This is a genomic window from Formosa sp. L2A11 (genome assembly GCF_009796865.1).
Taxonomy (GTDB): domain Bacteria; phylum Bacteroidota; class Bacteroidia; order Flavobacteriales; family Flavobacteriaceae; genus Formosa.
The window spans coordinates 692,059-749,729 of record NZ_CP047028.1; the positions used below are offsets into that span (position 1 = coordinate 692,059).

44 protein-coding genes, 1 tRNA gene and 1 riboswitch (2 of these 46 only partly in view) are annotated in these 57,671 nt (G+C 33.3%); of the genes, 17 read left to right on the forward strand and 28 right to left on the reverse strand.

Annotated elements, in window-relative coordinates:
• From thrA to GQR95_RS03160, 3 genes are all read right to left on the reverse strand, one after another.
• Positions 1-2,395 carry the 5' portion of a bifunctional aspartate kinase/homoserine dehydrogenase I gene (gene thrA, locus GQR95_RS03150; protein WP_159021761.1) on the reverse strand. The gene continues 1,007 nt to the left of window position 1, outside the view, so the window shows 2,395 of its 3,402 coding nt (coding positions 1-2,395); its start codon is at positions 2,393-2,395; its stop codon lies beyond the left edge, outside the window.
• A gap of 60 nt (positions 2,396-2,455) precedes the next feature.
• Entirely contained in the window at positions 2,456-3,739 is a 1,284-nt protein-coding gene (locus GQR95_RS03155; RefSeq protein WP_159021762.1) for an O-acetylhomoserine aminocarboxypropyltransferase/cysteine synthase family protein, read from the reverse strand.
• A gap of 124 nt (positions 3,740-3,863) precedes the next feature.
• A riboswitch (SAM riboswitch) is annotated at positions 3,864-3,987 on the reverse strand.
• 94 nt (positions 3,988-4,081) lie between these two features.
• Positions 4,082-5,629 (reverse strand): hypothetical protein, encoded by a 1,548-nt coding sequence (locus GQR95_RS03160; protein WP_159024217.1) that lies wholly within the window; start codon positions 5,627-5,629, stop codon positions 4,082-4,084.
• Positions 5,630-5,776: 147 nt separating this feature from the next.
• Between GQR95_RS03160 and GQR95_RS03165 the strand changes: the two genes are divergently transcribed.
• The 4 genes from GQR95_RS03165 to leuB all read left to right on the forward strand — a co-directional run bounded on the left by GQR95_RS03165 (position 5,777) and on the right by leuB (position 10,162).
• Positions 5,777-6,952 carry a 2-isopropylmalate synthase gene (locus GQR95_RS03165; RefSeq protein ID WP_159021763.1) on the forward strand — a complete coding sequence of 392 codons (1,176 nt, stop codon included), beginning with the start codon at positions 5,777-5,779 and terminating at the stop codon, positions 6,950-6,952.
• A gap of 61 nt (positions 6,953-7,013) precedes the next feature.
• Positions 7,014-8,396, forward strand: a complete 1,383-nt coding sequence (leuC, locus tag GQR95_RS03170; protein WP_159021764.1) for a 3-isopropylmalate dehydratase large subunit — start codon at positions 7,014-7,016, stop codon at positions 8,394-8,396.
• A complete protein-coding gene (gene leuD, locus GQR95_RS03175) occupies positions 8,397-8,981 on the forward strand; it encodes a 3-isopropylmalate dehydratase small subunit (protein ID WP_159021765.1) in 585 nt (194 codons plus the stop codon). It abuts the gene before it with no gap.
• Between the two features lie 62 nt (positions 8,982-9,043).
• Positions 9,044-10,162: a 3-isopropylmalate dehydrogenase gene (gene leuB, locus GQR95_RS03180; RefSeq protein WP_159021766.1), complete on the forward strand. Its 1,119-nt coding sequence runs from the start codon at positions 9,044-9,046 to the stop codon at positions 10,160-10,162.
• 74 nt (positions 10,163-10,236) lie between these two features.
• On the opposite strand, the gene argH is transcribed toward leuB, so the two are convergent.
• The 17 genes from argH to gltB form a co-directional block, all read right to left on the reverse strand.
• A complete protein-coding gene (gene argH, locus GQR95_RS03185) occupies positions 10,237-11,514 on the reverse strand; it encodes an argininosuccinate lyase (RefSeq protein ID WP_159021767.1) in 1,278 nt (425 codons plus the stop codon).
• Between the two features lie 211 nt (positions 11,515-11,725).
• Positions 11,726-12,793 (reverse strand): M20 family metallo-hydrolase, encoded by a 1,068-nt coding sequence (locus GQR95_RS03190; RefSeq protein WP_159021768.1) that lies wholly within the window; start codon positions 12,791-12,793, stop codon positions 11,726-11,728.
• On the reverse strand, positions 12,793-13,569 hold the full coding sequence (gene argB, locus GQR95_RS03195; protein ID WP_159021769.1) for an acetylglutamate kinase: 777 nt from the start codon (positions 13,567-13,569) through the stop codon (positions 12,793-12,795). Before argB ends, GQR95_RS03190 begins: the two co-directional genes overlap by 1 nt.
• A gap of 1 nt (position 13,570) precedes the next feature.
• Positions 13,571-14,506 carry an acetylornithine carbamoyltransferase gene (locus GQR95_RS03200; RefSeq protein ID WP_159021770.1) on the reverse strand — a complete coding sequence of 312 codons (936 nt, stop codon included), beginning with the start codon at positions 14,504-14,506 and terminating at the stop codon, positions 13,571-13,573.
• Position 14,507: 1 nt separating this feature from the next.
• Entirely contained in the window at positions 14,508-15,635 is a 1,128-nt protein-coding gene (locus GQR95_RS03205) for an aspartate aminotransferase family protein (RefSeq protein ID WP_159021771.1), read from the reverse strand.
• Entirely contained in the window at positions 15,632-16,432 is an 801-nt protein-coding gene (gene proC, locus GQR95_RS03210; RefSeq protein ID WP_159021772.1) for a pyrroline-5-carboxylate reductase, read from the reverse strand. Before proC ends, GQR95_RS03205 begins: the two co-directional genes overlap by 4 nt.
• Before the next feature lie 11 nt (positions 16,433-16,443).
• Positions 16,444-17,421, reverse strand: a complete 978-nt coding sequence (argC, locus tag GQR95_RS03215) for an N-acetyl-gamma-glutamyl-phosphate reductase (protein WP_159021773.1) — start codon at positions 17,419-17,421, stop codon at positions 16,444-16,446.
• On the reverse strand, positions 17,418-18,599 hold the full coding sequence (locus GQR95_RS03220; protein ID WP_159021775.1) for an argininosuccinate synthase: 1,182 nt from the start codon (positions 18,597-18,599) through the stop codon (positions 17,418-17,420). Before GQR95_RS03220 ends, argC begins: the two co-directional genes overlap by 4 nt.
• An 8-nt stretch (positions 18,600-18,607) precedes the next feature.
• A complete protein-coding gene (locus GQR95_RS03225; RefSeq protein WP_159021777.1) occupies positions 18,608-19,216 on the reverse strand; it encodes a GNAT family N-acetyltransferase in 609 nt (202 codons plus the stop codon).
• A gap of 361 nt (positions 19,217-19,577) precedes the next feature.
• A complete protein-coding gene (locus tag GQR95_RS03230) occupies positions 19,578-21,170 on the reverse strand; it encodes an NADP-dependent glyceraldehyde-3-phosphate dehydrogenase (protein WP_159021778.1) in 1,593 nt (530 codons plus the stop codon).
• 79 nt (positions 21,171-21,249) lie between these two features.
• On the reverse strand, positions 21,250-22,515 hold the full coding sequence (gene ilvA / locus GQR95_RS03235; protein WP_159021779.1) for a threonine ammonia-lyase IlvA: 1,266 nt from the start codon (positions 22,513-22,515) through the stop codon (positions 21,250-21,252).
• A gap of 30 nt (positions 22,516-22,545) precedes the next feature.
• Positions 22,546-24,024: a ketol-acid reductoisomerase gene (ilvC, locus tag GQR95_RS03240; protein ID WP_159021781.1), complete on the reverse strand. Its 1,479-nt coding sequence runs from the start codon at positions 24,022-24,024 to the stop codon at positions 22,546-22,548.
• A gap of 10 nt (positions 24,025-24,034) precedes the next feature.
• Positions 24,035-24,562 carry an acetolactate synthase small subunit gene (ilvN, locus tag GQR95_RS03245; RefSeq protein WP_159021782.1) on the reverse strand — a complete coding sequence of 176 codons (528 nt, stop codon included), beginning with the start codon at positions 24,560-24,562 and terminating at the stop codon, positions 24,035-24,037.
• 2 nt (positions 24,563-24,564) lie between these two features.
• Positions 24,565-26,298 (reverse strand): biosynthetic-type acetolactate synthase large subunit, encoded by a 1,734-nt coding sequence (gene ilvB / locus GQR95_RS03250; RefSeq protein WP_159021783.1) that lies wholly within the window; start codon positions 26,296-26,298, stop codon positions 24,565-24,567.
• Between the two features lie 9 nt (positions 26,299-26,307).
• Positions 26,308-27,993 carry a dihydroxy-acid dehydratase gene (ilvD, locus tag GQR95_RS03255; RefSeq protein ID WP_159021785.1) on the reverse strand — a complete coding sequence of 562 codons (1,686 nt, stop codon included), beginning with the start codon at positions 27,991-27,993 and terminating at the stop codon, positions 26,308-26,310.
• Positions 27,994-28,508: 515 nt separating this feature from the next.
• Complete coding sequence (locus GQR95_RS03260; RefSeq protein ID WP_159021786.1) at positions 28,509-29,975, reverse strand: glutamate synthase subunit beta; 1,467 nt, start codon at positions 29,973-29,975, stop codon at positions 28,509-28,511.
• Between the two features lie 5 nt (positions 29,976-29,980).
• Positions 29,981-34,486, reverse strand: a complete 4,506-nt coding sequence (gltB, locus tag GQR95_RS03265; protein ID WP_199269637.1) for a glutamate synthase large subunit — start codon at positions 34,484-34,486, stop codon at positions 29,981-29,983.
• A 454-nt stretch (positions 34,487-34,940) separates the two neighbouring features.
• Here gltB and GQR95_RS03270 point away from each other — a divergent pair, with 454 nt between their 5' ends.
• The 6 genes from GQR95_RS03270 (at position 34,941) to GQR95_RS03295 (ending at position 41,109) form a co-directional block, all read left to right on the forward strand.
• The gene (locus GQR95_RS03270) at positions 34,941-35,948 is read left to right on the forward strand and encodes an outer membrane beta-barrel protein (protein ID WP_159021787.1); all 1,008 of its coding nucleotides are present in this window, start codon (positions 34,941-34,943) and stop codon (positions 35,946-35,948) included.
• A gap of 67 nt (positions 35,949-36,015) precedes the next feature.
• Complete coding sequence (locus GQR95_RS03275; RefSeq protein ID WP_159021788.1) at positions 36,016-37,320, forward strand: ammonium transporter; 1,305 nt, start codon at positions 36,016-36,018, stop codon at positions 37,318-37,320.
• A 146-nt stretch (positions 37,321-37,466) separates the two neighbouring features.
• Positions 37,467-37,805: a P-II family nitrogen regulator gene (locus GQR95_RS03280; protein WP_159021790.1), complete on the forward strand. Its 339-nt coding sequence runs from the start codon at positions 37,467-37,469 to the stop codon at positions 37,803-37,805.
• A 20-nt stretch (positions 37,806-37,825) separates the two neighbouring features.
• The gene (locus GQR95_RS03285) at positions 37,826-39,052 is read left to right on the forward strand and encodes an ammonium transporter (protein ID WP_159021791.1); all 1,227 of its coding nucleotides are present in this window, start codon (positions 37,826-37,828) and stop codon (positions 39,050-39,052) included.
• Between the two features lie 244 nt (positions 39,053-39,296).
• On the forward strand, positions 39,297-40,550 hold the full coding sequence (metK, locus tag GQR95_RS03290) for a methionine adenosyltransferase (RefSeq protein WP_159021792.1): 1,254 nt from the start codon (positions 39,297-39,299) through the stop codon (positions 40,548-40,550).
• 109 nt (positions 40,551-40,659) lie between these two features.
• Positions 40,660-41,109, forward strand: coding sequence for a hypothetical protein (locus tag GQR95_RS03295; RefSeq protein ID WP_159021793.1), 450 nt, complete (start codon positions 40,660-40,662; stop codon positions 41,107-41,109).
• A gap of 53 nt (positions 41,110-41,162) precedes the next feature.
• Here the strand turns inward: GQR95_RS03295 and GQR95_RS03300 are convergent.
• The 3 genes from GQR95_RS03300 to GQR95_RS03310 all read right to left on the reverse strand — a co-directional run bounded on the left by GQR95_RS03300 (position 41,163) and on the right by GQR95_RS03310 (position 44,978).
• Positions 41,163-41,244, reverse strand: a tRNA-Tyr gene (locus GQR95_RS03300).
• Between the two features lie 137 nt (positions 41,245-41,381).
• Positions 41,382-44,087 (reverse strand): carboxypeptidase-like regulatory domain-containing protein, encoded by a 2,706-nt coding sequence (locus tag GQR95_RS03305; protein ID WP_159021794.1) that lies wholly within the window; start codon positions 44,085-44,087, stop codon positions 41,382-41,384.
• Positions 44,088-44,120: 33 nt separating this feature from the next.
• Positions 44,121-44,978: a GLPGLI family protein gene (locus GQR95_RS03310; RefSeq protein WP_159021795.1), complete on the reverse strand. Its 858-nt coding sequence runs from the start codon at positions 44,976-44,978 to the stop codon at positions 44,121-44,123.
• 161 nt (positions 44,979-45,139) lie between these two features.
• On the opposite strand from GQR95_RS03310, the gene GQR95_RS03315 reads away from it, so the two are divergent.
• Together GQR95_RS03315 and GQR95_RS03320 are read left to right on the forward strand one after the other, a co-directional pair.
• Positions 45,140-45,919, forward strand: a complete 780-nt coding sequence (locus tag GQR95_RS03315) for a hypothetical protein (RefSeq protein WP_159021796.1) — start codon at positions 45,140-45,142, stop codon at positions 45,917-45,919.
• 3 nt (positions 45,920-45,922) lie between these two features.
• Complete coding sequence (locus GQR95_RS03320; RefSeq protein WP_159021797.1) at positions 45,923-46,537, forward strand: deoxynucleoside kinase; 615 nt, start codon at positions 45,923-45,925, stop codon at positions 46,535-46,537.
• Positions 46,538-46,541: 4 nt separating this feature from the next.
• Here GQR95_RS03320 and GQR95_RS03325 read toward each other — a convergent pair whose 3' ends face one another.
• The 5 genes from GQR95_RS03325 to GQR95_RS03345 all read right to left on the reverse strand — a co-directional run bounded on the left by GQR95_RS03325 (position 46,542) and on the right by GQR95_RS03345 (position 54,324).
• Complete coding sequence (locus tag GQR95_RS03325; protein ID WP_159021798.1) at positions 46,542-47,540, reverse strand: App1 family protein; 999 nt, start codon at positions 47,538-47,540, stop codon at positions 46,542-46,544.
• A 133-nt stretch (positions 47,541-47,673) separates the two neighbouring features.
• Entirely contained in the window at positions 47,674-50,007 is a 2,334-nt protein-coding gene (locus GQR95_RS03330; RefSeq protein ID WP_159021800.1) for a sodium-translocating pyrophosphatase, read from the reverse strand.
• A gap of 123 nt (positions 50,008-50,130) precedes the next feature.
• Complete coding sequence (locus GQR95_RS03335; RefSeq protein ID WP_159021801.1) at positions 50,131-50,658, reverse strand: inorganic diphosphatase; 528 nt, start codon at positions 50,656-50,658, stop codon at positions 50,131-50,133.
• Positions 50,659-50,786: 128 nt separating this feature from the next.
• Positions 50,787-53,279 carry a DUF5686 family protein gene (locus GQR95_RS03340; protein ID WP_159021802.1) on the reverse strand — a complete coding sequence of 831 codons (2,493 nt, stop codon included), beginning with the start codon at positions 53,277-53,279 and terminating at the stop codon, positions 50,787-50,789.
• A 67-nt stretch (positions 53,280-53,346) separates the two neighbouring features.
• Positions 53,347-54,324, reverse strand: a complete 978-nt coding sequence (locus GQR95_RS03345) for a pyruvate dehydrogenase complex E1 component subunit beta (RefSeq protein WP_159021803.1) — start codon at positions 54,322-54,324, stop codon at positions 53,347-53,349.
• Positions 54,325-55,008: 684 nt separating this feature from the next.
• Here GQR95_RS03345 and GQR95_RS03350 point away from each other — a divergent pair.
• The 5 genes from GQR95_RS03350 to GQR95_RS03370 all read left to right on the forward strand — a co-directional run.
• Positions 55,009-55,722: a GLPGLI family protein gene (locus GQR95_RS03350; protein ID WP_159021804.1), complete on the forward strand. Its 714-nt coding sequence runs from the start codon at positions 55,009-55,011 to the stop codon at positions 55,720-55,722.
• A 130-nt stretch (positions 55,723-55,852) separates the two neighbouring features.
• Positions 55,853-56,095, forward strand: coding sequence for a hypothetical protein (locus GQR95_RS03355; RefSeq protein WP_159021805.1), 243 nt, complete (start codon positions 55,853-55,855; stop codon positions 56,093-56,095).
• Positions 56,096-56,150: 55 nt separating this feature from the next.
• Positions 56,151-56,861 carry a GLPGLI family protein gene (locus tag GQR95_RS03360; protein WP_159021806.1) on the forward strand — a complete coding sequence of 237 codons (711 nt, stop codon included), beginning with the start codon at positions 56,151-56,153 and terminating at the stop codon, positions 56,859-56,861.
• Positions 56,862-56,882: 21 nt separating this feature from the next.
• Complete coding sequence (locus tag GQR95_RS03365) at positions 56,883-57,593, forward strand: GLPGLI family protein (protein WP_159021807.1); 711 nt, start codon at positions 56,883-56,885, stop codon at positions 57,591-57,593.
• Between the two features lie 2 nt (positions 57,594-57,595).
• A protein-coding gene (locus GQR95_RS03370) for a carboxypeptidase-like regulatory domain-containing protein (RefSeq protein ID WP_159021808.1) crosses the window boundary here: on the forward strand, positions 57,596-57,671 show its start. It continues 2,591 nt past the right edge of the window; the window shows 76 of its 2,667 coding nt (coding positions 1-76); it begins with the start codon at positions 57,596-57,598; its stop codon lies beyond the right edge, outside the window.

Consider the following 57,671-nt stretch of genomic DNA (forward strand, 5'->3'; position numbering starts at 1 on the left):
CATTGGCTGAAGCTATAATTTGATTAATTAACGTTCCGCCAACTAATCCGTGACCAAAAATGGCCAAGTTTATTTTTTTAGAAATTCCAAAAATCTCTCCGTGAATTACATTTAAGGCTTTATGAAGTTGAGATTTTCTAACCACCAAACTTACATTTTCACCTGTAATTGTATTATTGAAAAGTAATGGAACAATCTGATTTTTTATTAAAGCATTGAATGGTTTATGAAACGTACTTAAATCTTGCCCAACAATTGAAATGACAGAAACATTGTCTATAATTCCAATTCTATTTACATCTTGAACATAAAAATCTGTTTCAAATTCGCGCTCTAAAGCAATCACGGCTTGCGATGCTTTATGAGCATCTACAACCAAACCTAAACCACGTTCAGACGAACCTTGCGAAATAATACTTACACTAATATCGTTAGCACTTAAGGTTTTAAACACACGCGCATCTACACCTACTTTCCCTAACAATCCGCGTCCTTCTAAATTAATTAAAGACATATTATCTAAAACAGATAATGAACGAATCCCTTTAGAAGCTGTTTTTGCTGTAATTAAAGTCCCCTGATCTCCGCTATTAAATGTATTTAAAATACGTAGTGAAATATTTTTTTCAAGTAACGGAATAATCGTTTTGGCATGTAAAACCGTCGCTCCAAAATTGGCTAACTCATTCGCTTCTGCAAACGATAATTCTTCAATTTTCTTAGCATCGGGAACCAAATCTGGATTCGCCGTATAAATTCCGTTTACATGTGTGTAATTTTGCAACTCTTCAGCATCTAAAAAATTAGCTAAAAGTGCTGCAGAATAATTACTTCCGTTTCTACCTAAAGTAGTTGTTTTGTTATCTTGGTTAGAGGCAATAAACCCTGTTACTATATTTACAGTCTCTCCATTATATTTTTTAAAATGTTTTATTACATTTTCTTTAGACACTTTTGTATTTGGTTGTGCATTACCAAATGTATCGTCTGTTTTTATAAGCAATCGAGAATCTGTTGCATGGGCTTTTATTCCTTTTTTGTTAAGTAATTCTGAAACTAATTTAACCGATAATAATTCGCCTTGTGCTAAAACTTCGTCTTTAATTTTCTTACTATAATCTCCTAATAATTTTACACCACCAAAGACTTTATCTAACACTGAAAACTCTTCAGTAAAATCAATTTCTGGGCAAGGTTCTTTTTGATATGCTTTAAAAGCTTCTAAATCTTTTTTATAAGATTCATCGTTTTTAGCTTTTTCTAAAATTAGCTCTAATTTATCTGTAGAACTTCCTCTAGCAGAAAGCACAACTGCTATTTTTTCGTCGTTATTTACTTTACTTTCAATAATATTAAGAACCGTTTCAAGTCCTTCGCCATTAGCCAACGATTTCCCTCCAAACTTTAGCACTTTCATGCGTTTATTCTTCAATTCTGGTTTAAAAATGCCTTCAACTATGGTTTCTAATTGTTCAAACTCTATTAAGAATGCATCGTGACCATGATCGGAATGAATTTCATTATAGGTCACATTTGGATGTGTAAGCGCTAATTTCTTTTGCGTTTCACGATTTTCTTCCGCAGTAAAAAATAAATCAGAATCTACACCAACTATAGAAATGTTAGATTGAATAACATCTAACACATTCACGTCTTCTGGTCTGTTTTTAGTAACATCGATAGTACGCAATAATTGATTCATTAATCTATATGCTGAAAGCTGAAAACGTTCTTGCAACTTATTTCCGTGATGCAACAACCAACTCTCTACATTAAAGATTTCTAGATCTTCATTTTTACTTCTATGAAAACGTTCTTTAAACGATTTTGGTGTTCTATAACACAACATCGCATGCATACGCGCATCGTGAACGGGATTTTTAGAATTGGTTAAAAATTGCTCCTGAATTTGGCAATTACCAATTAGCCAATCTGTAGATTTCCAATCTGTTGCCACCACAATTAAGTTTTCGGCTAAAGTAGGATGCATTACAGCCATTTCCCATGCTATTCCACCTCCTAAAGAACCTCCAATCATGGCGAAAACCAACTCTATTTTCAAGAGTTTAAGCCCTTTTAAAAAGATGTTTGCTATATCGCGAGCTACAAAATCTTTATAATTTTCTATTACAAAACCATCGTAACCATTACCCGGAATATTAAAAGAGATTACAGTAAGTTTCTTAGTATCTATAATTTTATTGTCTCCAATAAGATCGCTCCACCAACCACCATCTCCGGCAACATTACTGTTCCCCGTTAACGCGTGATTAACCAAAACAATTGGGGCTTCGTGTAATGGTCTACCAAATACTTCGTAAGAAAGTTTTATTGGTAATTCTGCTCCACTAATGGTTTTATAAGAATCTAAGGTTATAAACTGTAAATTTTTCATATTGCAATATATAAAAGCTGCGAATTAAAAGGGCTTAATTTAAAATAAACTGAAATACTATTAAGCAGTTTTAACAGCCTGGAATGCTTGTGTTAAATCAGATTTTAGATCTTCTAAATCCTCAATTCCAACAGATAAACGCACCAAATCTTTTGTAACTCCCGAAGCTTCTTGAGCAGCTTCGTCTAACTGTTGGTGCGTTGTACTTGAAGGGTGAATAATTAAAGATTTTGTATCTCCAATATTTGCTAATAATGAGAATATTTCTGTTTTATCTGCTATAATTTTAGCAGCCTTAAATCCGCCTTTATGCCCAAAAGTAACCATACCACTTTGTCCTTTTGGAAGATATTTATCGGCTAAAGTTTTATATTTACTACTTTCTAATCCTGGATAATTTACCCAAGCAACCTCATCTTGTACTTCTAACCATTGTGCTAACGCTAATGCATTTTCACTATGTTTTTTTATACGTAATTCTAAAGTTTCTAAACCTTGAATAATTTGAAAAGCGTTAAACGGACTTAAAGCACTACCATAATCACGTAATCCTTCAACTCTAACTTTAGCTATAAACGCAGCTTCTTTTAAAGCTTCACTATATACTAAACCGTGATATCCTGCAGAAGGCTCTGTAAATTCGGGGAATTTTCCGTTTGCCCAGTTAAATGTACCTGCATCAATAATAGCACCACCAAGACTTGTTCCGTTTCCGTTAATGTATTTCGTTAACGAATGAATTACAAGATTTGCACCATAAGCAATAGGATTTAAAAGCGCCGGTGAAGCTACGGTATTATCTACAATTAAAGGAATATCGTTAGCTTTAGACACATTAGCAATGGCTTCAATATCTAAAACATCTAACTTCGGATTCCCTAAAGATTCTATAAAAACAGCACGTGTATTATCTTGAACTGCTGCTTGAAAATTTTCGGCATTAGAAGGATCTACAAATGTGGTTGTAACACCATGCCTAGGTAAAGTTACTGCCAATAAATTATACGTTCCACCGTATAAACTGCTAGACGCTACAATATGGTCTCCGGCTTTTAAAAGCGTAAGTAAAGTTGTAGAAATTGCTGCTGTTCCAGATGCGGTAACTACAGCTCCTATTCCGCCTTCAATAGCGGCTAAACGTTGTTCTAAAACATCGTTTGTAGGGTTGTTTAATCTTGTGTAAATGTAACCAGGTTCGGCTAAAGCAAATAGATTTGCAGCATGGTCTGAATCGTTAAAAACATACGACGATGTTTGGTAAATTGGCACTGCTCGTGTGCCTCCATTTTTCTTAACATCGTGTCCTGCGTGCAACGCTTGTGTTGCGAATTTTTGTGTACTCATTTTTCTTTCTTTTTGAGTTAATAAATTAAAACTAAAAGTCAAATGCACCTTTTTTAAGGTGTACCTAAATAGAAAAATGTTAAAAAGAAAAAAAATACAAATTACTCTGAAGAGCAATTTCGTTTAGTTATCTATCTAAATCGCCGATAAATGAATCGGTTTTTAAGTAGAATTTAGCACCTTCTTTATAAGTTAAAGGGTTGCTAAGGCTTCAGCGGGTCTAATCCCTCCACCTTTCTTGATAACATTTCAATACATTATTGAACTTTGTGAGTGCAAATATTCAGTTAGAAAAGTCGATTTTCCAAATTATTTAAGACATTTTTATAAAAAAACATTTATTTACCGTTTGTGTTCTGCTAAATATTTATCCTTAATAATCTGTCCGACAGGCTTATTTTCAATCTTACTTTCTAGCCAAGAAATAATATCTAAATATAAAAATGCACGTTTCTCGTAAGGATGATTTTCGTACATTTTTAACGTATTTCTTAAATCCATAAACGCATGCTTAATATCTTGCGGATACACATCTTGCAAGCCTTTTATAAATTTTATCATCTCTTTTTGTACCTCATGTAAATCGTTCATTTTAATTAAAAACTTATACGTGCTACGCAATAATATATCTATATGATAATCTAGACCAGCTTCGTAATGCGCTACTAAATTTAAAACTCGGGAAAAGCACAATAAATCTTCGCGCATGGACAGACTTTTATTCGAAATAATTTTATCTAAATAAAAGATACATTTTTTATTATCTCCTGCTCCAAAATATAAACTTGCAAATTTGTAATAGAAAATCATAGCATGATGCTCATCAATTCTATTCGAATATTTTTTTAAATCGGTTTCTATTTTAGGCACTAAACTTAAACCTTCCTCAAACGATCCATCTATAAAATGAGAATTCACTTTATTTAAATTAAAATATAAAAAGGCTAAAGACTCTACATTTTCATCTCTTAAAAACTTTTTATCATTTACAATGGTTTCTAATCGCACCAAAGCCTCTTCAAACTTCGTTTTACTTCTCACAAAAAACAAAGCTTCGAGTAAGTAGTTTTTCCCTTTTAAAAAGAACACAGGATTAAGATTAATCATATCTGGATTATCGTAAAATAAATCCACCCATTTAGAAGCATAACGGTAACAATTTTTAAAATCTTGAGTTAAAAAACTATACCATAAATAGGCATTATAAAGCCATAACTTTTCTCTAAATCCTAAATTTTTAATATTAAATTTAGGAAGCCTGTTATTAAAATATTCGGCAACCTGAATGCCTTCTTCTTCATTTTTAACATAACCTGTTTTTAGAAAAACGCCATACAACTGAAGCGATAAATTAGAGAGTTTACTCGCTATAACATTTAACTCACTCAGGTCTTTTGCCTGGATAGTCAACTCGTCTGCACGACCACCAATACTTCGTGTAATGTATTGCGATTCTATTAATTTTTCGAATTCTACAATTTCGTAAGCCAAGTTTTTTTCTTCACTATGAATGGCTAATTCTTTCGATTTATCTAAAATCTTTAAACTCTGTTTATATAAACCTTTATGGTATAAAATTGAAGCAAAATCTAATTGTTCTCGTATTTGAGATCTTATATTTTGATGTGAAGGGTTTAATTTTAAACTTATTAAAATTTGTTTGTATAAATGTGCTTTAACATTGGCTAGCTGTTGTTTTTTAACATCACCGTTTTTTAATATAAATTCTTCATCATAAATCGATAACTTATCTAAAATATTAAATAAATTTAAAAACTTAGAATCGCTATTAACACCTAATCTTCCAACATACAGTTTAAACTGTCTCTTTTCAGACTTGGTTAAGGACTTTACTAGCAAAAACAAATTATCTTTTTGGTCTTTTATCATCAAATAAAAAGTGTTTTAATTAACAGACACACAGATAGTTAAGTGCGTTTAAATACTTTTAAACATCGTAAAAGTACAATAATGAGATATTACTTTACAAAAGTATAATATAAATTCGTAGAACAATAAGAAAATAAATTCATATAAATGTCACATTCTAACATTCAAATATTTGACACAACGTTACGCGATGGCGAACAAGTCCCAGGTTGCAAGTTAAACAAAGAGCAAAAAATTATAATTGCTGAAAGACTTGATCTGCTAGGAGTTGACGTTATTGAAGCGGGTTTTCCTGTGTCAAGTCCTGGAGATTTCGCTTCGGTTGAAGCCATTTCAAAAATCGTAAAGAATGCTACAGTTTGTGGACTAACAAGATCTGTAGAAAATGATATTAAAGTTGCTGGTGAAGCATTACGTTATGCAAAAAAAGCAAGAATTCACACAGGAATTGGAACATCTGATTCTCATATAAAATTTAAATTTGCATCTAATCGCGATGCCATCATAGAACGTGCCGTAAGAGCTGTGCGTTATGCTAAAACCTTTACTGAAGATGTAGAGTTTTATGCAGAAGATGCAGGACGTACAGATAACGATTATTTAGCAAGAGTTTGCGAAGCTGTAATTGCAGCAGGTGCAACTGTTTTAAATATTCCAGATACAACAGGATACTGTTTACCTAACGAATATGGTGCTAAAATAAAGTATTTAAAAGAGAACGTTAAGGGTATTGAAAAAGCAATTTTATCTTGCCACTGCCACAACGATTTAGGATTAGCTACTGCAAATTCTATTGAAGGTGTTATTAATGGTGCAAGACAAATTGAGTGTACAATTAATGGTATTGGAGAACGTGCTGGAAACACAGCTTTAGAAGAAGTTGTTATGATTTTAAAACAACACCCAACCTTAAATTTAGATACAAATATAAACACCTCTTTATTATACAGTACAAGCCAAATGGTTTCTGAACATATGGGAATTTATACGCAACCAAACAAAGCAATTGTTGGAGCTAATGCATTTGCTCATAGTTCTGGAATTCATCAAGATGGTGTGATTAAAAATCGTGAAACTTACGAAATTATCGACCCTAAAGATGTTGGAGTAACAGAATCTGCTATTGTATTAACAGCGAGAAGTGGTAGAGCTGCTTTAGCTTACAGAGCAAAAAATGTAGGATACGAATTAACTAAATTGCAATTAGATGTAGTTTATGCTAATTTCTTAGATTTTGCAGATGTTAAAAAAGAAATAAACGATTCTGATATTCATCAAATTATTGAAACTAGTAGCGTTTATAATCAAATTATTTCTGCTTAAAATAAGCTAAAAGTCTATTTCATAAATTAAATTTGAAGTGAAATAGCAAAAACAACATGAAATGAAAAAAACATTATTTGATAAAGTATGGGATGCACATGTAGTTGACGCCATAGATAATGGCCCACAAGTATTGTACATCGATAAACATTTAATACATGAAGTAACAAGCCCACAAGCTTTTAACGAGTTAAAAGACAGAGATATTCCTGTATTTAGACCCAACCAAATTGTGGCAACAGCAGATCATAATACGCCAACAACAAATCAACATTTACCAATACAAGATACGTTATCTAGACATCAGCTTGAGCAGCTATCAAAAAACTGTACCGACAACGGAATCACACTTTTTGAATTAGGTCACAAATACAATGGAATAGTGCACGTTATGTCTCCCGAATTAGGTATCACACAACCTGGGATGACAATCGTATGTGGAGATAGTCATACCTCTACACATGGTGCATTTGGAACTATTGCTTTTGGAATCGGTACCAGTCAAGTTGCTCAGGTTTTTGCTAGTCAATGTTTACTTTTAAGTAAGCCTAAAAGCTTACGTGTTTCTGTAAATGGAAAACTAAAAAACGGTGTACTTCCTAAAGATGTTATTTTATATATCATCGCTAAATTAGGAACCAATGCAGGTACAGGTTATTTCTGTGAATATGCAGGAGACGTATTTCAAAACATGAGTATGGAAGGCCGCATGACGGTTTGTAATATGAGTATTGAAATGGGAGCCCGTGGCGGTATGATAGCACCAGACCAAACTACTTTTGACTATGTTGAAGGTCGTGAGTTTGCACCTAAAGGTGAAGATTTCAAAAAGAAAGTAGCCTACTGGAAAACATTACCAACAGATGAAGGTGCCGAATTCGATAAAGAATACTTCTTCGACGCAGAAGATATCGAACCTATGGTTACCTACGGAACCAACCCTGGTATGGGGATAAAAGTAACAGAAAACATCCCTACACTTGACGATGCTTCTTTTGAAAAATCATTGAAATATATGAACTTTAAAAAAGGAGAATCTCTTATAAACAAACCAATTAATTTTGTCTTTATTGGTAGCTGTACCAACTCTAGAATTGAAGATTTTAGAGTAGCTGCTAAATATATTAAAGGCAAACAAAAAGCCCCTAACGTTACTGCCTGGTTAGTTCCTGGAAGTAAATTGGTAGAAACACAAATTATTGAAGAAGGTCTTAAAGACATTTTTACAGATGCCGGTTTCGAACTCCGCCAACCTGGATGTTCTGCATGTTTAGCGATGAATGATGATAAAATTCCGAAAGACGAATATTGTGTATCTACTTCAAACAGAAATTTTGAAGGACGACAAGGTCAAGGTGCTCGTACCATTTTAGCAAGTCCGTTAGTTGCAGCAGCAACAGCGGTAGAAGGAAAAATTATAGACATTACAAAACAATTAAACTAAATGGAAAAGTTTACAACATTACATTCTAGAGCCATTCCATTAGATATAGAAAATATAGATACAGACCAAATCATTCCTGCGCGTTTCTTAAAAGCAACAGACAGAGAAGGTTTTGGAGATAATGTATTTAGAGATTGGAGATTTAATCAAAACGGAGATTTAAACGCAGAGTTCCCTTTAAATAATACGACTTATATGGGTAGTATTCTTGTCGCTGGAGACAACTTTGGTTGCGGATCTAGTAGAGAGCATGCCGCTTGGGCAATAGCCGATTACGGATTTAAGGTTGTTGTTTCTAGTTTCTTTGCAGATATTTTTAAAGGAAACGCACTTAACAACGGAATTTTACCAATACAAGTTACTCCTGCTTATTTAAAAGAATTATTTAATCATATTACAGCAGACCCAGAAACAATAATTAATGTAAATTTAGAAGATCAAACTATTTCTATTAAAGACACCGATTTATCAGAGCATTTTGATATTGACCCTTACAAAAAAACATGTCTTATAAATGGTTATGACGACATTGATTATTTATTAAGCAAAAAAGATGCTATATTAGCTTTTGAAGCTAAATCCTGAAAACACAACCTTATACACATTTAAGTAGTTGTGCTATTTTCAGCCTCTAAAAAATAATTCTTATGAAACTAAACATAGCAGTATTAGCAGGAGATGGGATAGGACCAGAAGTCACTGCTCAATCCATAAAAGTTCTTAAAGCCATTGCTTTAGAATTTAATCATACCTTTAATTTTAAATACGCACCTGTTGGTGCCATAGCAATAGATGAAACTGGTAATCCTTTACCAGAAGCAACGCTTGAGCTTTGTAAAAAAAGTGATGCTTTATTGTTCGGAGCCATTGGAGATCCGAAATACGATAATGATCCCTCTGCAAAAGTACGCCCAGAACAGGGGTTGCTTGCATTAAGAAAAGAATTAGGATTATATGCAAATATAAGACCTGTTAAAGCATACGATGCCCTTTTAAGTAAATCGCCTTTAAAAAAGGATATTATTAAAGGCACAGATATTAGCATTTATCGTGAGCTTACTGGAGGTATTTACTTCGGAAAAAAAGAAACAAGTGCAGACGGAAATTCTGCATCAGATTTATGTGAATATTCTCGTGAAGAAATTGAACGTTTAGCACATTTGGCATTTAAGGCGGCACAAGCTAGAAGAAAAAAACTGACTTTAATTGATAAAGCAAACGTGTTAGAAACATCTCGTTTATGGCGTAGAGTGGTAACAGAAATTGCTAAAAGTTATAAAGACGTAGAATTAGATTTCTTATTTATAGATAACGCAGCAATGCAAATGATTTTAAACCCAAAACAGTTTGATGTTATTCTAACAGAAAACATGTTTGGAGATATTATTAGCGACGAAGCTAGTGTTATTGGAGGTTCTATAGGATTGTTAGCTTCGGCTTCTGTAGGAGACAAATACGCAATGTTCGAGCCTATTCACGGATCATACCCACAGGCAACGAACAAAGGTATTGCAAACCCAATTGCTTCAATTTTATCTGCAGCTATGTTATTAGAGCATTTTGATTTAAATGATGAATCTGATTTAATTAAAACTGCTGTCGATAAATCTTTAGCACTTCATATTACAACACCAGATTTAAATACGAAATACGACAATATTACAACAACTAAGGTTGGAGATTTTATTGCTGATTTTATTAGTAATCCTAAAGATTCTAATCATAACTTTTCGAACATTCACTTAGGTCAATCTACGATTATCTAATTTTCGATATATTATAAAACAAAAAGCGTCTTAGTTTAATTACTAAGACGCTTTTTTATGTTATGTATATTCCCTTATAGTTTAGGAAATTTTTCACTTATTTTATCTAATCCTAAATTATGAATACTTCCTAAATGGGTGTGTTTTTTAGAATCGTCAGGAACGTAAGTACCTGCTTCTACTTCCCCACCAATCTTCTTGTAAGCATCTCTAAACGACATACCTTCTACAACTAACGTATTAATATTATCTACTGTAAAAAGGAACTTATATTTATCGTCATGTAAGTCAATATCTTTCACTTTGACTTGAGCGATAGAGAAATTAAAGATATCTAAAATATCTTTCATATCTTCAAAAGCCTGAATCATGTTTTCTTTTAATAACTGATAATCGCGGTGATATCCGCTAGGTAAATTATTAGTGATTAAAACCATTTCTGTTTGAAGCGCTTGAATCTTATTACTTTTTCCACGAATCAATTCAAACACATCTGGGTTCTTCTTATGTGGCATAATACTACTTCCTGTTGTTAACTCGTCAGGAAAGGCAATAAACCCAAAATTCTGACTGTTATACAAGCAAATATCCATTGCAAAACGCGATAACGTATTTGCTAAACTTCCTAATGAAGCTGCAATTGTACGTTCACTTTTTCCTCGGCTCATTTGCGCCGCAACAACATTATATTTTAAAGTTGAAAAGCCCATTTCTTTAGTCGTTAACTCACGATCTATAGGGAATGAACTACCATAACCTGCAGCAGAACCTAACGGATTCTGATCGGCTACTTTTTGAGCAGCTTGCACCATATACACATCATCGATTAACAACTCTGCATAAGCAGAAAACCACAAACCAAAAGAAGACGGCATAGCAACTTGTAAATGAGTATAACCTGGTAATAATTTATCTTTATGCGTTTCAGCTAATCCTAAAAGGGTATCAAAAAACGTTTTTGTTTTAGTTTGAATAGTCTTTAATTCTTCTTTAAAATACAACTGAAGTGCAACTAAAACTTGGTCGTTTCTAGAACGTGCAGTATGTATTTTTTTTCCAACATCGCCTAACGTTTTCGTTAATTCGAATTCTATTTTAGAATGTACATCTTCAAACTCTTCTTCAATAACAAAAGTGCCGTCTTCTATCTGAGCTTCTAAAACTTCTAATCCTCCTAATAATTGTTTTAATTCTTCTGCAGTAATAATACCAATACTTTCAAGCATTTTAGCATGTGCTTTAGAAGCAATCAGGTCGTATTTAGCAATATGTATATCTATTTCTCTGTCGTTACCAACAGTAAATTGTTCTATTTTTTTATCGATTGTAAGACCTTTGTCCCAAAGTTTCATAGCTGTATGTTTTTATATTTAACGAATATCCGTTTTTAATCATAGTCTTATTAAACCGTCATGCTGAACTAGTTTCAGCATCTCATTATCTTTGTATGTACAAAAATTAAAGTGAGACCCTGAAACAAGTTCAGGGTGACGCGAATTTTATGACTTATTACGAACAATCAATTTATATTTTAGATTGAAGCCGAACTTCGCTCTTGAATAATTAAAGTATTTTTTCTAATAATTGAATGTAAATCGCCACACCTTCTTCAATTTCATTTAAATAAATAAATTCGTCTGCAGAATGTGATCGTGTACTATCTCCAGGTCCTAATTTTAAAGACGAACACGTTAACACCGCTTGATCTGATAATGTTGGAGAACCATACGTTGTTCTTCCTATTTCAATTCCTGCTTTTACCAATTCGTGATCTTTAGGAATAGAAGACGAATTTAAACGTAAACTTCTTGCTTTAATTTCTGTACAAGGCGATTCGTTCACTAAAATAGCATTAATTTCTGCATTGGTATATTTGTCGTTTACACGAACATCTATCACCAAATCAACCTCAGCTGGAATAGCATTATGTTGTTTCCCTGCTTGAATTTGAGACACTGTCATTTTAACATCGCCTAAAGCTTCAGAAGGTCTATCAAATTTATAATCCTTAAACCAATTTAAGACTTCTATTGTATTGTAAATGGCATTATCGTTATTAGGATGTGCAGCATGACTAGGAGTTCCTTTCACCTTCGCATCGAAAACCACAAGCCCTTTTTCTGCAACAGCTAAATTCATTAATGTTGGTTCTCCTACTATAGCAACATCTATTTTAGGAATAATGGACAACATACTATTTAAGCCATTTGGACCACTACTTTCTTCTTCTGCAGAAGCGACAATAACTAAGTTATATTTTAGATTCGGTTTATTATAAAAATAAGTAAACGTAGCAATTAAAGACACTAAGCATCCTCCTGCATCATTACTTCCTAAACCATACAATTTACCATCTTCTACAATCGCTTTAAGCGGATCTTTAGTATATGCGCTATTTGGTTTTACAGTGTCGTGATGTGAGTTTAAAAGCATGGTGGGCTTGCCTTCTGTAAAATCGGCATTGGTTGCCCAAACATTATTTTTGGTTCTGGTATACGGAATGTTTTTTTGTATAAACCAAGCTTCTATAAGTTGCGCTGTTTTATCTTCTTCTGAAGAAAACGATTCTGTTTCTATCAGATTCTTCAGTAATAAAATGGCCTCTTCTGTTAATTGTTGCGTCGTGATCATTAGGCTTGAATTGTTGTGTGTTTTGTATTCTGATTAAATAACATGTCTGGTTTTCCTAAACACACTTTATAAACGTGATTAGATATGGCATAAAAACAATTATCTAGTTTGGGGAGCATACCATCTGTAATAACACCATCTGCTTTTAAAGTCTTATAATTAGATGTGTTTATGTCTTCTATTACAGAATTGGGATCGTCGACATCTAATAATACGCCGTCTTTTTCGAAACAATAATACAGTTCTACCTGATACAAATCTGCAAAAGCAATGGCTAATTCAGACGTTACAGTATCGGCATTTGTATTTAATAACTGCCCGTTTTCATCATGCGTTATCGCACAAAATACCGGTGTAATTCCGTTTACTAAAAGTACTTTTGGTACTGCTGTATTTACTTGTTTTACATCACCTACAAACCCATAATCAATCGTTTTTACAGGACGTTTTTCTGAAACAATAACATTCCCGTCTGCTCCTGTAAACCCAACACTATTACAGTTATTAGCTTGTAATTGTGCAATAATATTTTTATTGATTTTTCCGGCGTAAACCATCGTAATAATATCTAAAGTATCGGCATCTGTAATACGCCTCCCATCTACCATTTGCACCTCAACATTCATGGATTTAGCCATTTTAGTTGCTAGTTTCCCTCCACCGTGTACTAATAACTTCGGCCCTTGAATGGTTGCAAATTGTTTTAAAAAATTAGACAAAGCAATAGCATCATCAATAATATTTCCACCTATTTTTATAACTTTTAGTGTTTCCATATTACAGATTTTCTAAGATTTCTTTTAATACAATTTGTGCAGAATATGTTCTATTATTGGCCTCATGCATAACAATAGATTGATCGCTATCTAGCACAGCATCTTCTACAATTACATTACGTCTAACTGGTAAACAGTGCATAAATTTAGCTTGTCCCAATTTCTCCTTTGTAATCATCCAGCTCGGATCTGTATTTAAAATTTTCCCATAGTCTGAATAACTACTCCAGTTTTTAGCATACACAAAATCGGCATCTTTTAACGCGTCTTCTTGATTATGATTAATTGGCGTGTCTTTAGTAATTTCAGGATTAAGCTCGTAGCCTTCTGGATGTGTAATCACTAAATCTACTTCCATCTTCTGCATCATTTCTACAAAAGAATTTGGCACAGCTTGAGGTAAAGCTTTAGGATGTGGCGCCCAAGACATTACAACTTTAGGTTTTGATTTCTCTGATAACTCTGAAATTGTAATTGCATCTGCCAAGGCTTGCAAAGGATGTGCCGTTGCACTTTCCATGTTTACAATGGGAACAGTTGCATATTTTTCAAAACTTTTAATTACCATTTCTGTGTAATCTTTATCTCGATCTATTAAGCTTGGAAACGCACGTACTGCAATAATATCTGCATACTGAGAAATTACTTTAGCAGCTTCTTTTACATGCTCTGAAGTACCTGCATTCATGACTGTTCCGTCTTCAAACTCTAAATTCCACGCATCATTAACATTCAAACTCATCACATTCATTCCTAAATTTTTCGCAGCCTTTTCAGTACTTAAACGAGTCCGAAGACTTGAATTAAAGAACAACATGACTAAGGTTTTATTTAACCCTAAATGTTTATACCCGAAAGGATTCATTTTTAAAAGAATAGCTTCTTTTATAGTTTCTGAAAGATTTGAAATATCTGAAATTTGAGTGTATTTTTTCATGCTATGTTAGTTCTGATTTTAAAGCTTCAAAAAACATATCTAAATGCTCTTTTTGAATCGTTAATGGCGGAAGTATTCTTAATAAATTAGGGTTCTTAGCACTTCCGGTAAATATGTGATGATCGAAAATAAGTTTTTTTCTAAGGTCCGAAATTGGAAAATCGAATTCTAAACCTAGCATTAAACCACGACCTTTAATTGTTTTTAATTGTGATATTTGTTCTGCTTTTTCTATAAAGTAAGCTGAAATTGCTTTAACATGCTCTAATAATTTTTCAGCTTTAAGGACATCTAAAACTGCTAATGAAGCTACACAAGCCAAATGATTACCTCCAAAAGTGGTTCCTAATAATCCAAAAGATCCTTTAATATCTGGATGAATTAAAATTCCACCAATAGGAAAACCATTTCCCATTCCTTTAGCCATTGAAATAATATCTGGTGTAATATTATGTTTTTGGAAAGCGAAGAAATCTCCTGTTCTTCCAAAACCAGACTGTACTTCGTCAGCAATGAAACACACATTATTGGCTTTACATAATTTTTCAAGTCCTTGGTAAAATTCGGTTGTACTTTCGTCTAAACCTCCAACACCTTGAATACATTCTATAATAACGGCGCAAACATCGTTATTCTTTAATGATTGTTCTACACCATTTAAATCGCCAAGTTTAAAAAACTCAACCTCTTGTTGTGCGTTTAATGGTGCTACGATTTTAGGATTATCGGTTGCTGCTACTGCTGCAGATGTACGTCCGTGAAAACTATTTTTAAATGCTATAATTTTAGACTTGCCATTATGAAAAGAAGCTAATTTTAATGCGTTTTCGTTGGCTTCTGCTCCCGAATTACATAAAAATAATTGATAGTCTTTACAACCTGAAAACTCTGCTAAATCTGTTGCTAATTGTTCTTGTAATGGGTTTTGAACCGCATTACTATAAAAAGCAATATGATGTAATTGATTTGTAATACGATCTACATAAGTTGGATGCGCATGCCCAATTGAAATGACAGCATGACCTCCATAAAGATCTAAATACTTAACATCTTTATCGTCGTAAACAAAAACGTCTTTCGCTTTTACTGGAGTAATATCGTAAAGCGGATATACTGGAAACAAACTCATATTTGCTCTTTTTTAATGTTACTAATTTTATTGTAAGATGCTATCATACCTTGAATTAAAGACGAACTTAAACCTTTATGTTCCATTTCGTTTAATCCTTCAATAGTACATCCTTTTGGCGTTGTAACTCTATCTATTTCTTCTTCTGGATGATTGCCCGTTTGGATAAGCAAACTAGCTGCACCCTCGCAAGTATGCATAGATAATTCTTGAGCAACTTCTGCATCGAAACCTAATTGAATTGCTGCTTGAGTAGTTGCACGAATTAAACGCATCCAGAATGCAACTCCACTTGCACAAACTACGGTTGCGGCTTGCATCTGACTTTCTGGAATAGATAATGTATGCCCTAAACGATTAAAAATAGCTTCAGCAATTTTAATACGTTTTTTACCTAATTCATTACTACATAAACACGTCATGGATTTCCCTACAGCAATTGCGGTGTTAGGCATAGCACGAATTATAAATTGATTTTCTCCAACAATATTCTCTATTCGTGGAATTAAATATCCTGTAACTGCAGAAATCAACACATGTTTCTCTGTTAAATGAGGTGCTATTTCTTTTAAAATATTTTCAAAATGTGCAGGTTGAACCGCAAAAATTAAAATATCAGATTTTTGAATAGCTAAAACATTATCACTCGTAATAAAGACCTTATTATAACCGTCGAATTCTTCTAAATCTTCAACATTCCTTTTTGTTAAATATAGAGTTGTAAACGCATTATCTATAATTAAACCTTTAGCGATAGAATGTCCTAAATTTCCTGTTCCTATGATAGCAATTTTCATAATTAATGGTTTTAGAAGTAAGTCGCTTTAAGTTGTACGCCTTCAGCTTCTTCAAAGCCAAACATTAAATTCATGTTTTGTACAGCTTGTCCTGAAGCACCTTTTAATAAATTATCAATTACACTAGATATTAATAATTTGTCGTTATGCTTATGTAAATGAAGAATACATTTGTTAGTATTTACAACTTGTTTTAAATGAATATCTTCGTCTGAAACTACTGTAAATTTAGCATCCTTATAAAAAGATTTATATAACGCTTTGGCTTCTTCTAAAGTCCCTTCGTATTTAGTGTAAGCTGTTGCAAAAATACCACGTGAAAAATCTCCACGGTTTGGCATAAAAACAATTTCAGAATTAAAACTACCTTGTAATTGCTTCACCGATTGATTAATTTCTCCTAAATGCTGATGCGTAAAGGGTTTGTAGTATGAAAAATTATTATCTCTCCACGTAAAATGCGTAGTTGCAGATAATGATGTTCCTGCTCCCGTTGCTCCTGTTACAGCATTAACATGAACATCATCTTGAAACTTTCCGTCCGACGCTAATGGCAACAATGCTAACTGAATAGCCGTTGCGAAACAACCTGGATTTGCCAAATAACTTGCTTTAGAAATTGCTTCTTTATTTAATTCAGGAAGTCCGTAAACAAATTGTTTTCCGTTAAAATTAGAATCTGCTTCTAATCTAAAATCATTGCTTAAATCTATGATTTTAGTCGTTTTAGAAAAACTGTTTTTTTCTAAAAACGCAGTAGAATTCCCATGTCCTAAACACAAGAATAACACATCTACATCTGCATTAATAGTATCTGTGAATTTTAAATCTGTAGATCCAATTAAATCTTGATGCACTTTACTCACCGGATTTCCAGCGTTAGATGTACTATAAATAAAATTGACTTTTACTTGAGGATGATACATCAAGATTCTTATAAGTTCTCCTGCAGTATATCCTGCACCTCCAACAATTCCGGCTTGTATCATGATTTATTATTTACGAGTTGATAAATCTTATTCTGATTTCCAAGTATTTTTATAAATCCTTTGGCATCATCTGCTGTCCATCCTTTATTTTCTTCACCATAACTAGCAAAAGTAGAATTCATTAAATCGTGTTTAGACGAAATTCCATCTAAAGAGAAATGATATGGTTTTAAACTCACCACAACATCACCTGTTACATTTTCTTGACTACTTTGTAAAAAGGCTTCCATATCTCGCATTACCGGATCTAAAAACTGACCTTCATGTAAATGCATTCCATAAAAACTAGATAAGTAATCTTTATGTTGCATTTGCCATTTTGTAAGCGTGTGTTTTTCTAATAAATGATGTGCTTTTACAATAACTAAAGCGGCTGCAGCTTCGAAACCAACACGGCCTTTAATACCAACAATAGTATCTCCAACATGAATATCTCTTCCTATTGCATATTTAGAAGCTAATGTATTTAAAGCTTCAATATTTTTTTCTGGAGCAGCTTCTTTTCCATCTAAAGCAACAAACTCTCCTTTATTAAAGGTTAAAGTCACTTTTTGTTCCTCTGTTTTTTCTAATTGAGACGGATATGCCTCGCTTGGTAATGGTTTTTCTGAAGTTAATGTTTCTTCACCACCAACACTTGTTCCCCATAATCCTTTGTTAATTGAATATCTTGATTTTTCCCAAGACATATCTATACCATTAGCAACCAAATAATCAATTTCTGTTTGTCTTGCTAATTTTTGATCTCTAATAGGTGTAATAATTTTTATTTCTGGAGCAAGTATTTGAAAAATCATATCGAAACGTACTTGATCGTTTCCTGCACCGGTACTTCCGTGAGCAATATATTCTGCATTAATACTTTTTGCGTATTCTACAATTTCAATGGCCTGAATAATACGTTCTGCACTTACAGAAAGCGGATATGTATTGTTTTTTAATACATTTCCGAAAATTAAATACTTCACTACCTTTTGATAAAATGTAGCAACCGCATCAATATTTTTATAAGTAGACACGCCCATTTTATAAGCGTTACTTTCTATATGACTAATTTCTTCTTTAGTAAAACCGCCGGTATTTACGCTTACTGCATGAACATCGTACTCCTTTGATAAACTTACTGCACAGTAAGACGTATCTAATCCACCACTGTATGCTATTACTAATTTTTTCATTTTGTATATTATTTTTTTAGAAACAAATGCTCCTTAATGCTTTTTAATCTATTAAATACGCTGGATTTTACAGGCTTCTGATCTTTTGGAGGTTGCTTATCCGGATCGTATAGCATACCTGTACATAAACACATTTTTTGTTCTGTACGTTGTAAGACATCATAGTTTTTGCAGGTTTGGCAACCTTTCCAAAACGTTTGATCGTCTGTTAGCTCTGAAAATGGCACAGGTTTATATCCTAAATCTGAATTCATTTTCATTACCGGTAATCCTGTAGTTATGCTAAATACTTTTGCTTTGGGATACTTTGTTCTGGAATGAGTGAAAATTTTATGTTTAATATCTTTTGCTAACCCTCTTTTTCTAAAATCCGGATGCACAATTAAACCTGAGTTGGCAACAAATTTACCATGTCCCCATGCTTCTATATAACAGAAACCGGCAAATTTACCGTCTTCTAAAGCAATAACTGCATTTCCATTTATAATTCTTTGAATAACATACTCAGGTGTTCTTTTTGCGATACCGGTACCTCTTACCTTAGCAGAGTCTGCTATAGTAGCACAAATAATTTCTGCATAAACCGTATGCGACTTGTCAGCAATAACAATTTCCATTGTTTTGATTTTAAAATTAAAAAGTTAAAAAAGTATTGATTTCTAGAAAGTAGAACTGGACACACCTAAAAGTTCCTAATATATAAAGCACCCTAACGGGCGGCGAAATAAAATAGGGCGTGATGTAACACGGTTACTATTTAAAGTAACTATAGATTGTGTATAAAATGTATATAGTGGTGTAATCAAAATAAAAAAATAAATACATGAAATTAGGCGAACAACTCTAGAAGATTAGTGTGCACTGCGACGTCGGCGCAATGCAATTGCGGGACTAAATGGGCGTATATTATTTTTAATAAGAATCATTAACCAAATATACAAATTAATTCAATATATCAATTAACTATTTATCAATTTTTTATAAAATATAATCGGTGCTTATAAAATTAGAGGCCTTTGTATCAAGCAATTCATTTAATATAGCATTATTATAGGTGTTATCTTTAGAAGCCACAAATGTTCTTATAGAAAAAGATCTTAACGCATCATGAACACTTAATGTTCCTACTGCAGAATCTTTTCTTCCTGTAAAAGGATACACATCTGGTCCTCTTTGACAAGAACTGTTTAAATTAACACGACAAACTAAATTTACCAAAGTATCTATTAATGGTGCTAATGTTTTTACATTCTGACCAAAAACACTCACTTGTTGTCCGTAATTAGATTCCGCCATATCATGAAGCGGCTCTTGTATATCTTTAAATGGTAATACTGGAATTACGGGTCCAAATTGCTCCTCTTTAAAAACACGCATGTCTTTATTTACAGGATACAATACTGCTGGAAAAATATAATTTTCGGTTGTTTTACCTCCTTTTTCATTTAAAATAGCAGCACCTTTTTCCTTAGCATCATCTATTAATTCTTGTATATAAGCCGGTTTCTCTGGTTCTGGTAATGGTGTTAATTTTACCGCTTTATCCCATGGGTTTCCAAATTGAAGTGCATCTACTCTCGCAGAAAACCGTTTATTAAATTCTTCAATAATATTTTCATGAACGTATAATACTTTTAAAGCTGTACAACGCTGTCCATTAAAAGACAAAGTTCCTGCAATACATTCATCTATAGTTAAGTCTAAATCTGCATCCGGCAAAACAATTGCTGGATTTTTAGCTTCTAAACCTAAAACCAATCGTAATCTGTTTTGTCTTGGGTGACTTTCTTGAAGTGCATTTGCAGACTTACTATTCCCTATTAAGGCAAGTACATCTACACGTCCATTTTCCATAATTGGAGTAGCAACTACACGACCACGTCCGTAAATAATATTTACAACACCCTTAGGAAAACTAGTTTGAAACGCTTCTAATAAAGGAGTTATTAATAAAACCCCATGTTTGGCAGGTTTAAAAATAACTGTATTTCCCATAATAATAGCAGGAATTAACAGTGCAAAGGTTTCATTTAAAGGATAGTTATAAGGGCCTAAACACAATACAACACCTAAAGAACCTCTTCTAATATGTGCATTTACACCACCGTGTTTTTCAAATTTCGCACTATCTCTATCTAATTGTTTATATTCTTCAATAGTATCGTAAACATAATCTACTGTTCTGTCGAATTCCTTTTCAGAATCTGGTAAACTTTTACCAATCTCCCACATTAGTAATTTTACAATTTCGTCGCGCTTGGTTTTCATTTGTTTTACAAACTTTTCCATGCAAGCCACACGATCTATAACTTTCATTGTAGGCCACTCTCCTTGCCCTTTTCCATAAGCATCGCAAGCAGAATCTAGAGCATCTAAAGCTTCTTCTTTTCCTAATTGAGGAATTTTACCAAGTAATGTTGGCTTATACTCTGGTGTTGATGAAATTGAAGAATAAATATTAGCTGTCTTTCCAGCCCATGTCTTTAATTCACCACCTACTAAATATGTGTTTTGATTAATTTCAGTTGTAATTTTATATTGATCCGGAATATCTAAAAAAGATGTATGCATAATATATTTTTTTTATTAACTGTTCGTGTACTAAATATAACCTTTTAATTGCATTTAGCAGTTTACATAAAAGTTAAGCTTATACTAAAAACTGAAATAAATCTGGGTTATCGTTTAAGTAATCTCCGTAAAAATTTCTAGTCTTCATTTTTTCCATTAAAGGCGCTAAATCTTCAGACGACTTTAATTCAATACCAACAACTGCAGATCCATTTACACGGTTCGTTTTCTTAGCGTATTGAAAATATGTAATATCGTCATTCGGTCCCAAAATTTCAGCAACAAACTCTTTTAATGCTCCTGCTCGCTGTGGAAATTTAACAATAAAGTAGTGTTTTAAATTGGTGTATAATAAAGCGCGTTCTTTAATTTCTTCTGTTCTAGTAATGTCGTTATTACTTCCGCTAATTACGCAAACTACATTTTTACCTTTAATTTCTTCAGCATAAAAATCGAGAGCAGAAATACTTAAAGCACCTGCCGGCTCTACAACAATAGCGTCTTTATTATATAATTCTAATATGGTTTCGCAAACTTTCCCTTCTGGAACAGTAATCATTTCGGTTAAATTATGTCTACAAATTTCGAACGTTCTGTCTCCTACCTTCTTAACAGCAGCGCCATCAACAAAATTCTCGATACGTTTTAACTCTGTATTATAACCATTTTTAATTGATGTTTTCATAGAAGGCGCACCTTCGGGTTCTACACCAATAATTTTTGTATTTGGAGATAATTGTTTGAAGACTGTAGATAATCCTGAAGCTAATCCGCCACCTCCTACGGGTACAAAGACATAATCTATAGGAACTTCGGTCTGATTTAATATTTCAAGACCAATTGTTGCCTGACCTTCAATAACTTCTTTGTCGTTAAACGGATGAATAAAGGTTTTATGTAAACGTTCGCATTCTAACATAGACGCATGAAAAGCATCATCGAAAGTATCGCCAACCAAAACAATATTTGTGTATTCTTCTCCAAACATTTTTACCTGTTCAATTTTCTGATTAGGTGTTGGCGAAGGCATAAATATAGTCCCCTTTATTTTTAATAATTTACAAGACAATGCCACGCCTTGAGCATGGTTTCCTGCACTAGCACATACAATACCTTTTTCCATTTGTTCTTTTGTTAAAGAAGAAATTCGGTTATATGCACCTCTTATTTTATAAGAACGTACTAATTGTAAATCTTCACGCTTAAACATGACATTGGCTTCGTAATGTTTAGAAGATTGAAGATTTTTATTTAAAGGCGTTTTAACAGCAACCGACTTTAAACGTTCGGCTGCTGCTTCTACTGCTTTTAAACTTGGAAAATATATTTTATTTTCAGTTTGCATATTTTATTTGGCTAACACTAAAGCGTCTTACTATGCTTCAGTTTTTATTGTTTTCATTGCAGTCATGGCTGTTCTTAACGATTTTCCAATCGCCTCAATAGGATGATTCCTAATAGCATCGTTTACTGCAATTAATTCAATATTGTCAACGGCGTTAGATGTTCCGTAAGGCTTACCAATCACATCAGTTTTAATTCCTTTCATGAAATCTACTAACATTGGTTTTGCTGCATGATCGAATAAGTAACAACCGTATTCTGCAGTATCTGAAATTACACGGTTCATTTCGTAAAGTTTCTTTCTTGCAATTGTATTTGCAATTAATGGTAACTCGTGAAGAGACTCGTAGTAAGCAGATTCTTGAATAATTCCTGAACTTACCATAGTTTCGAATGCTAATTCTACACCAGATTTAACTACAGCAATCATTAATACTCCATTGTCAAAAAATTCTTGTTCAGATATTTTTTCTGAAGTTAACGGCGTTTTTTCAAATGCAGTTTCTCCTGTAGCAGCTCTCCAAGTTAAAAGGTTAACATCATCGTTAGCCCAGTCTTCCATCATTGTTTTAGAGAAATGACCAGAGATAATATCGTCCATATGTTTTTCAAATAACGGACGTAAAATATCTTTTAATTCTTCAGATAATTTAAACGCTTTAATTTTAGCTGGATTAGATAAACGATCCATCATGGTTGTAATACCACCATGCTTTAAAGCTTCTGTTACAGTTTCCCAACCGTATTGAATTAATTTAGCAGCATAACCTGGCTCGATACCTTCTTCAATCATTTTATCGAAACACAAGATAGATCCAGTTTGTAACGCACCACATAAAATAGTTTGTTCTCCCATTAAATCACTCTTAACCTCTGCAACAAAAGACGATTGTAAAACTCCTGCTTTATGTCCTCCTGTAGCAACAGCATACGCTTTAGCCCATGCTAAACCTTTTCCTTCAGGATCATTTTCAGGATGTACTGCAATTAATGTAGGCACACCAAAACCACGCTTATATTCTTCACGAACCTCTGTTCCTGGACATTTTGGAGCAACCATAATTACTGTAATGTCTTCACGAACCTGAGTTCCTTCTTCAACTATATTAAAACCATGAGAATAAGATAATGTAGATCCTTTTTTCATTAAAGGCATAATCGTTTTAACAACATTTGTATGTTGCTTATCTGGAGTTAAGTTTAATACTAAATCTGCAGTTGGAATTAATTCTTCGTAAGTTCCAACAGTAAAATTGTTTTCAGTAGCATTAACGTAAGATGCACGTTTTTCTTTAATAGCTGCCGCACGTAATGTATAAGAAATATCTAAACCAGAATCTCTCATGTTTAATCCTTGGTTTAATCCTTGTGCGCCACATCCTACAATGACGATTTTTTTACCTTTTAATGCATTTACACCATCTTCAAATTCTGAAGATGCCATGAAACGACATTTTGATAATTGTTCTAATTTTTGTCTTAATGATAAGGTGTTAAAATAATTTGCCATTTTGTTTTAATTAATTAAATGCTACTAGCATTTGTGATATTTTCATTTCTTGTTTAGTCACTGCAATACGTCCAGAACGCACAAATTGCATAATGCCATAGGCACTAAAATCGCGATATAATTGTTCTATTTCATTTCTTTTACCTGATTTTTCAAGTACAAAAAACTCTTTATTAACGTGTATAATTCTTGCGTTACTATCTCTTATTATATTTTGAATTTCGCGTTCTTCAAATAATAAATCAGATTTTAACTTAAACATACAAGATTCTTGATAAATCGTTTCTTCATCTGTATGATAGTAAGCTTTAATAACCTCTACTTGTTTTTCTATCTGACCGATGATTTTCTTCATACGTTCTTCTTTAAGATTTACCACTATAGTAAACCTAGACACGCCTTCTATTTCGGAAATAGATGTATTTATACTTTCAATATTAATATGTCTGCGTTGAAAAATCGCTGAAATTCTATTTAAAAGACCAATATTATTCTCGGTATAAATAGATATGGTATATGTGTTTATAGTATCTTCCATAATTAACTTAATCTAATTTCTGAAACTGAAGCTCCTGTTGGTATCATCGGGAAAACATTATCTTCCTTCTCTACGCAAACCTCTAATAAATATGCACCTTCGCAAGCCATCATTTCGGCTACAGCATCGGCTAATTCTTCACGTTTTGTAATTTTTTTAGCCTCAAGATAATACCCTTTAGCAATAGCTACAAAATCAGGATTTGTCATTTCGGTAGACGCGTAACGCTTATCGAAAAACAATTGTTGCCATTGGCGAACCATACCTAAGAATTCATTATTTAAAATTACAATCTTAACTGGTACTTTTTGCTGAAAAATGGTTCCTAACTCTTGAATATTCATTTGAAAACCACCATCTCCAATAACAGCAACAACATCGCGTTCCGGTGCAGCCATTTTTGCTCCAATAGCAGCTGGCAATGCAAACCCCATAGTTCCTAAACCTCCAGACGTAATATTACTTTTGGTTTTGTTGAATTTTGCATAACGACACGCAATCATTTGATGCTGACCAACATCTGAAACAATAGCAGCATCTCCTTTAGATTCTATATTTATCTGATTTAATACTTCCCCCATGGTTAAACCGCCTTTGGTTGGGTGTATATCTCCTTTTATTACTTTCTCAAATTCAATAGCATATAAATCTTTGAATTTTTGATGCCACTCTGGATATGATTTTTCCTCTAAAAGTGGTATTAATGCTGTTAAACTAGATTTCGCATCTCCAAGAACAGCAACATCAGTTTTTACAATTTTATTTATTTCTGCAGGATCAATTTCAAAATGAATAACTTTTGCTTGTTTCGCATAAGTTGCTAAATTACCCGTTACACGATCGTCGAAACGCATACCAATAGCAATTAAAACGTCGCATTCGTTAGTTAACATATTTGGCGCATAATTACCATGCATACCAACCATTCCTATATTTAAAGGATGTTCTGTTGGCACAGCCGAAGCTCCTAAGATTGTCCAAGCCGCAGGGATTCCTGCCTTTTCAATAACTGTTTTTAATTCTTCTTCAGCTTTTCCTAAAATAACACCTTGTCCCCAAACTATCATTGGTTTCTTAGCGCTATTAATTAAATCTGCAGCGTCTTTTACTGCCGCATGATTGGTTTTACAAACTGCTTTATAACTACGTACCGAAGTACATTTTTCATATTTAAAATCGAACTCTTCAAACTGAGCATCTTTAGTAATGTCTATTAACACAGGTCCCGGACGTCCGCTTTTAGCAAGATAGAATGCTTTAGCAATCACTTCAGGAATATCTGAAGCTTTTGTAACTTGAACATTCCATTTGGTAACCGGAGTAGAAATACCTACAATATCTGTTTCCTGAAAAGCATCACTTCCTAATAAATGAGAAGATACCTGACCAGTAATACAGACTAAAGGCGTAGAATCTATTTGAGCATCTGCGATACCCGTTATTAGATTTGTTGCACCTGGACCAGAAGTTGCCATGGCGACTCCTACTTTTCCAGAAATACGTGCATAACCTTGGGCTGCATGTGCAGCACCTTGTTCATGACGTGCTAAGACGTGATGAATTTTGTCTCTATATTTATAAAGTTCATCGTAAACAGGCATTATAGCTCCTCCTGGATATCCATAAAGAATCTCAACACCTTCAGCTAACAAACATTTAATGATAGCCTCGCTCCCCGAAATACGCACGGTCTTTTCTGTAGCGGTATTTGTAGTTTTTACTGTTTCTGTGTTCATAGTAAAAAATTAGAATTCATCAGTCACACATCCTTTAGATGCAGACGATACTGTTTTCGCATATTTATATAATACTCCTCGTTCTGCTTTTAATTTTGGAGCAACCCAATTCGCTCTTCTTTTAGCTAATAGCTCTTCAGAGATTTCAATATCTATAGTATTGTTTTCTGCATCAATAAAAATAACATCACCATTTTCTACTAAAGCAATGTTTCCTCCATCTTGTGCTTCTGGGGCAACGTGGCCAACCACGAAACCATGAGATCCTCCTGAGAAACGTCCGTCGGTAATCATAGCGACATCTTTTCCTAAACCAGCTCCCATAATAGAAGATGTAGGTTTTAACATTTCTGGCATACCTGGTGCTCCCTTAGGACCTTCGTAACGAATAATGATTACATCACCTTTCTTTACTTTACCATGAGCGATACCTTCATTTACCTCAGCTTCACTATTAAAAACATTAGCTATACCTTTAAAAGATAAACCTTCTTTACCAGTAATTTTTGCTACAGCACCTTCTGTTGCTAGGTTTCCGAATAATATTCTAATATGACCTGTTTCTTTAATAGGCGCTTCAAGTGGTTTTATAATTTTTTGTCCTTCAACTAAATTAGGGACATCTTTTAAGTTTTCTCCAATAGTTTTTCCGGTAACCGTTAAACAGTCTCCGTGAAGCATATTGTTTTCTAACATGTATTTTAAAACACCAGGAATACCTCCAATACCATGTAAATCTTCCATAGAATATTTACCACTAGGCTTTAAATCTGCCAATAATGGAGTTGTATCACTAATGCGTTTAAAATCTTGTAATGTAAAATCTATTTTTGCAGCTTTAGCAATTGCTAAAAAGTGAAGTACTGCATTTGTAGAACCTCCTAAAACAGTCACTAATCTAAACGCGTTTTCTAACGACTTTTTAGATACAATGTCTGATGGTTTTATATCATTTTCTAATAAATAGCGTAAAGCTTCTCCTGCTTTAACACATTCCTTTTCTTTTAATTTATCTTCTCCAACAGCAGGAGTAGAAGAGTTAAAAGGCAACGACATCCCTAAAGCTTCTATTGCAGATGCCATAGTGTTTGCAGTATACATACCACCACAAGCTCCAGCTCCTGGACATGCCTTATGTACTACTTCTTTAAACTCTGAATCTTCGATAGTTCCTGCTACTTTTTTTCCATAAGCTTCAAAAGCAGAAATAATATCAAGCTTTTCTCCTTTATGACAACCAGAAGCAATTGTACCTCCATAAACCAAAATTGATGGCCTATTTAATCGAAGCATCCCCATTAAGGCACCTGGCATATTTTTATCACAACCTACAACGGTAACAACACCATCGTAACTCATTCCTTCAACAACCGTTTCTACAGAATCTGCAATGATATCTCTAGAGACTAATGAATAACGCATTCCGGGTGTACCATTAGATATACCATCACTAACACCAATTGTATTAAAAATTAATCCAACCATATCGGCATTCTGCGTTCCTTTTTTAACATGAGTCGCTAAGTCGTTAAGATGCATATTACAAGGATTCCCTTCGTAACCTGTACTAGCAATACCAATAAATGGTTTTTGCAAATCATCATCTGTTAACCCAATAGCATGCAACATTGCTTGAGCAGCAGGCAAAGAAGCATCTTGAGTGACCGCGTAACTATACTTTTTTAAGTTTTTCATATGTTTTTAAAAGCTTTTGCTCTCTTCTAATTCCTTTGAGAGTACTAAATTAATTTTTTGTCATTTTTCAGCGAATTTACATCAACACATATAGACTAAATCCACCACCAAAAATAAACATCTAAACAACTGATTTAAAGTGTTTTAAATCCATTTATATATGACGTTCAATTTCTTCTTTTTATTATAAAAAAAACGGCTTTTTTCAGAATTCAGGTTTTATTATAAAATCGATTACAAAAACCCATCGTTATTTTACGTTTTTAACTCTAAATAATCTTATAAAACAACAGTGTTTTCTATCCCATATTGAAACAAAAAAGCCTTCCATAAAAATGGAAGGCTTTAATTTTATTATTAGAATAAACACACTCCCTTTTTACCCTCGCGAACGAATCACAACGACACTAATAGAAATGATATTTACTAGAATGTTTTTCATATGTCTTTCAAATATCTTAATTCTTAAATTAAGAACCTATGAAAATTATAAATATTTACTTTTTAATTATGATTTAAACTCGAGGTAAATCAATTCCTGTTTTAAGAGGTAAATTAGACGCCCCCATTAAATAGGCATCTACATGATAAGCAGCTTGTCTACCTTCGGAAATTGCCCATACAATTAAAGACTGCCCACGACGCATATCTCCCGCAACAAAAACGCCTGGCACGTTAGACATATAATCATTAGTATCTGCCTTAATATTGGTTCTAAAATCCATTTCTAAGCCTAACTGCTCTGGAAGTGTTTTTTCAGACCCTGTAAAACCTAAAGCCAATAACGCTAAATCGCAATCCCATGTTTTTTCAGTTCCAGGAAGCTCTTTTAATTGCGGGCGCTCACCTTCTTTAAAAATCCATTCTACTTCGGCTGTAACTAACCCTTTTAAATTTCCGTTTTCGTCTCCTAAAAACTCTTTTGTTGAAATACTAAAGAAACGCTCTACACCTTCTTTATGCGAAGAACTTGTACGCAATTTCATAGGCCAATACGGCCAAGGCTGATTTGCAGGTCTTCCTACTGACGGTTTATCTAAAATCTCGAAATTGGTAACCGATTTTGCACCATGACGATTAGATGTCCCAATACAATCTGATCCAGTATCTCCACCTCCAATAACAATAACATTTTTATCGGTTGCTAAAATCTCTTTTTCAAATGCTTTGGTTCCGCTTACACGCTTATTATTTTGCTTTAAAAAATCCATAGCCTGAACAACTCCGTTTAATTCTGCTCCTGGAATTGGCATACCACGTCTTACCGTAGCACCACCACACAACACAACTGCATCAAAATCTGCTTTAAGCTTATCTGCATCTACATTTACACCAACATGTGCATTGGTTTTAAATATAATACCTTCTTCTGATAAAACCTCAACACGACGATCTATGATTTGCTTTTCTAATTTAAAATCTGGAATACCATAACGCATTAACCCACCAACTTTATCATCTCTCTCAAAAAGAGTTACTAAATGTCCTGCACGGTTTAATTGTTGTGCCGCTGCCAAACCTGAAGGTCCGCCACCAATAACAGCAACCGTTTTACCCGTACGTTGTTTTGGAGGATGCGCTACAATCCAACCTTCTTTAAAGGCTGTTTCTACTATGTTTTTTTCAATATTCTCTATAGTCACAGGATCTTCGTTAATCCCTAACACACATGCTTCTTCGCAAGGCGCAGGACAAAGTCTTCCTGTAAATTCTGGAAAATTATTTGTCGAGTGCAAGATCGCTGCTGCTTCTTTCCACTTTCCTTTATATACTTTATCGTTAAAATCTGGAATTAAATTACCTAGCGGACAACCACTGTGGCAAAATGGAATTCCGCAATCCATACAACGCGCACCTTGATTTTTTAGATGCGATTCAGATAATGGAATTGTAAATTCTTTGTAGTCTTTTATACGCTCTTCTACAGGTTCATAACCTTCAATTTCGCGTTTATATTCTAAAAATCCTGTTATTTTTCCCATAATATCTATTGCGTTACAAGGTTTTCTTGTTCTAATTTAATTAAAGCTTGCTTATATTCTTCTGGTAAAACCTTGACAAACTTAGGTAAGTATGCTTCCCATTGTTCTAAAATACGTTGTGCTAACGGACTTAAAGTTGCATTATAATGATTTTCAATTAACGTTTTTAAGGTTAAAATATCTTCATCTAAAACTACAGGATCTAAGTTAAGCGCTTCAGAATTACAATGATCCTTAAATGTATTTTTTTCATCTAAAACAAAAGCAATACCTCCGCTCATACCAGCTCCAAAATTTCTTCCAACTTCACCAAGTACTACAGCAACACCACCAGTCATATATTCACAACCGTGATCTCCAATACCTTCTACAACCGCTTGGGCTCCTGAATTTCTTACACAAAAACGCTCTCCTGCTTTACCATTAATATAAACCTCTCCAGAAGTTGCACCATATAAGGTTACGTTTCCTGTAATAACATTCTCTTCAGGAACAATAGTTGCTTTTTCTGGCACTTTAATTATCACTTTAGCTCCAGACAGTCCTTTTCCTAAATAATCGTTCGTGTTTCCATTAACAATCATCGTTAAACCTTTGGTAGCAAATGCTCCAAAACTTTGTCCTGCAGATCCTGTAAAGTTTAAGTTTAATGTGTTTTCCGGTAAACCATGCGCTCCATATATTTTAGATATTTCGTTACTCACTACTGCACCAACGGCACGATCTACGTTTGTTATTTGAAAATCTAAATATGTTTTCTCCTTACGGAATAACGCTGGATGCGCTTTATTAATAATTTCGAAGTCTAAATGACTTTCTAAATGATGTTCTTGTTTTTCTGTGTTATATAATTTTACGTAAGGCTCTGTTTTTACCTTATGTAAGATTGGTGTTAGATCTATCCCTGAAGCTTTATAATGCTCGATAGCTTGATTACGATCTAATTTTTGCGATTGTCCAACCATTTCATTAATGGTTCTAAATCCTAATTGCGCCATAATTTCACGCAACTCTTGAGCAACAAAGTACATGTAGTTAACAACATGTTCTGGTTTCCCTTTGAATTTTTTACGTAGTTCTGGATTCTGAGTTGCAATACCTACTGGACATGTATTTAAATGACACACACGCATCATGATACAACCTGAAGCCACTAAAGGCGCCGTTGCAAAACCAAATTCTTCTGCTCCTAATAAACACGCTACAGCAACATCACGTCCTGTTTTTAACTGTCCGTCACACTCTAAAACAATACGATTTCTTAAATCGTTCATTACTAAAGTTTGTTGTGCTTCTGCAATTCCTAATTCCCAAGGTAATCCACAATGTTTTAAAGATGTTAAAGGAGATGCTCCTGTACCACCATCAAACCCTGAAACTAAAACAACATCTGCTTTTGCTTTTGCAACACCGGCAGCTACTGTTCCCACTCCAACTTCTGATACTAATTTAACGTTTATACGCGCTTCTCTGTTAGCAGATTTTAAATCGTAAATTAATTGAGATAAATCTTCAATAGAATAAATATCGTGATGTGGTGGTGGTGAAATTAATCCTACATAAGGCGTAGAATTTCGTGTTTTTGCGATCGAAGGATTCACTTTTGGTCCAGGTAATTGTCCGCCTTCACCAGGCTTCGCACCTTGCGCCATTTTAATCTGAATCTCTTTTGCACTTGTCAGGTAATTAGAAGTTACTCCAAAACGCCCTGAAGCCACTTGCTTGATTGCACTGTTTTTCCAATCGCCATCAGGATCTTTATAAAAACGTTCTTGATCTTCTCCTCCTTCACCAGAATTACTTTTTCCTCCAATACGATTCATCGCAATGGCTAAATTCTCGTGGGCTTCTTTACTAATAGACCCATAAGACATTGCTCCCGTTTTAAAACGTTTTACAATTTCTGTCCACGGCTCTACTTCCTCTATAGAAATAGGATCGTAGTTTGTAAATTCAAACAATCCACGAATTGTCATTAAATCTTTAGATTGATTATTTACAAGTTCTGCATATTCTTTATAAGTAGATTTTTTATTGGTACGAACAGACTCTTGTAATTTCGAAATAGTTAACGGATTAAATAAATGTTTTTCTCCGTTACGTCTCCATCTGTATTGCCCACCAATTTCTAAATCTAAATTAGCATCAATCTCTCTCACTTTATAAGCACATTGATGACGAAGAGAAATTTCTTTTTCTATTTCATTTAAACCAATACCTTGAATACGTGTTGCTGTTGTTGGAAAATACTTTTCTACAACTTTGGTATTAATACCAATACATTCGAAAAGTTGAGAACCACGATAAGAATTTAAAGTAGAAATCCCAATCTTGTTCATAACCTTTAAAATACCTTTACCTACGGCTTTATTGTAATTCTGAATAGCATCTTCAAACTCTAATCCTGTTAAATCTTGAGACAATAATTGTTGCTCTACAATTTCATTAACCATATAAGGATTAATAGCACTCGCTCCATAACCAAATAACAATGCAAAATGATGCACTTCTCTTGGCTCTGCAGATTCTATAATGATACTAATTTTAGAACGCTTACCTCTCTTATACAAAGCATGATTTACATAAGAACACGCTAATAATGCAGGAATAGGTGCTTTTGTTTTACTAATATTTCTATCGGATAGAATAATAATATTTGTTCCTGAATCGATAGATTTTTCAGCCTTATTAACAATAACTTCTAAACGATCTTCAAGACCATTAACACCTTTAGATACATCGTATAAAATTGAAATTGATGTTACCTGATAGTCTGGACTTTTATCGTGATGCTTTATTTTATCTAAATCTTGCTTAGAAATTACAGGATTCTGAATTTTTAATTTACGACAGTGATATTCATTAATTTCAAAAATATTAGTATCACTTCCTAAAGTTAAACTAATGTCTGTAATTAATTCTTCACGAATACCATCTAACGGCGGATTAGTTACTTGTGCAAATAACTGCTTAAAGTAATTATAAATTAATTGCGGACGCTCAGACAATACAGCAATTGGAGTATCGCTACCCATAGAACCAATTGGTTCTTTTCCTGCTTGAGCCATTGGCTTAATAATAGTATTTAAATCTTCTTGAGTATACCCAAAAACACTTTGTCTTATACCTAAATCCTCTTCTTCAAAAACAACAGGATCTGTACTATAAGGAATATCTTTTAAGTGAATTAAATTTTTATCTAACCACTTTCTATAAGGATGCTTATTTGCAATCGCTTCTTTAATTTCTTCGTCGTTAATAATACGACCTTCGTCCATATTAACTAAAAACATTTTTCCTGGCTCTAAACGGCCATGAAATTTAATGTTCTCTGGTTCAACCTCTACAACTCCCGTTTCTGAAGACATGATTACAAAATCATCTTTTGTAACCGTATATCTAGACGGACGCAAACCATTTCTATCTAATACCGCTCCAATATAACTTCCATCGGTAAAAGGTATAGACGCTGGCCCATCCCAAGGTTCCATTAAACATGAGTTAAATTCGTAAAATGCTTTTTTAGCATCAGACATATTTGTGTTTTTCTCCCACGCTTCAGGAACTAACATCATCATGACTTCTGGTAAAGAACGCCCTGTCATTAACAACAGCTCGACAACCATATCCATAGAAGCTGAATCTGATTTTCCTTTTAAGATTGTAGGAATAACACGTTTAATATCTTCACCAAACCAATCACTTTCCATGATTTCTTCACGAGAAAACATTCTAGATACATTTCCTCTTAATGTATTAATCTCACCATTGTGACACATATAACGGAAAGGTTGTGCTAAATCCCAAGTTGGAAACGTGTTTGTTGAAAAACGTTGATGCACTAGTGCTAGCTTTGCATCTAATAACGGATTTAATAAATCTAAATAATATTCTTTAATATCCTCAGGCATTAACAACCCTTTATAGATTATAGTTTTGGTTGATAAACTAGGGAAGTAAAAGAATGAAGATTCAGATAATTTTGAATTATATACTGCGTGTTCTGCAATCTTTCGTGCAGAGAATAATTTTAAATTAAACTCGAAATCTGTTTGCTCGGGATTATTTTTTCCAATAAAAACTTGTCTAATAAAAGGCTCACTAGCTGCTGCTATTTTACCTATTACATTATTATTAACCGGAGCGGTACGCCAGCCAATTAATTTAAGCCCTTGTTCGGCAATACATTTTTCAAAAGTATTAACACAAAATTCGCGTTGGTTTTGCCTTTTTGGCAAGAACATATTACTTACTGCATACTCACCACGAGCAGGCAATTCAAAATCACAATATTTTACAAAAAAATCATGAGGAATATCTATTAAAATCCCTGCTCCATCTCCTGTTTTACCATCTGAACTCACAGCCCCTCTATGCTCCAATTTCACTAGTATTTCTAGTGCTTTATGGATAATATCGTTAGACCGACTTCCTGTTAAACTACAAATAAATCCAGCCCCACAATTGTCGTGTTCAAATTCTGGCAAATACAGCCCTTGTTTCTTCAACATAATCATTAGTTGTTTAGTTATTTTTTGCTACTAGCAAGCACTAATATAACAGTATCCTTTTTACTGTAATAATTGTAATTAAACTTTTATGACATTATAGGTATACTTTAATATTCATTTTCTTATTACAACTATTTAGGCTTGTAAATTACGAATTCAGTACCATTTTTAAAACAATAAAATGCAACAAATTTAATAATTAACAAAAGGCTACCTAACAATATGCTGTTTTACATGCATTTAATTCAAAAAAATTAACAATTACTTTAATTTAATTCAAAATAAAATTCTACAAAAATCTGTTTTTTCAATATTTATTTAAAATACCCTCATTTTTTTAGGGGTAAAACTGATTAAATCATAAAAATATTCTATAACCCCCTGTTTTTTAATGGGTATAAAAACTTTTTACTTAGATTTGATCAGCTATAAACAAAATAACCCACACAGAAATATGAAAAAAATCTTTAGCCTTGCTTTAGCATTTGCATCAATTGGCATTTATGCTCAAGACACCACAGAGGAGAAACCAAAACTTAGCATTAGCGGTAGCGTAGATGCATATTATCAAACTTATTTTACAGCACCTGACGATCAAGAACAATATTTCGGAACTGCATTTGCTAAAAAATCTGGATTCGCCTTAGGAATGGGAAACCTTATCGTTTCTTATGAAGGCGCAAAAACAGGAGCAGTACTTGATCTGGTAGTTGGACCAAGAGGAGAAGAAGCAACTTTTAATAGTGACATTGTAAACGGTATAGTTAATCAAGCATATGTTTACTGGAATGTATCTGAAAAAACAACATTAACTTTTGGTAGATGGAATACATTTTTAGGTTATGAAGTTATTGCACCTGCTGCCAATTTTAATTATAGTACATCGTATTTATTTTCTAGCGGACCATTCTCACATATGGGATTAAAAGCAGACTTTGCTCTTTCTGACGATTTAAGCTTAATGTTAGCTGTAACAAATCCTTGGGATACAAATGACACATCTTTAAGCGGAGAATATGCTTTCGGAGCTCAGTTAGGATACAAAGGACAATACCTAAACTTATACTACGACAGCGGAAACAATGATGGATTAGGTTTTGAAATAGACTATACAGGAGGTTTCGATTTAACAGATTCTTTTTACTTAGGCCTAAACGCAGCTTACAACGACAATGATGGATCTGGATTTTACGGTGCAGCATTTTACCCTCAATATGCAGCTAGCGAATCTTTTAGCATAGGTCTAAGAGGTGAATATTACGGATTATATTATGATGGAGACGACATAGACGACGAAGACGTATTAGCGTTTACGCTTACAGGAAGTTATACTGTTGAAAGCTTAATTATTAAGCCTGAATTTAGAATAGACTCTTGGTCTGAAGATAGATACCTAGACAACGATGGTATGGCTACAGATAATTTAGCTGCCTTTACTGTTGCTGCTATCTACGCATTCTAAGCAAAAAGGACGAATTGACCACGTCTAAATTTCACTAACTCAACTAACCCTAATAATTAATATATATATGATGCTTTTTTTAAACACAATTCCTGCAGTAGAAGACGCTGCTACTGCCGCTTTAGCTGAAGCGATTAAAGGCGATATGGGAATGCTTTGGATGGTTGTTTCCGGTATTCTAGTTTTCTTTATGCAAGCAGGATTTTTCTTAGTTGAATCCGGAATGACAGATTCTAAAAACGCAGTCAATATTGCCATGAAAAACTTCCTGGATATTGCTGTAGGCTCTTTAGCCTTTTGGTTTATAGGATACTCTTTAATGTACGGCCCAGACATTTCTGGTGAAGGATTCTTTCACTGGGGTGGACTTATATTCACAACAGGACCAGCAGATTTATTCTTTCAAACTGTATTTGCTGCAACTGCCGCAACTATTGTATCTGGAGCAATTGCCGGACGTACAAAATATACAACATACGCTATATTCAGCATTGTATTAACTGCTTTTATCTACCCTATCGCTGGTGGATGGGAATGGAACGGTGGATGGCTAAATGCAGCATGGATGCCAGCAGAATTTATTGATTTTGCAGGATCTTCTATTGTTCACTCTGTTGGAGGATGGGCAGCTTTAGTTGCCGCCTGGATGGTAGGTCCTAGAATAGGAAAATATATCAACGGTAAACCTGTAGAAATTCACGGTCACAACCAAATGTACGCAACTTTAGGTGTATTCATTCTTTGGTTAGGATGGTTTGGTTTTAACGGAGGATCCCAATTAGCTTGGGGAGGAGACGATTCTGTCGCTGCATCTCAAGTTATTTTAGTAACCAATTTAGCCGCTTCTGCAGGAGCATGTAGTGCCTTATTATTTACCTGGTTTAAAAACGGAAAACCAAACTTAGCAATGACATTAAACGGAGCACTTGCTGGTCTTGTTAGCATAACTGCTGGTTGTGGTAACACTACTGAAGGTGGTGCTGTATTAACAGGTTTAATTGGAGGTATTCTTGTTGTATTATCTATTGGTTTTATTGAAAAGAAATTAAAAATTGACGATGTTGTAGGCGCTATATCTGTTCACGGTGTTGCCGGTGTATGGGGAACCTTAGTTATTGGACTTTGGGGTGTAAACGGAGATACTGGCATTGGATTATTCAATGGTGGTGGATTTGCACAACTAGCAGCTCAAGCTATAGGCGTAGTTGCATATGCATTCTGGGCAATTGTATTATCTTATGTTTTCCTTACTATTATTAAGAAAACATGTGGCGGATTAAGAGTTACCGAAGAAGAAGAGATCGCTGGCCTTGATATTTCTGAACATGGCTCTATCGCATACCACGGAAAAAGAGTTAGAGAATTTGAATAAAATGAACTAATTTTTATAAGTTTATAAATCTATAAGAAAGATGCCATGTACCAACATGGCATCTTTTTAACGTAATAAAGATTCTGTATGAATCAGATAAATTTTTGTAAATTAAAATCAACTAAAACAATAAACTACAAACAATTATGAAGAAAATAGAAGCAATTATTAGAAAATCCAAATTTTCTGAAGTGAAAACATCACTTCATGCAATTGGTGTAAACTTTTTCTCTTACTGGGACGTTACCGGTCTTGGAAACGAAAAAACAGGACACGTATATCGTGGCGTTAGCTATAGCACTAGCGATATTCAACGTAGATACCTTTCTATAGTTGTAAATGACGATTTTGAAGAAATAACCCTAAAAACACTTATGGAAGCTGCCAGAACAGGAGATGTTGGAGATGGAAAAATATTCGTATCAGACATTAAAGAATGCTACAGAATCAGAACTGGCGAAAAAGGAGGAGAAACACTAAAATAAACACTAAAAAATATTAAAATATGGAATTATTAACAATCAACAATGTATGGATGATGATCTGTACGGCACTTGTTTTCTTCATGCACCTTGGTTTTGCATTCTTAGAAATAGGTCTAACTAGACAAAAAAACACATTAAACATACTTTTTAAAAACATATTTATCGTTACAATAGGCCTCTTATTATATTGTCTAGTAGGATTTAACTTAATGTATCCTGGAGAATTTAATGGGTTTTTCGGTTTTGCAGGATTTGGTTTAGATTCTCCACTTACAGCAGAAGGCACATTAGACTTAGCGTATAATAGTGGTTACACCTATTGGACAGACTTCTTATTTCAAGGTATGTTTGCTGCAACAGCCGCAACAATTGTATCTGGAGCCGTTGCTGAACGTATGAAAATTGTACCGTTCATGATCTTTGCTATTATATATGTAGGAATTATTTACCCAATTGCAGGTTCTTGGAAATGGGGAGGTGGATTCTTAGACGAATTAGGATTCTACGATTTCGCCGGTTCTACCTTGGTACACTCTGTTGGAGGATGGGCAGCCGTTGTAGCTGTATGCTTATTAGGCCCACGTATTGGAAAATTTAAAGACGGAAAACCACAGGCTATTCCTGGACATAATATACCTTTAGCTACTGCAGGTGTTTTAATCCTTTGGTTAGGATGGTTTGGATTTAATGGTGGTTCTGTATTATCTGCAGATCCAGAATTAACTTCATTAACATTAGTTACAACCTGTTTAGCAGCTGCAGCAGGAGGAGTTGTTTGTATGTTAGTATCTACAGCTATGTATAAAAACTTAGATTTAACTATGTTTTTAAATGGTATTCTTGGTGGATTAGTTGGTATTACTGCCGGAGCAGACCAAATGAGCCCTACAGACGCTATTATAATTGGAGCCATTGCTGGTACATTAATTGTATTTGCCGTAAGCTTTATTGATAAAATAAAATTAGACGATCCTGTTGGAGCTATTGCCGTTCACTTAATTTGTGGAATTTGGGGGACTTTAGCAGTTGGATTATTTGGTAATTTAGCAGGAATGGATCAATTTATAAGTCAGTTAACTGGTGTAGCTTGCTATGCAGCATTCTGTATTATAACATCATTCATTATTATTTTTATATTGAAAAAAACAATGGGTATTCGTGTTTCCGAAAGAGAAGAACTAGAAGGTCTTGACGCTCACGAACACGGTATGGATGCATATCCTGATTTTAGACTAAACGAACATTAAAAACACTCACGTTTTAACACCTATATTAAAGCCTTTAGAATTTATTTCTAAAGGCTTTTTATTTTTTAGACTTAATTAACAGCGCTATTTTTTGATTTTCTAATAATATACGTACTTTTGCTTCATAATAACGAGGAAAGATTTGACTGATTGCAACCTCACTAAAAAATGCTAAAGGACAGTTTATACTTCCTGAGACGTTTTCGTCAAATCCCCTCCATATTTAATAATTATAAATTAGATTATGGCATATTTATTTACCTCCGAAAGTGTGTCGGAAGGACACCCAGACAAAGTTGCTGATCAAATAAGCGACGCTTTAATAGATAATTTTTTAGCATTCGATGAAGATTCTAAAGTTGCATGTGAAACTTTAGTAACTACAGGACAAGTTGTTCTTGCCGGTGAAGTAAAATCTAAGACTTATTTAGATGTACAGAAAATAGCAAGAGACACTATTAATAAAATTGGTTACACCAAAGGCGAATACATGTTCGACGGAAGTTCGTGCGGCGTATTTTCTGCAATTCATGAACAATCAGACGATATTAGCCGAGGCGTAGACAGAGATACAAAAGAAGAACAAGGTGCAGGAGATCAAGGAATGATGTTTGGTTACGCTACAAGCGAGACTGAAAACTACATGCCTTTAGCTCTAGACCTATCTCACACATTATTAAAAGAATTAGCCGAATTAAGACGCGAAAATAAAGACATTACGTATTTACGTCCAGATTCCAAAAGTCAAGTAACTATAGAATATAGCGACGACAACGTACCACAGCGTATTGATGCTATTGTGGTTTCTACACAGCACGACGATTTTGCTACAGACGATGTGATGTTAGCTAAAATTCGTGAGGATATCGTTAAGATATTAATTCCTCGTGTAATTGCTAAATTACCAGAACATACTCAAAGTTTATTTAACGACGACATTAAGTATCACATTAACCCAACAGGGAAATTTGTTATTGGTGGACCTCACGGAGACACCGGATTAACTGGTCGTAAAATTATTGTTGACACATATGGTGGTAAAGGCGCTCATGGTGGTGGAGCTTTCTCTGGAAAAGATCCTAGTAAAGTAGACCGTAGTGCTGCTTATGCAACACGACATATTGCAAAAAACCTAGTAGCAGCTGGAGTTTGTGAAGAAATTCTTGTACAAGTCTCTTACGCAATTGGTGTTGTAGAACCAATGGGAATTTACGTAAACACATACGGAACATGTCCTTTTAATATGACTGATGGTGAAATTGCAAAAAAAGTGTCTAGCATATTCGATATGCGTCCTAACGAAATAGAGAAGCGTTTAAAACTTCGCCAGCCAATGTATAGCGAAACTGCTGCATACGGACATATGGGAAGACAACCAGAAACAGTTACAAAAACATTTACACAACCTAACGGAGAGACTACAACATTAGATGTAGAGTTATTTACTTGGGAGAAATTAGATTATGTAGATGTAGTAAAAGCTGCATTCAACTTATAATAAAATATTTTTTTTATTTAAAGCCACTTTCTTTATTGAGAGTGGCTTTTTTTTTTACTTTTAATCAAGCTACTAAAAACCAAATTAATCACTTATAACCAATTCAATTATGAAAAAATTATTTTTTATTCTATTATGTATCTCACCTACATTTCAAAGTTGTAGTGATGACGAAAATATAGACTGCTTCACTCCGCCTTCTCCATTTTTATTTGAATTAACAGATAATACAACCGGAGAAAACCTATTTACAAACGGAACATATAATTCTGAAGACATCACATTAACCAATATCTTAGACAACAATTCTAACGTAGAATATACTTTTATAGATGAAGACAATTACAACACCATCCAAATCAATTCTGTTGGATGGGAAACTGAAATTGTAAATTTTGAATTAAGAATTAAAGACGAAATCATTTTCAACCTGTATGTAGATGCAGAACGCAAGTCTGAAGACCATTGCAGTTTCACTACTTATAATGAATTTGAAATACAGAATGCAGAGTACACACAAGACAGTCAATTTGATGTCTATACTATTTTAATTCCTTAATAATATAAGAAGTAATAAAATAAAAAAAGCAAGCTATAAAGCTTGCTTTTTTGTGGGGAGAGTAGGATTCGAACCTACGAAGACGTAGTCAGCAGATTTACAGTCTGCCCTCGTTGGCCGCTTGAGTATCTCCCCAAAACCGGTGGCAAATATATCACTTTTTTTAAAGTTTCAAACAAAAAAACATCTTTTTTTATCTCTACGTTTTTTACACACTGAAAGTGAGCAATTAAGCCTCTAAAAAAAATATACTTACCCCAATTCAATCGCTATTATAGGGAGTATACAGCTCTTAATGTTACATATCTTGGTTGAATAAAGTAGTCTGTAGCACTTACAGAAATATCACTTGTACTACTTTGGCTTTGAGATTCTGTATCTAATAAGTTGGTTGCTTTCAATTCAAACTCCCACTTACTATCTGCATTTTTTCTATATGCTAAAGATGCATTCCAGAATTCATAGCTATTAATACTTCCATCTTCATCGCTAAAATTATTATAAGTATAATCTGTTTTAAAGGTTAACACTTTCCAAATTAAAGCATTAAATTCCGCACTAGGAGAAGCTGTATAATACTTAGTTCGCGTATCTCCTTGATCGTTATCCTGAATACTATAATTATAACCAATTTCGAAGTTTGGTGCGTTTCTAAAATTAGAACTTAACTCTACTCCATAATTTTGAGTGTAATTTTCGTTAACAGATCTTACACTCTGAATAAATTGATTAAACTTAGAATAGTTGAACGATCCACTTGCCGAAGCCTTAAACTTTCCTATTTGTTTTTGAAAACGTCCGCTAGCAGATACTGTTTCGTCGGCATAAGCTGAGTTGAAAGGTGAATTTGTACGTATTACACTTTCAAAGTTTGTTATGTTTCTAATGTTATCTATACTTTTATTGTATGTAACAGTTCCAAAAACATTAGTATAGTTAAACAAGTTAAAACTAGTATACCTTAAACGTAATGCATGAGAAATGGCGTTATCTAAACCTTCATTTCCATAGAAAAACGAGTTATAATCGTTCATCACTAAACCTTTCGCCAATTGCGAAACATCTGTAAACTGAGTTTCCATACCATAGCTTAACGTTAACTGTTCGCTCTTCTTAAGCTGAAGCCTAACGTTTAAATCTGGAAGAATTTTAAATAAATTATCTTTATACTTATCACTAAACTGTACATTATCTGTAACATAACTATGTATTGTTGCTCCTGGAGTAACCGTGAATATTCCAGACTTTAAAGTATAATGTATACCGACATACACATCTGAAAACGTATAATCTATATTATTTACACCTAAACCATCATTTATAGTTGGAGTTGGATCGAAAGTAGAACCATCGTCTAACACCTGAAAGATATTAGAGTTAAAAGTTTGCTTACTATATATTGTTCCTAATGTAAAGTTTATATTACTCTTAGCATTTAATATATTATAATAATCTACTTTGGCATCTAACTGATTAGATTTTACACGTTTATCCTGATTCACATTATAATCTAATTGCAGATTATCTAATCCTAATCCTACAGCAGCATCTTCATACGCTTCTTTCTCTTCAATTATAGCATTATAAAATGGATCTTCATCTTGCCACAAATGCTGACCTTCAAAAGTAAAAATATGCTTATCCTTTAGCGTGTAATAGTAACTTAAATTCTGATTGATACTATAAGGACTTGAAGATTCGTTTTGAAGCGTATTCCCTATTACTGAAGAATTCTCTATCTGATCTTGATTCTCTTTAGAAATTCTACCAATAACATCGTAGTCCAATTGATTATTAGCGTTTGGCTTATACCCAACACTAAGTTTCAACATACCTAAATCACTACTTTGATTGGTTTTACTTTGAGTAATTTCATCTGGCACACCTAAATCTGTATTCGTATAAACAATACTATTGTTTTCTTGCATACCAATTCTATTACTAGCAAAAATTCCGAAACCACTAAAAGTCAATGTTTCTTTTGGAGACCAACTAAAGTTCGCTGCCCCAAATTTTGTATTTATATCTTGAGCTTTATCATTTTGAAGTGAGGCAAAACCAAGACTATTACTTCCTAAATCTATATTGGTACCACTACTTTTACTTGGGGCTTTAAATCCCCCTGTAAAGTTGAAGTAATCTTTTCTAGAGAATGCTATTTCACCAATATTGTTTAAATCTCCAATTAAATTAATACTATATGTAGGACTATAATAAAATAATTTTGGTTGTAGCACATACAGACTATTCTCATCGGCAAAGCCACCACCTGCAGTAATATCTCCAAACCAAAAGTTCTTTTTACCTTCTTTTAATTTAATATTTATGGCAACGTTATCCTGATTATTAGTTACCGCACTTAATTGCCCTATTTCAGCAAAATTCTTTAAAACCTCAACTTTATCTATAGCATTGGAAGGAATGTTTTCTGTGGCCAACTTAGAATCGCCATCAAAGAAATCTTTACCATCTACCATTACTTTAGTAACCACATTACCTTCTACTTCAATTTGTCCGTCAGCATTAATTTCTACACCGGGTAGTTTTTTAAGGACATCTTCTAGCTTCCGTTCTGTACCGTTTTTAAAAGAATCTGCATTATATGTAATCGTATCTCCTTTAACTGTAACTGGCATTTCGTAAACCAATTCTACCTCATCTAACGTATTATCACTACTTAATGTAAATGTTTTATATACATTCTTATCAGTGGTTTCTATAGCGACTTGCTTAGTTTTCATCCCAATATAACTCACCTGAACATTATACTTCGCATTTTTAGATATGGATATTTTATAAGTCCCATCTGCATCTGTAATTCCGTAAGATTCTAGCGCTTGAGTTTCTGTGTTAATTGCAATAACATTAGCTAACTCTAGCGGGCTACCCACGCTATCCTTAACAACGCCTTCTAATTTTAATTGCCCAAAACTTATATTAAAAGCTAAAAGCAAAAGAATAATTACTCCTTTTTTCATTTTATATCTGAATTATCTTTAAACTTCCTAAACTTATCTTCTTCCTCCTCCGCCAGGTCCACGTCGTCCAGTAAAGTTCTCGCGTAATTCTGCCATTTTTTTAGTTACAATTGCTGTATACTCTTCTTGTGTAACTTCTTTACCTTTAGTTGGCACTTTAATTTCGGTATCATCTTTTACATTCAATACTATTTTAGAACATAATATTGTAGTTTTATCTGCATTTACTTCTAAAATTAAACCAGGTAATCCCCAATAATCGCCAGGACCTTGGTTTACTGGAATTTGAGGTGTATACCATGCTGTTACTGTAATTTCTACAGGCTCTGTTTTTGCTTCTTCCTTTTCTTTACCCTCATCTTCTTCTCTTCTAAGCCCAGGTCTAAAACTAGTAATATCCGTTTGGCTTGCTAACTTTACCGCTGTAGCTTTAAAACACGTATACTGACCAATTTGTTTAGTTTCGTTTTCCATTTTCCAAACTAATTTTGGTAAACTGTCTTTAATAAGAAACTGTTTTCCAAAAAATTCTTGATCTACAATAACCTGATTTGTTTTTATGTTTTTGTATTGTGGTCCAGGAGTTAGATCTGCTCCTCTAAACCCTCTTCCGCCTGAAGACGATGGTGACTCTAACTTCTCTTCTTCTTTGTAAATAGATTCTGAACGATTAAAAGATAAAATATATGTTTTCTCTAACATAGATTTCATACGTTCTGCCATTCTCTTTTTCTGTTCATCACTAATTTGCCTTCCTCCAAAATCTGGCATCTCTGCAGTGGTTTTAGATTCGTAAAAGGCTTTCCCTTGAAAATCTGCTTGCGCAAAAGCAGAGAATGAAAATGAAGTGAATAAACACACCAAAAACGTTTTAAATAGTTGTGATTTCATATGAATTATTAATTTAATCGTGGTTAACTTGTTTTCATAAGACTCTCCTTTTTAGAATTCGTTTAATTATGTTTCCAATTTTTATTAAAAAAATCGAGTATTAACATGTACATCTTAAAGTATTCATTAAAATAACCAGGTGTTTTTTGTACTTTTCAATTATGAAATTTACACTTTACGTTTTCCTTTTTTCTTCACTATTTATGCATAGCCAAACAGCTATAGAAGTGACTTTAGCACAAACAAAACCACTTAAAGTCTCTGCTTTTATAGATACAGATGCTCCAGAAACCACATATTTTATTAATAATAACGAGTTTTCTAAACAAACAGATTCGCAAACATTACACTACACCAATCTGCAATTGGGAGCCATAAGTAGCGCAAACACTTTTAATCCTTTACGTTTAAATATATTCTATAAGAATTTTAACACGGTTATGATTTTAGATAATAGATTATCTGAGATTTATAAAATAGATTTTAACACCATTACACCGTATAGAAGTCCGTCGTATATATCTACAGGTTACGACAATACATTCTGGATTTTTAACGACAATACACAACAACTAGAGTTATTCGATTACAAAACAAATACACTAAGAGCCGCTTCGACACCAATAAATTCTGAAGTTTTAGATATGGTTAGTAATTATAATTGGTGCTGGCTACTTACTAAAGATTTTATTTATCAGTTTAACTATGTCGGGTCTTTAGTTCAGAAAATTAAAAATGAAGGTTTTACAAAACTAGACGAAAGCAATGAAAACTTAATCCTTAAGAAAGAAAATAGCTTATTCTATTTAAAAAAAGGCACAACTGCCTTTATAAGACTAAACTTACCAGATTTATTAATAAAACAGTTTCTGCTTACGAATCAAACCTTGTATATTTACGATCTGAAAAATTTGAATCAATTCCATTTAATAACACCATAAACTATGCATGTTGCAATTGCCGGAAATATTGGCGCAGGAAAAACTACGCTAACCAAATTACTTGCTAAACATTTTAAATGGGAAGCTCAACTTGAAGACGTTGTAGATAATCCGTATTTAGATGATTTTTACAACCAAATGGAACGTTGGAGTTTTAATTTACAAGTGTATTTTTTAAACAGCCGTTTCAGACAAGTTCTTCAAATTAGAGAAAGCGGAAAAGACATTATTCAAGACCGTACCATATATGAAGATGCCCATATTTTCGCACCAAATTTACATGCCATGGGCTTAATGACAAATCGTGATTTTGAGAACTACCGTTCTCTTTTCGATTTAATGGAATCTGTAGTGCAAGGTCCAGACTTATTAATTTATTTAAGAAGTTCTATTCCTAATTTAGTAGGACAAATACAAAAACGCGGTAGAGATTACGAAAACTCTATTAGTATAGATTACTTAAGCCGATTAAATGAACGTTACGAAGCTTGGATTCATGGTTACGACAAAGGAAAACTTCTAATTATTGATGTAGATAATTTAGATTTTGTAGATAACCCAGAAGATTTAGGTTACATTATAAATAGAATAGATGCCGAAATTAACGGTTTATTCTAAGACCTTACTTTATAAAACCACTTAATCTCGCGTGATTAATAGCTTCTTTACTAGATTTTACTAATAACGCGGGAGTTGTTTTATAACTATCAAAAAGTCCTTTTACTCGAATCATCTTTTCTTTATGGCCTACACACCGTAAGTAAATAGCTAAAATACGATTTGGGAATAACTCTGCTATTTCAATATAAATATCTGCATCGTGTTCGCCATTATCTCCAATAAGTATAAAAGATAATTCTGGATACATATTAAGAATATTTATAATCTCCATTTGTTTCTGAGGTTTTTCATGCGCTTTCTTTTTCTTGAAAATCGTATTCATACTTCGTAACAAAATAGGTCCTTTAGGAAAATTATTAGTCTTTAAAAAGAACTTTAAATATCTGTATAAATTCCACGGACTATGACTTACATAAAAAATAGGATTGGCTTCTTTTCCTGAAACACCTTGATGCAACATATTATAAAATTCTGCTGCGCCTTCTAAAGGAATTCTTTTAAAAGCACCTTTAAAAAAAGTATTTACCAATACGCGCCACTTTAATACAGAAGCAACTCCGGTAAGCATTATTGTATCGTCTATATCGCTAATTACACCAAATTTTGCTGTTTTAGACGGAATTAGAATCTGAGCAGGGAAACGATTTTCGTTGGTAATTTTTCGCTTAATATTTACATCGCTATAAGATGCAACAACCTCTAACCATCCTTCTTTATTGGTAAGATGGTCTAAGTTTTCTAAATGCTCTTCAGACTTAAAATAGCCACGACTATCTGTTTTTACTTTTACAACAGTATTGTCTGGCAAACGTAAATTTAATTCTACGTTTTTAACCTCGTCACTTTCAAAACGTTTATAGGTGTTTATTAAAAGCTTAAATAACCCTTTTTGTTCCAAGTCTATAGTTTCGTCTTCTAAAGCACGACCACGCAAATAAAAATGTGAACTTGTGCCATAACTCTGAAACGCAATAATTTGTAATGGATCTTTTTTAAACATTTTTAATTTTAGAAAACTTAATGTAAAAATACCTGATTATTCCCAAAAATATAGCCTTTAAGACACTAAAAAACCATCTAAATATAAAATTTTAGATGGTTTTTATATGTATTAAGCTAAAAGCGAAATTTATTTATTTGTGAATAAACTGATTTACGTCTGTACCTTCGTAAGTTATAGTTTGAACCACTTTTTTACCATCTACTATTTTTACAGTAGTAACTTCTGCAATTTTATCTCCATCTTCATTAACTCGAATTTCAACTTCTCCCTGAACTTCTTGAACTAGTTCTGTTGGATTGCTATTTAAAGTGGCTTCATTACAACTTGTAATATTATCTACATTTAAAGCAATACTTGGAGCAATTACCAATGCCACTACAGACATTAATTTTAATAATATATTTAAAGATGGTCCTGAAGTATCTTTAAACGGATCTCCAACAGTATCTCCAACAACAGCAGCTTTATGTGCGTCTGTACCTTTCTTACCTTGTTCTTCAATGGTTTTCTTAGCATTATCCCAAGCTCCACCTGCGTTAGATTGAAAAATAGCCATTAAAACACCACAAGTTGTTACACCTGCAAGAAGTCCTCCAAGCATTTCTGCACCACCAATAAAACCAACAGCAACAGGAACAGCGATAGCTAATAATCCTGGTAAAACCATTTCTCTAATAGAAGCTTTGGTAGATATATCTATACATTTTCCGTAATCTGCAACACCATCTGCTTTATCGAAAATAGCACGATCTTCTACTGATGCTTTAGTCATATCAGAATCATATTTACGCATAACAACCAATGCTGCTTTTAATTCTGGAATATCTCTAAACTGACGACGCACTTCTTCAATCATAGCCATAGCAGCACGACCAACCGCATTCATAGACAAAGCAGAAAATACAAATGGCAACATACCTCCTACTAAAAGCCCAGCCATAATATCTGGATGAGACACGTCTATAGCAGTTACATTAGCTGTTTTCATAAAGGCTGCGAAAAGTGCTAAAGCAGTTAATGCTGCAGAAGCAATTGCAAATCCTTTACCAACTGCTGCTGTTGTATTTCCTACAGCATCTAATTTATCTGTACGATCTCGTACTTCACTAGGTAATTCTGCCATTTCCGCAATACCACCAGCATTATCACAAATTGGCCCATAAGCATCTACAGCCAACTGGATTCCTGTATTTGCTAACATACCAACTGCTGCAATAGCAATACCGTATAATCCTGCGTAATAATGAGACACCATAATTGCTGCTGCAATTAACAAAATAGGAATCATTGTAGACATCATTCCAACACCTAATCCTGCAATAATATTTGTAGCCGCACCTGTATCTGATTGTTTTACAATAGACATTACTGGTTTTTTACCTGTAGCCGTATAATATTCAGTGATTTTACCAACACCTAAACCAGCGATTAAACCAGCAACAGTTGCCATAAAAACACCCCATGAACCAAAAGGTAAACCTTCTACCGTTTCTGGAATTAACGTTTTAATTATAAAATAAGAAGCAAAAACCATTAATCCAGCAGACCCAAATTCGCCTATATTTAATGCAGTTTGAGGGTTTCCTCCATCTTTTACTTTAACAAAAAATGTTCCTAATATAGACATTACAATCCCAACAGCTCCAAGAACTAAAGGTAAGTACACCGCTCCCAAACCATCGTATTCTGGTGTAAGGATAAAAGCACCTAACACCATTGTACCAATAATAGAACCTACATAGGATTCGAATAAATCGGCTCCCATACCAGCAACATCACCAACATTATCTCCAACATTATCTGCAATAGTTGCAGGATTTAATGGGTGATCTTCAGGAATACCTGCTTCTACCTTTCCTACTAAATCTGCACCAACATCTGCCGCTTTGGTATAAATACCTCCACCAACACGAGCAAATAAAGCAATAGACGATGCTCCTAAAGAAAATCCAGAAAGCACATTTAACACCATTGCTAAGTTTTCTGCACCTGGCCAAATATTTTGGTATATCATGAATAAACTACTTAATCCTAGAATTCCTAAACCAACAACACCTAATCCCATTACAGCACCTCCAGCAAAAGCAACTTCTAATGCTCTCCCTAAAGATGTTCTTGCTGCTTGAGTGGTTCTTACATTAGCTTTTGTAGCAACCTTCATCCCGATAAAACCTGCTAATGCAGAACAAATGGCTCCAACAATAAAAGAAATAGCTACAATTCCGCTAGAACCTACTTCAGAAACACCTTTAAAATATAATAAGGTAGCAATAGCTGCTACAAAAATAGCTAACACTTTGTATTCGGCTTTTAAGAAAGCCATAGCACCAGTAGCTATATTTTTGGCGATACGCGACATTTTTTCGTCACCTACGTCTTGTTTAGAAACCCATCCGCTCTTTAGAAAAACGAAGATTAGAGCTAGAACTCCGAAAAGGGGCAGAAATTTTATTAAATATTCCATATTACAGTTATAATTTATAAAAGTTAGTAATTTGTTTAGTCTAAAATTACCAAAATATGGAATACAAAAAAACCACATTTGTCATGTTTCAAATGTGGTTTTTTTATCTTTTTTAAAGAAAAATTAGATTTTAAAATCTCCTTTTGCCTTGTGCTCACTATTATTGTATCTATCGACACATTCGTGGTAAACTTTCACTGCTGCTTCTGCATCACTCCATCCTCCTGTATCTACTTTCTTTTTCTCTAAATCTTTGTAAACTTGGAAAAAGTGTTCGATTTCTTTTAAACGGTGTGGATTTAAATCTGCAATATCTGCTTTGTTATTCCAAATTGGATCTGAAACTGGTACACAAATAATTTTTTCATCTGGCCCTTTTTCATCTGTCATGTGAAAGACTCCAATTGGTCTAACTTCCATAACCGTCATAGGATATGTTGGCTGGTGTCCTAATACAAGAACATCTAAAGGATCTTTATCCAAAGCTAAAGTTTCAGGAATAAAACCATAATCTCCAGGATACATCATTGAAGAAAATAACATTCTGTCGAATCTGATTTTATGTAATTTAAAATCGTATTCGTATTTATTTCTACTCCCTTTAGGGATTTCTATTAAAACATCAAAAGTTTCTTGTTTTTTGTGACTCATGTTTACTGTGTTTATAATGGTAAATGTACTGAACCCTATAATTATAGGCAACCTAAAAACGAATTGATTTCTTATAATAAGAATTATAACGTTGTAAATTGATAATAATTAAATATATGACTAAAAAATTAGAAATAAAAGCCAAAACTACCGGTTACACCAAAATTACGCGCATTAGGGTTTTCTAAATAATTTCCTCTAAAGTTAAAGTCTATTCTAAATACTTTAAAAATATTTCCAATACCAAAACTATATTCGTAATACAACTTATCGGTAGGCGCGCTATAAGTTACGTTTGAAGCATTTAAAGCTATGTTTTCATCTGAAATTTCTCCCCAAACTCCTCTTACCCCTACAATTTCTCTTAGGTTTAATTTACGAAGTAGCGGAATTCGCGAAAATAAACGTCCGTTAAAGTTGTGTTCTAAATGTGCAGACACATACGTATCTGTAATAAACTCATAATAATCTAATTGCGAGAATGTATTATATATAGAGAAGTATGCTTGGTTACCAGGCACAACACTTAAGAGCCCCAAAGGCACTTCTCCAAATGTTTTTCCTGCTTCAATAGTGGTTAACAACCTACCAAAACCACCTAATTGCCAAGGTTGCGTGTATGAGAACTGAACCTTAGTGTAATCAAAATCACTTTTAAACACATTCTTTTCTCCATGACTAACCTGTGCAAATAAAGTCGCAAAATTATCATTAGCACGAGAACGCTCTACACCATAACCCGTCATACGTCTGCCAGGGAAATAGGTTACAGAAAGTGCGGTTTCAAATTGTTTTAATTCTGAAGCAACTTCTGAAAACGTATCGTCTGTATAATAATCTAAATTAAAAGCTTCTGAGGCAGAACCTAAAGTTCTAAAATCGGCACCTAATCTAAAGACTACATTCTGTATTGGTTCCATTTCAAAAGCCAAACTTGTAAGCTCTATATTGGTTAACTTATCGTTAGTTCCTTTTGCGAATAATGATGATGATGCTAAGCTACGCCCTAAAACATCTGTAGATGTGGTTAAACTCGCCCCGATTTGCTCTATATCTTTACGGTGTCCTCCAGAAATTATAAAACGGTTTTCTTTATCGATTAACCATTTTCCTGAAATACCATATTTAATTTTCTTATCTCTAAAACCATAAGCTCCAAAACCTTCTACACGCCAAGGATCGTTCGGACCAAAATATGTACGTCCGCCACCTCGAATACGTAAACCTTCTACCTCGTTATACCCAAAACTAGAGAATATAGGACCATAATCCATATTTAATTCATCTAACTCCACATATCCAGAAGCCAAAATGGTTCCTGCATTATACAAGCGTTTAAATTTCTTAACGGTTTGCAGTGTGTCTAACATTTTATAAACACCTTTTTCGTCCTTACTTAAGGTTTCTAATCTGTTAGTATCCCAGAATTCATCATCACGGTTATAAGTATCTTCGTTGTATTCAAAAACTTGCTCGTTATAAAAATTATCTGCTTTAGGTTTATCGAATACGTAATTATCGTAAAGTGTAGTTCGTTTTCCATAAACGCCTCTAGCCTTCTCTTTTTTGTTAAAGGCAAAATCTGACATAAAATAGTCCCGTTTTATAAGAAAAATAGAATCGTTTAGCACATCAAACTCTTGTTCTATATAAATTTCTTTTACCCAATTTATATTTGCACTTTTAGACGCTTGCATATTAATTTTCTTGATAGCGTACGTAGAGTCATTCACCCAAAAATCGCCTTTAAATGTCAATTCGTTTTTACGACGCGGATAATAAATAATATTATAACACCATTTATTGTCTATAAACGAACTGTCTGCCAAAACATAATTATAGGTATTAATTCCTGTTTTAGACAAGGGACTCACAAAACTTTTATCGAAAAACTTAAGATAATTATCGTATACATCGTATTGAGAGTACAAATCTTTTATAAAATCTAAAATGAATTGATTATTACTAAAGCCAGACATTTTATTTCCGCTTAAAACCTCTCTCTCATTACTAGTTTCATTATTACCATATACTTTGCTCGCAGATTCATTTATAAAAATTGGCAAATATGTTTTTCCTGTAACATTAGAAGTATCTACAGATTCAAAAATAAATTCCATGCCTTTAAAAATTTTACTTTTAACTAAAGCACTATCTATGGTATTTAAATCGAATTCTACTTTTTCGTATTTATCATATTCATACTGATCGAATTTACGAAGACCATTTCTTCGTTTATGTTCCCATATTTTTCTTAAAATATCAATCGCAGGATTATTCTTTTTAGGTTGCTTACCTGCAACAATAACCACTTGGTCTAATTGAGCAGCTTCTTCCTCTAAAACAACTTTTAAGTTATAATTTATATTTTTTGTTAAGGGTATATCTTGAGTATGATACCCCATAAATGAAACGATAATTGCATCCCAATTGGAATCTGATTCCATATAGAATTTACCCTCTTCATTTGTAATAGTACCTTGAGAAGATCCTTTAAAAACAACGTTAGCATAAGCTACAGATTCGTTGTTTTCATCATAGACGTAACCACTAACTTTTGTTTGAGCTATTAAGGATAGGAATCCGAAGAAAAATAATACTAGGCTAAGTCTTAAATTCATAATGAAAAAAAAACTTCATCAGCAATAAATCATGTTGATGAAGTTTTAAATATGTGATAAATGCAGTTTACTTGTACATTACCTTTTTAATGGCTTTAACAACATCGTCGCTATTAGGTAACCATTCTGCCAATAATACTGGAGAATAAGGAGCAGGAGTATCTGCTGTATTAATTTTTACAATTGGTGCGTCTAAATAATCGAAAGCTTGAGATTGTACTTGGTACGTAATCTCTGTAGATACGTTTCCAAATGGCCATGCTTCTTCTAAGATTACCAATCTATTTGTTTTCTTAACTGATTTTAAAACAGCGTCTATATCTAATGGACAAACTGTACGTAAATCGATAATTTCACAAGAGATACCTTCTTTAGCAACCTCATCGGCAGCTTTGTAAGCTTCTTTAATAATTTTACCAAAAGATACAATTGTAACATCTGTACCTTCACGTTTAATATCGGCAACACCAATAGGAAGAACGTATTCTCCATCTGGCACTTCACCTTTATCACCGTACATTTGCTCACTTTCCATAAAAATTACTGGATCGTTATCGCGAATAGCTGCTTTTAAAAGTCCTTTAGCGTCATAAACATTAGAAGGAACAACAACTTTTAAACCAGGAGTATTTGCAAACCAGCTTTCGAAAGCTTGAGAGTGTGTAGCTCCTAATTGTCCCGCAGAACCAGTAGGCCCTCTAAATACGATTGGACAATTAAACTGCCCACCAGACATTTGTCTAATTTTTGCAGCGTTATTTATAATTTGATCAATTCCTACTAACGAAAAGTTGAAGGTCATATACTCTACAATTGGCCTGTTACCAGTCATTGTTGAACCTACAGCTATACCTGCAAAACCTAATTCTGCAATTGGAGTATCGATAACACGTTTTGCACCAAACTCGTCTAACATTCCTTTTGATGCTTTGTATGCACCGTTGTATTCAGCAACTTCTTCACCCATTAAGTAAATGCTTTCATCTCTGCGCATTTCCTCACTCATGGCTTCACAAATCGCTTCTCTGAATTGAATTGTTCTCATGTATCATATTTTAAGAATACAAAAATAACAATAAATAGAAAACTTTCAATAAAAGAATTATTATTAATTCATTAAAATCACAAATAACTTTAAAACCACTCGCTACGCCCCTAAAAAAGCTAAAAATTAATGATCGTTACTAAACAAAACCTCTAAAATAAAATTTACACCTCGAAAACTTAAAAGCTATCTTAATTATAAGCTTATTAATATCTTCTTTTTGTTACATCCAAACACTTAATGGCATTATAACTATAAATCCATACATGGTGATCGAGACGAAACAGAATTATTTAAAGAAGGAAAAAAAACATACTGGTTATACAGAAATTGAAGCCCCTAAAAATGAGAGAGAATTAATAAACATTAATGGATATCAATTACAAATAATTAACAAACGATAACGCTAAAAACACATGCTTTTTTTGATGATTTAACAAATTAACAATCAAAACAAAATGTAAGGACTTAAAACATTTCACATATCATACTCTTTTCATTCCTTAGTTAGCATCAATATAAAAATCAATCTTTTAAAGATTACGCCAATACAAATAAAATTAAGGAATCTTTAAATTTAAAAGTTGAACCTGTAAAAACGGCGCACAAAATCATAGAAAATAAAATTATTGGTTATCGCACATAAAAGCTAGCTTATAATCTTTAAACTGAAAAAAAAAATCCATGAACAAAATATTTTTAATTGCATTACTTACAACTACATTAAATTATGCCCAAACACTTAAAGGCATTATAACTATAAACCCATTACGAGGGATTGGAGACAACACTGTATTATCTGAAAAAAACAAAAAACCAAAATACCACAGTTACTCCTTTTCTAAGAACAAATCAATCCAAAAATTAATATCTAACGAAGGAACTACTATAGATACTATTATTGTAGAACACCCTGAAGTAGATGGTCTAACAATGGAAACCACAGAAATAAACATAAATGCAAATAAATTAATTATTTACAAAGACTATATCAATGATGTGTTTCGACTAGAGGCTTCACAGAAAAATCGAAATTTAGTTACCGAGTATATAAGTATAAAAGATCACATTCCTAGTTTTAATTGGGTTTTACAAAACGAAACACAAACTATCCTTGGGTATACGTGCAAAAAAGCCACAGCTGAAAGAATTATGGGAGTTAGAAAACAGCACATTACAGCATGGTACACAGAAGATATCCCGATTAATGATGGGCCAAAAGATTTTAATGGTCTTCCTGGTTTAATTTTACAGGTTAATACAAATAATAACGTATTAATTAAATTTGAAAAACTAAAATTCTTTAAAGACACAAACACAGAAATTGAAGCACCTAAAAACGAGAGTGAATTAATAAGTATTAATGGATATCAATTACAAATGATGAATAAACGATAATGCAAAAAAAACGCTTTTTTTTTAATTATTTAACAAATTAACAATACAAACACAACTTAATAACGTAAAACATTTCGTATATCGTTTTTTTTTATTCTTTAGCTAGCATTAACATAAAAACCAATATATTATGAAAAAAATTATTTTAAATGTTATTGCTATTGTTTGCTTTTCTTTTATGAGTAACGCCAATACAAATGAAATTAAAGAATCTTTAAATTTAAAAGTTGAATCTGTTAGGACGATTGAAGACAACAAGCTCGAAGAAGATTGGTACTGGTGTGTGAAATTCTCTGAAGATATAGAAACAAACGAAATGGACGGATCTATATCAACTACTACAACTTACGTATGTACTAAAGCTGAATTTTAAAATAATACAACTCAAGGGTGAAATTATTCTACCCTTGAGTTATAAAAAATGAAAAATGAAAAAAAAATTTATATTAATTTTTCTATTATCATCATTCTCTTATTCCCAAACACTTAAAGGTGTTATAACTATAAATCCACAACATAGTCTTGGAGACGAAACAGAGTTGTCTGAAAAAGGAAAAAAACCAATTTACACTAGTTATACATTTTCAAACAATAAATCTATACAAAAATTAATCTCTAACGAAGGCACTTCTATAGACACAATTATTGTAGAACACCCAGACGTAGAAGGCTTAACAATGAAGACTACTAAAGCAATAATAAGATCAAATAAATTAATTATTTATAAGGATTACATCAATGATGTTTTTCGATTAGAAGGCGAAAAGAAAAACAGACAATTAAATACAGAATACTTAAGTATAAAAGACAACATACCAACCCATAATTGGACGTTACAAAACGAAACACAAACTATTCTTGGGTACACGTGCAAAAAAGCCACAGCAGAAAAAATTAGCTTTGGCAGAAAACAATACATTACAGCTTGGTACACAGAAGAAATACCTATTAGTGATGGCCCAAAAATTTATAATGGTCTTCCTGGTTTAATTTTACAAGTAGACAATAAAATTACTTTAATTAAATTTGAAAAATTAAAATTCTTTAAAGACACAAACACAGAAATTGAAGCTCCTAAAAACGAGAGTGAATTAATAAGTATTAATGGTTTTCAATTACAAACGATGAATAAACGATAATGCTAAAAACACATTAATAAAATGAAATATATTTTAATCCTAGTTCTTTTTACAACTACATTAAACTACTCTCAAACCATAAAAGGCATTATAACTATAAATCCATTACGAGGGATTGGAGACAACACTGTATTATCTGAAAAAAACAAAAAACCAAAATACCACAGTTACTCCTTTTCTAAGAACAAATCAATCCAAAAATTAATATCTAACGAAGGAACTACTATAGATACTATTATTGTAGAACACCCTGAAGTAGATGGGCTAACAATGGAAACCACAGAAATAAACATAAATGCAAATAAATTAATTATTTACAAAGACTATATCAATGATATGTTTCGACTAGAGGCTTCACAGAAAAATCGAAATTTAGTTACCGAGTATATAAGTATAAAAGATCACATTCCTAGTTTTAATTGGGTTTTACAAAACGAAACACAAACTATCCTTGGGTATACGTGCAAAAAAGCCACAGCTGAAAGAATTATGGGAGTTAGAAAACAGCACATTACAGCATGGTACACAGAAGATATCCCGATTAATGATGGACCAAAAGATTTTAATGGTCTTCCTGGCTTAATTTTACAGGTTAATACAAATAATAACGTATTAATTAAATTTGAAAAACTAAAATTCTTTAAAGATACAAATACAGAAATTGAAGCGCCTAAAAACCAGAGTGAATTAATAAGCATTAATGGTTATCAATTACAAATGATGAATAAATAGTAATGCTAAAAAAAATATTACATAATACCGTATTAAAAAAGCAGTTGTTCTGCTTTTTTTTATTTCTGCCAAACTTTA

What these genes read in the sequence shown, in the direction of transcription:
- GQR95_RS03155 (WP_159021762.1), bottom strand. Translation starts at nt 3,739, where the DNA reads ATGAGTACACAAAAATTCGCAACACAAGCGTTGCACGCAGGACACGAT.
- GQR95_RS03160 (WP_159024217.1), bottom strand. Translation starts at nt 5,629, where the DNA reads ATGATAAAAGACCAAAAAGATAATTTGTTTTTGCTAGTAAAGTCCTTA.
- GQR95_RS03165 (WP_159021763.1), top strand. Translation starts at nt 5,777, where the DNA reads ATGTCACATTCTAACATTCAAATATTTGACACAACGTTACGCGATGGC.
- leuC (WP_159021764.1), top strand. Translation starts at nt 7,014, where the DNA reads ATGAAAAAAACATTATTTGATAAAGTATGGGATGCACATGTAGTTGAC.
- leuD (WP_159021765.1), top strand. Translation starts at nt 8,397, where the DNA reads ATGGAAAAGTTTACAACATTACATTCTAGAGCCATTCCATTAGATATA.
- leuB (WP_159021766.1), top strand. Translation starts at nt 9,044, where the DNA reads ATGAAACTAAACATAGCAGTATTAGCAGGAGATGGGATAGGACCAGAA.
- argH (WP_159021767.1), bottom strand. Translation starts at nt 11,514, where the DNA reads ATGAAACTTTGGGACAAAGGTCTTACAATCGATAAAAAAATAGAACAA.
- GQR95_RS03190 (WP_159021768.1), bottom strand. Translation starts at nt 12,793, where the DNA reads ATGATCACGACGCAACAATTAACAGAAGAGGCCATTTTATTACTGAAG.
- argB (WP_159021769.1), bottom strand. Translation starts at nt 13,569, where the DNA reads ATGGAAACACTAAAAGTTATAAAAATAGGTGGAAATATTATTGATGAT.
- GQR95_RS03200 (WP_159021770.1), bottom strand. Translation starts at nt 14,506, where the DNA reads ATGAAAAAATACACTCAAATTTCAGATATTTCAAATCTTTCAGAAACT.
- GQR95_RS03205 (WP_159021771.1), bottom strand. Translation starts at nt 15,635, where the DNA reads ATGAGTTTGTTTCCAGTATATCCGCTTTACGATATTACTCCAGTAAAA.
- proC (WP_159021772.1), bottom strand. Translation starts at nt 16,432, where the DNA reads ATGAAAATTGCTATCATAGGAACAGGAAATTTAGGACATTCTATCGCT.
- argC (WP_159021773.1), bottom strand. Translation starts at nt 17,421, where the DNA reads ATGATACAAGCCGGAATTGTTGGAGGTGCAGGATATACTGCAGGAGAA.
- GQR95_RS03220 (WP_159021775.1), bottom strand. Translation starts at nt 18,599, where the DNA reads ATGAAAAAATTAGTAATAGCATACAGTGGTGGATTAGATACGTCTTAC.
- GQR95_RS03225 (WP_159021777.1), bottom strand. Translation starts at nt 19,216, where the DNA reads ATGGAAATTGTTATTGCTGACAAGTCGCATACGGTTTATGCAGAAATT.
- GQR95_RS03230 (WP_159021778.1), bottom strand. Translation starts at nt 21,170, where the DNA reads ATGCATACATCTTTTTTAGATATTCCGGATCAATATAAAATTACAACT.
- ilvA (WP_159021779.1), bottom strand. Translation starts at nt 22,515, where the DNA reads ATGCAAACTGAAAATAAAATATATTTTCCAAGTTTAAAAGCAGTAGAA.
- ilvC (WP_159021781.1), bottom strand. Translation starts at nt 24,024, where the DNA reads ATGGCAAATTATTTTAACACCTTATCATTAAGACAAAAATTAGAACAA.
- ilvN (WP_159021782.1), bottom strand. Translation starts at nt 24,562, where the DNA reads ATGGAAGATACTATAAACACATATACCATATCTATTTATACCGAGAAT.
- ilvB (WP_159021783.1), bottom strand. Translation starts at nt 26,298, where the DNA reads ATGAACACAGAAACAGTAAAAACTACAAATACCGCTACAGAAAAGACC.
- ilvD (WP_159021785.1), bottom strand. Translation starts at nt 27,993, where the DNA reads ATGAAAAACTTAAAAAAGTATAGTTACGCGGTCACTCAAGATGCTTCT.
- GQR95_RS03260 (WP_159021786.1), bottom strand. Translation starts at nt 29,975, where the DNA reads ATGGGAAAAATAACAGGATTTTTAGAATATAAACGCGAAATTGAAGGT.
- gltB (WP_199269637.1), bottom strand. Translation starts at nt 34,486, where the DNA reads ATGTTGAAGAAACAAGGGCTGTATTTGCCAGAATTTGAACACGACAAT.
- GQR95_RS03270 (WP_159021787.1), top strand. Translation starts at nt 34,941, where the DNA reads ATGAAAAAAATCTTTAGCCTTGCTTTAGCATTTGCATCAATTGGCATT.
- GQR95_RS03275 (WP_159021788.1), top strand. Translation starts at nt 36,016, where the DNA reads ATGATGCTTTTTTTAAACACAATTCCTGCAGTAGAAGACGCTGCTACT.
- GQR95_RS03280 (WP_159021790.1), top strand. Translation starts at nt 37,467, where the DNA reads ATGAAGAAAATAGAAGCAATTATTAGAAAATCCAAATTTTCTGAAGTG.
- GQR95_RS03285 (WP_159021791.1), top strand. Translation starts at nt 37,826, where the DNA reads ATGGAATTATTAACAATCAACAATGTATGGATGATGATCTGTACGGCA.
- metK (WP_159021792.1), top strand. Translation starts at nt 39,297, where the DNA reads ATGGCATATTTATTTACCTCCGAAAGTGTGTCGGAAGGACACCCAGAC.
- GQR95_RS03295 (WP_159021793.1), top strand. Translation starts at nt 40,660, where the DNA reads ATGAAAAAATTATTTTTTATTCTATTATGTATCTCACCTACATTTCAA.
- GQR95_RS03305 (WP_159021794.1), bottom strand. Translation starts at nt 44,087, where the DNA reads ATGAAAAAAGGAGTAATTATTCTTTTGCTTTTAGCTTTTAATATAAGT.
- GQR95_RS03310 (WP_159021795.1), bottom strand. Translation starts at nt 44,978, where the DNA reads ATGAAATCACAACTATTTAAAACGTTTTTGGTGTGTTTATTCACTTCA.
- GQR95_RS03315 (WP_159021796.1), top strand. Translation starts at nt 45,140, where the DNA reads ATGAAATTTACACTTTACGTTTTCCTTTTTTCTTCACTATTTATGCAT.
- GQR95_RS03320 (WP_159021797.1), top strand. Translation starts at nt 45,923, where the DNA reads ATGCATGTTGCAATTGCCGGAAATATTGGCGCAGGAAAAACTACGCTA.
- GQR95_RS03325 (WP_159021798.1), bottom strand. Translation starts at nt 47,540, where the DNA reads ATGTTTAAAAAAGATCCATTACAAATTATTGCGTTTCAGAGTTATGGC.
- GQR95_RS03330 (WP_159021800.1), bottom strand. Translation starts at nt 50,007, where the DNA reads ATGGAATATTTAATAAAATTTCTGCCCCTTTTCGGAGTTCTAGCTCTA.
- GQR95_RS03335 (WP_159021801.1), bottom strand. Translation starts at nt 50,658, where the DNA reads ATGAGTCACAAAAAACAAGAAACTTTTGATGTTTTAATAGAAATCCCT.
- GQR95_RS03340 (WP_159021802.1), bottom strand. Translation starts at nt 53,279, where the DNA reads ATGAATTTAAGACTTAGCCTAGTATTATTTTTCTTCGGATTCCTATCC.
- GQR95_RS03345 (WP_159021803.1), bottom strand. Translation starts at nt 54,324, where the DNA reads ATGAGAACAATTCAATTCAGAGAAGCGATTTGTGAAGCCATGAGTGAG.
- GQR95_RS03350 (WP_159021804.1), top strand. Translation starts at nt 55,009, where the DNA reads ATGAACAAAATATTTTTAATTGCATTACTTACAACTACATTAAATTAT.
- GQR95_RS03355 (WP_159021805.1), top strand. Translation starts at nt 55,853, where the DNA reads ATGAAAAAAATTATTTTAAATGTTATTGCTATTGTTTGCTTTTCTTTT.
- GQR95_RS03360 (WP_159021806.1), top strand. Translation starts at nt 56,151, where the DNA reads ATGAAAAAAAAATTTATATTAATTTTTCTATTATCATCATTCTCTTAT.
- GQR95_RS03365 (WP_159021807.1), top strand. Translation starts at nt 56,883, where the DNA reads ATGAAATATATTTTAATCCTAGTTCTTTTTACAACTACATTAAACTAC.